We start from the raw sequence: 55,957 nt of genomic DNA on the forward strand, positions 1-55,957 counted from the left end.
CGGGCACCCAGGCTCGCTGCCTTACGGTTCATTGCGGCCACCGCGGCGCGCTGCCCGCCGAGCATGCCGGCCAGCATGTTGGCGGCGTCGTTGCCCGACACCATCAGCAGGCCCTCCAGCAGCTGTTGCGTGGTGTACGCCTGGCCGGGTTTGAGCCCGACGCACGAGCACTCGACCTTGGTGTGCGAGTCGTTGGCCCGCGCGAAGTTGTCCGGACGCAGGTTGTCCAACACGACCATGGCCAGGAGCGGTTTGATGGTGCTGGCCGGGGCGTAAGAGCCGTTGGGGTCCTTGGCCGCCAGGACCCGGCCCGTGTCGAGGTCGGCGAGCAGCCATGCCTTGGCGGGGCCGTTCGCGAATGCTTGTGCGCCAGCCGGTTCCACGGACGGATCGGCAGCGGCGACGGGCACCGTCAGCGCCGTGCCGAGGGCGAGCACGGCCGCCGCGAACAGTGTGCGCACGAGCGCCGACGCTACGGTTTGCAGGACTCGTTCAGCGCGCGTTCAGGTCTCTGTCGGGTATCGACGCGAACAGTCGCTACAGCGTGCCGATGCTCGCGGAGTGGTCCTGCAGGAAGCCCCAATTCAGCAGGGCCGCGGCCTGGTCCCAGTACGTCGGACCGCCCTCTTTGACCAGCCCGTGCATCATCGAGATCACCAGACGACGGCCGTCGCGCTGGGCCGCCGCGACGAACGTCTTCCGCGCGATGTCGGTGAATCCCGTCTTGCCGCCGATGGCGCCGGGATACCGCTGCAGCAACTCGTCCTGGTTCTGCAGCACCCGATCGCCGGACTTGGTCGGAAAGACGGTCGACGGCATCGCGGTGATCTGCGCGAACACGGGGTTGGCCATCGCAGCGCGGAAGATCACCGCCATGTCGTGCGGCGTCGACCAGAACGGCATGCCCGGGGCATCCAGGCCGGACGGCGTCACCACATTGGTGTCGTGGGCCCCGAGCTGGGCGGCCTTGGCGTTCATCTTGGCCACCGCGGCACCCTGGCCGCCGAGCATGTGCGCCAAGGTGTTCGCCGCATCATTGCCCGAGTCCAGCAGCGCCGCCTCCAGCAGCTGGCGTGCGGTGTAGGTCTGACCGGGGGTGACGCCGACGCACGTGCACTCGGCCTTCGAATCCGCCTCATCGGCGACGATGGTGCTGTCCAACGGCAGCTCGTCGAGCACCACCTGGGCGAGCAGGGTCTTGATGGTGCTCGCCGGCGCGTAGCGGGTGTTCTCGTTACGTGCGGCCAGCACCTGCCCGGTGTCCAGGTCCGCAACCACCCAGCCTTCGGCAGGTCCGTCGGGGATCGGCGCCGAGCCGATCTGCTGCACCGCCAAATCGGCTCGTGCAGCGGGCATACCGACCGCACCCGTGCTCAGAGCCACGAACAGGACCGCAAGCGCGGTGACGAACCTCCCCATGGCCGGTCAGCCTAATCGTGTTGAATCGAGACATGTTGAGCCTGGCTGAGATTTCGGACCGACTGGAGATTCAGCAACTGTTGATCGACTATTCGTCGGCGATCGACCGCCGGCAGTTCGATGACCTCGACCGCGTCTTCACGCCGGACGCCTACATCGACTATCGGGCCATGGGAGGCATCGACGGCCACTTCCCGGAGGTCAAGCGGTGGTTGGCGGAGGTGCTGCCGAACTTTCCGGCGTACGCCCACATGCTCGGCAACTTCGACGTACGCATCACCGGTGACACGGCGTCATCCCGCACCATTTGTTTCAACCCCATGGTGCTGCCCGGTGAAGCGCAACAAGTGTTGTTCTGCGGTCTGTGGTACGAAGACGAGTTCGTCCGTACCCCCGACGGGTGGCGGATGAGCCGGCGGGTGGAGACCAAATGCTTCGACAAGATTGTCTGAGTCGCCTCCGGCGACGTGTTGTCCGAGTCGCCTCCGGCGAGATTTGGGCAGGCCGGACGGCCTCTGGCACAATAGTCGGCTGTCCCCGCGCGACTCGTTGAATGCGCTGCGCGGTGGTCACACACGTACGGCAAAACCGGATCCGGGCAACCCGCCCCGATCGCCGAATTGCAGCGTGGCAACTGTTTAGGAGTTTCATCGTGGCTGTCAAGATCAAGCTGACCCGGCTTGGCAAGATCCGCAACCCCCAGTACCGCATCGCCGTCGCCGACGCGCGCACCCGCCGCGACGGCCGCGCCATCGAGATCATCGGCCGCTACCACCCCAAGGAAGAGCCGAGCCTGATCGAGATCGACTCGGAGCGCGCACAGTACTGGCTGGGTGTCGGCGCCCAGCCCACCGAGCCGGTGCTGGCCCTGCTGAAGGTCACCGGTGACTGGCAGAAGTTCAAGGGCCTGCCGGGCGCCGAGGGCACGCTGAAGGTCAAGGAGGCCAAGCCCTCCAAGCTGGACCTGTTCAACGCCGCGCTCGCCGAGGCCGAGAGCGGTACCACCGCCCAGGCCGTGACGCTGAAGAAGAAGAAGTCCAAGAAGGACGAGGCCGCGGAGGCCGCTGAGGCTCCGGCCGCCGAGGCTGCCGCTGACGCCGCCAGCGAGAGCTGAGCGCCGAAGTGAGTTCTGTCGTGGTCGACGCCGTCGAGCACCTGGTCCGCGGCATCGTGGACAACCCTGACGACGTGCGGGTCGACATGGTCACCAGCCGGCGTGGACGCACCGTCGAGGTGCACGTCCACCCGGACGATCTGGGCAAGGTCATCGGGCGCGGTGGCCGTACCGCCACCGCGCTGCGCACCCTCGTCGCCGGCATCGGTGGGCGCGGGATCCGCGTCGACGTGGTGGACACCGACCAGTAGCGTCGGCTATGGATCTGGTTGTCGGACGGGTCGTCAAAGCGCACGGGATCACCGGCGAGCTCGTCGTCGACGTGCGTACTGATGACCCGGACGCCCGCTTCCGCCCTGGCGTCACCCTGCGGGGGCGGGCCAAAGGCGGTGCTGAACGTCCCTTCACGGTCGAGTCGGTTCGCGAACACGGCGGTCGGCTGCTCGTTCGGCTGACCGGCGTGGCCGACCGCAACGCCGCGGACGAACTGCGTGGCACCCTCTTCGTGGTCGACGCCGCCGAACTGCCCGCCATCGACGACCCCGACGAGTTCTACGACCATGAGCTCGAAGGGCTGCGGATGGTGTGCGCAGACGGCACGCCCGTCGGCAAGGTCTCGGAGGTGCTGCACACCGCGGCGGGGGAGTTGCTCGCGGTGAAGGCCGACGCCGACGGGCGTGAGGTGCTGGTGCCGTTCGTCAGCGCCATCGTCACGTCTGTCTCCCGGGAGGACGCGACGATCGTCATCGACCCGCCCGACGGCCTGCTCGATTTGAGCTGACGGAGCGACGCCGTGCGCATTGACGTCGTCACCATCTTTCCGGCATACCTGGATCCGATCCGGCAGTCGTTGCCCGGCAAGGCCATCGATGCCGGCATCGTCACGCTGGCTGTGCACGATCTGCGGGCGTGGACCCACGACGTGCACCGGTCGGTCGACGATTCGCCGTATGGCGGCGGCCCGGGGATGGTCATGAAAGCCCCGGTGTGGGGGCAGGCGCTCGACGAAATATGTACTGACGAAACACTTCTGGTGGTCCCGACCCCGGCGGGTCGGCTGTTCAACCAGGCGACGGCCGAGCGGTGGAGCACCGAGAAGCACCTGGTGTTCGCGTGCGGCCGGTACGAGGGCATCGACCAGCGGGTGGCCGACGACGCGGCCCGGCGGATGCGGGTTGAAGAAGTGTCGATCGGCGATTACGTGCTTACCGGCGGCGAGTCGGCAGCGCTGGTGATGATCGAGGCGGTCGTTCGCCTGCTGCCCGAGGTGCTCGGCAATCCCGCGTCACACCAACAGGATTCGCATTCGGACGGGCTGCTCGAAGGGCCCAGCTACACCCGGCCGCCGAGCTGGCGGGATTTGGACGTGCCCCCGGTGCTGCTGTCGGGTGATCATGCCAAGGTGGCTGCCTGGCGGCGGGAGCAGGCGTTGCAGCGCACCCGGGAACGCCGCCCGGATCTGCTGGACACCTCCCCGCGAACAGACAGCTAGGCACGCGACACGCCGGTGTTCCGGGACCCGAGGGACTGCTCGCGCTACGAGGCAGATCAGATCCGCCCGCCCGGGAACATCGTCTTGACCGCATCGGTGATGGTCTTGCGGGCGGTGGCGTCGTCGGTGGGTTGCATCGAGCCGACGACCATGACGTAACGCCGGTCAGCACCGATCACGCCGGTGGACAGATGCATCCAGTTGCCGCCGTTCCAGCAGCACATCCAGCCCTGCTTGACCGCCACCGGCTCGGCGTACAGCCCATCGGGGATGCCGAAACGTTGTGGGTAGCCGTCGATTCCGTTCGCGGTGGACTGCGCGAGGTTGGCCAGAATCGTGTTGGCCTGCTCCTGGGGCAGCCCACCGCCGCCGCTCATGAGCAGGTCGTAGTAGCGCGCCAGATCGTCGGCGGTGCTCATGGTGTTCCACCAGTGCCCGTCGTACGGCGTGGAGGTGGACTTCAGGCCGTAGCGTGCCGTCACCCGAGTGATGATGGCGCTGCCGCCGTTGCGGTTCCAGAAGTTCTCGGCGGCCCCGTCGTCGGAGGACCGCAACATGATGTCGAGGGCCTGGCGGTCGTCGGCCGTGACCGTCGTCTGGCCCTTGGCCTCCTGCAGCAGCAGGTCGTCGGCGATGAACAGCTTGGCCACCGATGCGATGGGGATCGGCGTCGAGTTCCCGTTGGAGATCAGTTGGCCGGTGCTGCGATCCAGCACCAGCACCGTGATGTCGGCCCCTGCTTTAGATGCGGTCGAGGTCGCCAGGCTGGCCCGGTTCTGCAGACCGTCGAAGGTTGCTGCGGGCTCGTCGGGGGGCGCGTCAGGTAGCGGCGCCGCGGTGCCCTGCGGCACGACCACCGTGTACTGCGGCGCGTTGGGGATCGGCGGCGGTGTTCCGTACACCCTGGCTTCGCAGCCGGCGATGGTGATCATCCCGATCACGCCGGCTGCTGTCACGGTCATCATTCTTGACGGCCGCCCTCGCATGCCTCTCCTTAGACCCGGTAGCTGGAACCCGCATATCGGAAGCGAGCGACACGTGCGCCGCAGTCGTCAGCAACCGTTTTCGGACGGTTCAGACTAACCGGTTGCGGTGGAAATCGCGTAGCTTGTCGGTGACCGCGTTTCCGGGGTTTCAGGCAGTGTGCTGTACGGCCGAACCGCTGGATCGGCCCGGATTTCACTGGATCGGGGCTCGTCTGGCACAATTGAGCAGTTGTCTGCTGCAGCCCAGGGCTGGGTATCGCTACCCGGCCGCTGTCAGATACGCCCCGATACACCCGAAAACTAGCTTCGGCTGCGCGTCCGCGCATCGGCCCGGAGCCGCTAACAACAAGGAAGTGTCACCGATGAACACGCTGGACTTCGTCGATCAGGCGTCGCTGCGCGACGACATCCCGACCTTCAGCCCCGGCGACACCGTCAACGTGCACGTGAAGGTCATCGAGGGCTCCAAGGAGCGCATCCAGGTCTTCAAGGGTGTCGTGATCCGTCGCCAGGGCGGTGGCATCCGCGAGACCTTCACCGTGCGTAAGGAGAGCTACGGCGTCGGCGTCGAGCGGACCTTCCCGGTGCATTCGCCCAACATCGATCACATCGATGTCGTGACCCGCGGTGACGTGCGTCGCGCCAAGCTGTACTACCTGCGCGAGCTGCGCGGCAAGAAGGCGAAGATCAAGGAAAAGCGCTGAGCGCGTTGTCCTGCCCGGCGCGGTCCGGACGGCACACGCCGCTACTGTGGACGCCGTGACCGGACCCGCCGACTCTGCCGACTCGTCATCGGAAGACATCGTCAACACCGATTCCGAGACGTCCAAGCCGGATTCCGGCGCCGCCTCTGAAGACTCCACCGAAGAAGCGCCCAAGCGCAAGCGGTCATCGCTGCGCGAGGGCGCCATTCTGGTGACCATCGCGATCGTCCTGTACTACGTGATGCTGACGTTCGTCGCGCGTCCCTATCTGATCCCGTCGGAGTCGATGGAGCCGACGCTGCACGGCTGCAGCGGCTGTGTCGGCGACCGGATCATGGTGGACAAGGTGACCTACCGGTTCACCAAGCCGAGCCCGGGCGACGTGGTGGTGTTCAAAGGCCCGCCATCGTGGAACATCGGCTACAAGTCGATCCGCTCGGACAACACCGCGGTGCGGTGGGTGCAGAACGCGCTCTCATTCATCGGCTTCGTTCCGCCCGACGAAAATGACCTCGTCAAAAGGGTGATCGCGGTCGGCGGTCAGACGGTCGAGTGCCGCGCCGACACCGGATTGACGGTTGACGGCAAACGCCTCAACGAGCCGTACCTCGACCCCGCCACGATGAATGCCGACCCGCAGATCTACCCGTGCCTCGGCAATGAGTTCGGTCCCGTCACCGTGCCGCAGGACCGGCTCTGGGTGATGGGCGACAACCGCACGCATTCAGCTGATTCGCGGATCCACTGCACCAATGTGCCCGCCGACGTGCAACGCGGTGTGCATTGCACCGGGGACCCGATGGCCGGCACCGTACCGGTGGACAATGTGATCGGTAAGGCGCGATTCATCGCCTGGCCGCCCGGCCGCTGGGGCGGCGTCAGCAGCGTGAATCCGCAGACCGACTCATAGGCGGAGGCCCCAGTGCCTCAAGAAGTGAAGATGTCGTGGCCGCCTCGAACGGTGATCCGGAAGGCCTCGGGCCTGCGGACCCTTGAGTCCGCGCTGTACCGAAACGGGCTCGGGCCCGTCGCAGGCGTCGACGAGGTGGGCCGCGGGGCATGCGCGGGGCCGCTGGTCGTGGCGGCCTGCGTGCTCGGGCCCAACCGGTTGGAAAGCCTGGCCGACCTCGACGATTCCAAGAAGCTCGGCGAGAAGGATCGCGAACGGCTGTTTCCGCTGATCCGCCGCTACGCGCTGGCCTATCACGTGGTGTTGATTCCGTCGACCGAGGTGGATCGCCGCGGCGTGCACGTGGCCAATATCGAGGGGATGCGCCGCGCGGTGGCCGGGTTGTCGGTGCGGCCTGGTTACGTGTTGTCCGACGGATTCCGGGTACCCGGTCTTGCCGTGCCGTCCCTTCCGGTGATCGGTGGTGATGCCGCTGCAGCATGCATAGCCGCGGCCAGTGTGCTGGCCAAGGTCAGTCGCGACCGGCTGATGGTGGAGATGGAACGCGAGCACCCGGGCTACGGGTTCGCCGAGCACAAGGGTTACAGCACGCCTGCGCACACCGCGGCGATGGCGAAACTTGGGCCGTGTGCGCAGCACCGCTACTCGTATGTGAACGTGCGGCGGGCCGCGGAGACGGTCGGAATGTTGCCGCCCGTGCAGTTGCGGGATCGGTGCGACGTGATGGGCTCAGGTGGGGAATGATGGAACGCAACCTAGACGAAGGACAGCAGAGTTTATGAGTGCCGAAGATCTCGAGAAGTACGAAACCGAGATGGAGCTCTCGCTGTACCGCGAATACAAGGACATCGTCGGGCAGTTCAGCTACGTCGTGGAGACCGAACGGCGGTTCTACCTCGCCAACAGCGTCGAACTGGTACCGCGCAACGCCGACGGTGAGGTCTACTTCGAGTTGCGGTTGGCGGACGCGTGGGTGTGGGACATGTACCGGCCTGCGCGGTTCGTCAAACAGGTCCGGGTCATCACCTTCAAGGACGTGAACATCGAAGAGGTCGAGAAACCCGAGCTGCGGCTGCCGGAGTAACCGGCCAGCACTACGCCGCGGCGTGCAGGTGCTTGCCGAAGAACGCGAAGACCCGGGTCCAGGCGTCGGCGGTGGCGGCCTCGTTGTAGCCGAACCCGGTGATCCGCAGCAGCGGCTGGGCGGGCAGCAGGTTGGCGAAGCTGTGACCGGCGTCGGGGTAGACCTTGATGTCGGACGCGATGTTCTTCGCGTCGACGATCTTGCGCAGGCGTGCCGGGGCGCCGATGCCCAGCGGGTCGCGGCGCCCGAAGCTGGCGACGATGGGGCACGACGCGTCGAGGATCTCGTCGAGCCGCCGCGGCAGGGGAGTGCCGTAGAACGGGGCTGATGCGGCGAAACCCTTGGGCCCCATGACAAGTGCGAATTGTCCGCCCATGCAGAACCCGGCGATGCCGACGGTGCCGGTGCACTCCGGCAGGGACGTCAGGTGGTCCCGGGCCGCCAGGATGTCATCGAGCGCGCGACCGCGTTGAGTCAACAGGTCACGCATCACCCGCGTGACACACCGGGCCCGACCGCCGCGGGCGAAGAGGTTTGGCGTGAGCGCCAGGTAGCCGGCCGCGGCGATGCGCTCCGACACCAGCTCATTGTCGGGCGCGTAGCCGATGGCGTCATGAACCACCACGACACCCGGCCACGGCCCGTCGCCTTCCGGCGTGTCCAGCAGCGCGTCGATGGGACCGTCGGGAGTGTCGAGACTGATCGTCGTCACCCTTGCCAACCTAATCGCGCGGTTCAGGTCCCGCAGAATGTGCGGTAGGCGCCGAAGTCGGGCGGCGCGGGCTGGGCGTAGCGCTGCAGCCCGGGCCGCACGTCATACGGTGCCGACACGGCCTCCAGTAGGTCTTCGAGCGGTGCCAGCTCACCGGCGGTCGCGGCGGCCAAGGCCTCCTCGACCAGGTGGTTGCGGGGGATGTAGACGGGATTGACGCGGTCCATCGTGTCCGGCGCAGGCGCGAGGGCGCGCCAACGCGTCAACCAGTCCTCGAAGGCTTCGGGCTCGGCGAACAGATTGCGCACCGGCCCGGCGTCACCGCGCGCGGCATGTGCCAGGCCGCGGAAGAACGACGTGTAGTCCACGCGGCCGGCCAGCAGCGCCTTGAGCAGATCCTCGATCAAACTGGTTGCCTGCTGGTGCGAAACACCCTCGGACAGGCCGAGTTTGGTGCGCATACCGGTCAACCACGCGTCCTGGAATCGGGTGCGGAACCCGGCCAGCGCATCGGTCGCCAAGGCCACCGCCCGTTCGCTGTCCTCGGCGATCAACGGCAGCAGGGTTTCGGCGAACCGGGCCAGGTTCCATTCGGCCACCGCGGGCTGGTTGCCATAGGCGTAGCGCCCGCCGTGATCGATCGAGCTGAACACGGTCGCCGGGTCATAGGTGTCCATGAATGCGCACGGGCCGTAGTCGATGGTTTCCCCGGAGATGGTCATGTTGTCGGTGTTCATCACGCCGTGGATGAAGCCGACGAGCATCCACCGGGCCATCAGTTCGGCCTGCACGGTGACGACGGCCTCGAACAAGGCCAGGTACGGGTTGTCGGCCGCGGCGGCGTCGGGGTGATGGCGGTCGATGGCGTGGTCGGCCAGACGCTGCAGCAGGTCGGTGTCCCGCCCGTAGGCGGCGGCGTACTGGAAGCTGCCCACCCGCAGATGGCTGGCCGCCACTCGGGCCAGCACCGCCCCGGGCTGAGGGGTTTCACGCAGCACGCCGCGGCCGGTTGCCGTCACGGCCAGCGACCGCGTGGTCGGGATACCCATGGCATGCATGGCTTCGCTGATGATGTACTCGCGCAGCATCGGCCCGACGACGGCCAGGCCGTCGCCTCCGCGGGCGAACCGAGTGCGTCCTGATCCTTTGAGGTGCAGGTCGCGCAGCTGCCCACCGGTGTCGACCAGTTCGCCGAGCAGCAATGCGCGTCCGTCCCCGAGCCGCGGTACATAACCGCCGAACTGGTGCCCGGCGTAGGCCTGGGCCACCGGGTTCGCGGCGTCGGGGATCGCGGTGCCCAGCAGCAGACCGACACCGTCCGGCGTGCGCAGCCAGGCGGGGTCAAGGCCCAGTTCGAGGGCCAGCGCGTCGTTGAGCACCAGCAGCTGAGGGGACGGCGCGGTTTCGGCCCGCCACTCGACCGCCAGTTCGGGCAGTTCCCTGGCGAACCGGTTGTCGAGCACGACAGCCGGTTTCACGCCCGTCACAGGCTGCCCAGATCGTCGGGAACATCGACGGCGTAGCGCTGCAGGATGTCGAGAGGCACCACCTCGAGGGTGCTCTCGTGGGTGGCGGCCAGGACGACGGGAGCCGCGCAGCCGTCCTGATGGGCGCGCAGCCAGTTGGACGCCGTGACACACCAGCGATCCCCTGGCCTCAGCCCGGGAAATCGGAAATGTGGTGCGGGTGTCGACAGGTCGTTGCCGATGACCTTCTGATGCTCCAGGAACTCGGTGGTCACCACCGCACAGATGGTGTGCCTGCCGAGGTCGCCGTCACCGGTCGAGCAGCAGCCGTCGCGGTAGAAGCCGGTCAGCGGATCGGTACCGCATTCGTCCAAGGGACCGCCCAGCACGTTGCGATCAGCCATCAGTCCAGTATTGCCCGTCGGTGCGCTTTCCGATGGTGGCGGGTTCAGGAAAGCTGCGCGGCGATCTCGTTGAACGCGGCGATGGTGGGGAACAGCTTGGCTGCGTCCTGTGGATACGGCCAGCTCGAGAGCTTGGCGGCGACGATGTTCGCTGCGCGGTTCACGTAGATCATCTGGCCGTGGATGCCCAGGCAGAGCAGCACGGTGTTGCCGGGCCCGGGGAACCAGCACTGATTGCGGTACATGCCCCCGGGCATGCGGTTGTCGTCCGGGCTGGCGGCGAATGCCGACCGCGAGTCGATACCTCCGGCGAAGGTGTCGGCGATCCAGGACAGCGGTACCACCCGCTCACCGGTCAGCGACGTGCCGCCATTGACGAACAGCGACCCGAACCGCACCAGGTCCCGCAGGCACGCGTTGATGCCGCCGTCGAACATCCCGGTTCCGACGGAGTCGACGCCGATGGTGGCGTCCTGCTGTGCGCCGAGCTTGCTCCACAGCAGCTGTGACATGAGATCGGGCATCCTGGCCCCGCCGGCGGCCTCACAGATCCAGCCGAGCACATCGGTTTCGCACGAGCGGTATTCGAACGGGCCGCCGTGGGCCGACTTCTGCCGCAGGGTCAGCAGGAAGTCGTACATGGTGGACGGCAGCTCGGGCACGGTGCGGGGGGCCCAGCCGATGGCCTGCTCGAGCAGCCGCACCTCGGCCATCGGGTCCAGATAGGCCTCGGAAAACGAGATGCCAGAACGCATGTCGAGCAGATTGCGCACGGTGGCGCCGGCGTAGCCCGACTGTTCCAGCGCCGGAACGTATTTGGTGAGCGGAGCATCGACGTCGAGGGCACCGCTGGCGGTAAGCGCGCCGGCGACGATGCCGACCATCGACTTGCTGACCGACATCAGGATGTGGCTGGACTCGGGCGTCATGCCGCTGTAGTAGTGCTCCTCGAGCACCTTCCCGCGCTGGGTGACGATCCAGCCGTCGGTGGCCGTGGAGGTCATCACCTCGCCGACGGTGGTCTGGGTGGCGTTGGTGCTGTCGTACATCGGGATCGACGACAGATCTGCCGTGGCGGCGGGCAGGTCGGCCACCGGCCCCGCGCCGCGGCTGATCGCCGCAGTCGGCAAGAAGTCGGCGATGTGCTGGAAAGTCCAGTGCAACTGCTCGGCAGACTGCCAGTTCTGCAGCGTCAACTCTGCCGGTACGTTGCCGGATTCGGTAGCGGATTCGTTGCCGAGCAGCATGTGTGTTCCAGCCTCCCAATGCCGTGCCGGTGTTGCCCAGCAATGTCCTCGGACGACACTAACTCAGCGGGCTTCGGCGCTGCGCTGGGCATCGAGGATTAGCAGTGCCACGTGCAGCGACGTCATCGACTCGCCGTCCTCGAGGTCCATGTCGAGGCGTCTTTGGATGGCGGCCAAGCGGCTGTACAAGGCCGGTCGGCTCATGTGCAGCCGCTTGGCCAAGGCGGATTTGTTGCCCGCCAGTTCGAGGAAGCCCCGCAGCACCGCGAGGTCGTTCTCGCCGTGATCGGCGTCACGGATCAGCAGGTTCTTGAGTTCCGTCTCGGCGAAGGTTTGCACCCGCGGGTCGTCCTGCAGCAAGGCGAGCAGCCCGCGCAGCCGGACGTCCGAGGCCCGTACGAACGGTCGCTGAATTCTCGACATCGACAGCGCCACCTCGGCGACGTGCGCGGATTCCCGCAGACCGTGCACGGCGTCGGCAAATCCGCTGGCGCTGCCGCCCACGGCGACGACGACCTTGTCGGTGTCCCCGCCACGGCCGATGGTTTCGCGCAGCCCCTCGGCCAGCCGGGTGAGGCCGGCATCGGGGGTGCTGCCACGTCGGGTCGCCACGGCCAGCACCAGGCCGATCTCGCCGTCGCGGCGGACCGACAAGATCGCGGTGTGGCCCTGGGACTTCACGCTGTGCGCGACGGCGTCGAGGATGCGCAGGTTGCGACGCTGCACGCCGACCGGGTCGAGGCGGTCCGCCGGCGCGGCCACCCGGACGGTGACCGGCAGATACGGCCCGCCCGCCCGCAGTCCCAGTGCGACGGCCCGGGCGTCCGCGTCGCGGTCGTCGGCGATGCGACCGCCGAGGACGTCGTCGATCAACCCGCTCTGGGCCTGGTGTTCGAGCCCTGAGCGGCCGCGTTCGGCCATCCGGTGCAGGGCCAGCGCCTGGGAGGCGCGCTCGAGCACCATCTTGGCCTGGGCCGGCGCCGCCGGTGGGTGAGGGATGATCAGCCGTCCCCACTCCTCGGCGCGGGGCCCGACGGTGGTCGTGGCCCAGTTTTCGGTCATGGCTCGCGACCGCCGTTGCCAGTTGTCGAGCACCACGGTGGCCGCTTCGTGGCGCGGGGATACCGCCAGCACCTGATGGGACAGGTCCTCCAACACCACCGATTCGTCGACCATGTCGGCAGCCGCGCGCACGATGTCGGCCAGTGAGGCGCGCTTCATGCTGAGGTCGGTGAACGTCTGATGGGTGCGGTGCGCGAACGCCAGCTCCTCGTACTGGTCGGCCACGATGAGCCGGTGCACCGCCTCGGTGACCTCGACGAATTTGGTTTCGCGGTGCAGCACCACCAGTGGCATACCGAGTGACGCGGCAATGCGGGCGGTGCCCTCGGGCAGCACGTCGATCCGGGTGCCCAGCTCGACCACCACACCGACAGCTCCTGCGCGCCCCATCCTGTCGAGGTAATCGTGCGGGGCGTCGCGGAGAGCGGAACCCGTGGTCAGCACCAGCTCGCCGCCCTGCAGCAGACCGGACAGATCGGGCATGTCGCTGGCGTGCACCCAGCGCACCGGGCGGTCGAGGTTCTCGGCGCTCACCACCTCGGGGAGGCCCGCGCGGACGACGGGGAGGTCGATGACGTCGCGAACGGTCGGGATCATTTACAGATTGTAATAAGAAGGCCGGGTCCGGATACATAATGACGGGCTCTGACCGGTGTTGCGTGCCGCAAAGTAATAGTCACAGTTCACCCATCTGAGGAGGTCCCCGCATATGAGCAACGTCATCCAGCACTGGCGCAACAACGAGACGTTCGCCGGTTCGTCGACGGCCACGTCGCCGGTGACCAACCCGGCTACCGGCGAGGTGACCGGTGAGTTGCGGCTGGCCAGCGTGGAGGACGCGCAGACGGTGATCGACGCTGCGGCTGCGGCGTTCCCGGAATGGCGGGACACCTCACTGGCCAAGCGCACCCAGGTGCTGTTCACGTTCCGCGAGCTGATCAACGCCCGCAAGGAAGAGTTGGCGGCCATCATCACCGCCGAGCACGGCAAGGTGCTCTCCGACGCCCTCGGTGAGGTTTCCCGCGGTATCGAGGTCGTCGAATTCGCTTGCGGCATCCCGCATCTGCTCAAGGGTGGCTACACCGAGAACGCCTCGACCAAGGTCGACGTGCACTCGGTACTGCAGCCGCTGGGCCCCGTCGGCGTCATCTCGCCGTTCAACTTCCCCGCCATGGTGCCGATGTGGTTCTTCCCCATCGCCATCGCCGCGGGCAACACCGTGGTGATCAAGCCCTCGGAGAAGGACCCCTCGGCCGCGATCTGGATGGCCGAGCTGTGGAAGGAAGCCGGCCTGCCCGCCGGCGTGTTCAACGTCCTGCAGGGTGACAAGACCGCGGTCGATGAGCTGCTGACCAACCCCAAGATCAAGGCCATCTCGTTCGTCGGCTCGACCCCGATCGCGCAGTACGTCTACGCCACCGCCACCGCTGCGGGCAAGCGCGTGCAGGCCCTCGGCGGCGCCAAGAACCACGCCGTCATCCTGCCCGACGCCGATCTGGATCTGGCCGCCGACGCCATGGTCAACGCCGGTTTCGGTTCGGCAGGCGAGCGCTGCATGGCCATCTCCGCGGCTGTCGCGGTCGGCCCGATCGCCGACGACCTGGTCGCCAAGATCGCCGAGCGCACCGCCACCATCAAGACCGGTGACGGCACCAAGGATTCGGACATGGGCCCGCTGGTCACCAAGGCTCACCGCGACAAGGTGGCCTCCTACATCGACGCCGGCGAGGCCGCAGGCGCCAAGGTCGTGGTCGACGGTCGCACGGTGATCGCCAACGGCGGCGCCGACGGGTTCTGGCTGGGCCCGACCCTGCTGGACAATGTCACGCCCGAGATGAGCGTCTACACCGACGAGATCTTCGGACCGGTCCTGTCGGTCGTGCGTGTCGAAACCTACGACGAGGCACTCGAACTCATCAACAGCAACCCCTACGGCAACGGCACCGCGATCTTCACCAACGACGGTGGCGCGGCACGGCGCTTCCAGAACGAGGTCGAGGTCGGCATGGTCGGCATCAACGTGCCGATCCCGGTTCCCATGGCGTACTTCAGCTTCGGTGGCTGGAAGGCCTCGCTGTTCGGTGACAGCCACGCCCACGGCACCGAGGGTGTGCACTTCTTCACCCGCACCAAGGCCATCACCACCCGCTGGCTCGACCCCAGCCACGGTGGCATCAACCTGGGCTTCCCGCAGAACGGGTAATCCTGGACTGTTGTGTGGCCCATCCGGACAAACCCCTCGCCGGATGGGCCACGCAACTCCAGAGAACGGCAATCGACCCCCGCTGCTGCGAGCACGAATGAGAGACTTGACCATGACTTTGACCGACGAGTCCACCCTGCTGCCCAACGGATTGACCGTGGAGGCGGCCCGCGCCGAGGCGGCGCGTACCTACGAACTCGACCGCGCCCACGTGTTCCATTCGTGGTCCGCGCAGGCCGAGATCTCCCCGATGACGATCACCGCATCGCAGGGATCGTATGTCTGGGACGGTGACGGTAACCGGCTGCTGGATTTCTCCTGCCAGCTGGTCAACACCAACATCGGTCATCAGCACCCGAAAGTCGTTGCGGCCATTGCTGAACAGGCCGCCAAGCTGTGCACCGTGGCTCCGCAGCATGCCAATGACGCGCGCTCGGAGGCCGCTCGGCTGATCGCCGAGCGCACCCCGGGCGAGCTGAACAAGATCTTCTTCACCAACGGTGGCGCCGATGCCATCGAGCACGCGGTGCGCATGGCCCGCCTGCACACCGGCCGGTACAAGGTGCTCACCCGGTACCGCTCCTACCACGGTGGCACCGAGACCGCGATCAACATGACCGGTGACCCGCGCCGGTGGCCCAACGACCACGGCAACGCAGGCATCGTGCACTTCTTCGGGCCGTTCCTGTACCGCTCGCGCTTTCACGCCACCACCGAGGCCGAGGAATCCGCGCGCGCGTTGGAGCACCTCGAGGAGACCATCCGCATGGAGGGTCCGTCGACCATCGCCGCCATCGTGCTGGAATCCATTCCGGGCACCGCGGGCATCATGATCCCGCCGCCGGGATACATCGCAGGCGTGCGCGAGATCTGCGACCGCTACGGCATCATGTACATCGCCGACGAGGTGATGGCAGGCTTCGGGCGCAGCGGAAAGTGGTTCTCCGTCGACCACTTCGACGTGGTGCCGGATCTGCTGACCTTCGCCAAGGGCGTCAACTCAGGCTACGTCCCGCTCGGTGGTGTCGCGATCAGCCCGGCCATCGCCGAGACCTTCGCCCACCGCGCCTACCCGGGCGGGCTGACCTACTCGGGTCATCCGCTGGCCACCGCGGCCGCCGTCGCCACCATCAATGCGATGGAGGACGAAGGCATGGTCGACAACGCGGCCCGCATCGGCGCCGAGGTGATCGCGCCCGGCCTGGCCGAGTTGGCCGCCAAGCATCGCAGCATCGGTGAGGTGCGCGGTGCCGGCGTGTTCTGGGCCGTCGAACTCGTCGCGGATCAGCAGACCCGCGAACCGCTGGCCCCGTACGGTGGCTCGAGCCCGGCGATGAACGCGGTCATCGCGGCGTGTAAGGCCGATGGCCTGCTGCCGTTCGCCAACTTCAACCGGATCCATGTCGTGCCGCCGTGCAACGTCACGGCCGACGAGGTGCGCGAGGGTCTGGCGATCCTGGACAAGGCGTTCGACGTCGCCGACGAGCACGCGCGCTGATTCTCCCCACCGATGCCCGGCCGTGCGTGCGACGCGCGGCCGGGCATCGGCGTCTGTTCAACCCGTTCTGCGGCATGCGCGCGTCGTCATGCTGTGAATCGGTGACCGACTTGGCAGACTGAACCCCGTGCGTTCACATGCCCAGTGCTGGTTGACAGACATGGACGGAGTCCTCGTCCACGAGGACTCCGCGATTCCCGGAGCCGCCGAGTTCCTGCAGACATTGGTGGACAAGGAACGGCCGTTTCTGGTCCTGACCAACAATTCGATCTTCACGCCGCGGGATCTGGCAGCCCGGCTGCTGCGTTCCGGCCTGTCGGTGCCGGAACCGGCGATCTGGACCTCGGCACTGGCGACGGCGGCGTTCCTCGACGGTCAGTTGCCCGGCGGGTCGGCCTACGTCATCGGCGAGGCCGGGCTCACCACCGCGCTGCACGAGGTCGGCTACACGCTGACCGACACCGCCCCGGACTTCGTCGTGTTGGGCGAAACCCGCACCTATTCGTTCGAGGCCATCACCAAGGCGATCCGGCTGATCATCGGCGGCGCGCGGTTCATCGCCACCAACCCCGATGTCACCGGGCCGTCGGCGGAGGGGCCGCTGCCCGCGACCGGTTCGGTGGCGGCGATGATCACCAAAGCCACCGGCCGCGAACCGTATTTCGTCGGCAAGCCCAACCCGATGATGTTCCGCAGCGCGCTCAACCGGATCGAGGCGCACTCGGAGAACACCGTGATGGTGGGGGATCGGATGGACACCGATGTCGTGGCCGGTATCGAGGCCGGGCTCGACACCATCCTCGTGTTGACGGGATCCACTCAGGTCGACGACATCCAGCGCTACCCGTTCCGTCCCAGCCGTGTCTTACCCTCGATCGCCCAGGCGATCGAGCTGATCTGACCGTCAGGGGGTCAGGTGGCTGAGTCCATCGACGAGTACTTCACCGCTACCGTCGCGGCGTGGGCCGACACCGGGCCCGGCGCAACCGAATCCGCCTTGCCGGTGCCGAATGTGTTGGCGCTCTTCGATGCTCAGCTGACGAGTCGTCACCTCGACCTGGCCGCCCGCTGGTTGCGGTCGCAGGGCAAGGGGTTCTACACCATCGGTTCGTCGGGGCACGAAGGTAACGCAGCGGTCGCGGCCGCACTTCGGCCCACGGATCCGGCCCTGCTGCACTACCGATCGGGCGGGTTCTACCTGGCCCGGGCCGCGCAGGTGGCCGGCTCGGATCCGGTGCGTGACGTGCTGTTGGGCCTGGTCGCGGCCACCGAGGAACCGATATCGGGTGGTCGGCACAAGGTGTTCGGCCGCCACGACCTGAACATCATTCCGCAGACCTCGACCATCGCATCGCATCTGCCACGCGCGGTCGGGGTGGCCTTCTCGATCGCCCGTACCCGCAAGCTCGGGGTGGCGTGCCCGTGGCCGGACGATGCCGTGACGGTATGCAGTTTCGGCGACGCCTCGGCCAACCATTCGACCGCAGTCGGTGCGGTCAACGCCGCGCTGCACGCCTCCTATCAGGGGCTGCCGATGCCGCTGCTGTTCGTGTGCGAGGACAACGGGATCGGAATCAGCACGCCGACGCCGCGCGGGTGGATCGAACGCGCTTACGGTCACCGCGAAGGACTGCAGTACTTCGCGGCGGATGGCTGCGACCTGGCCGACGCGTACGCCGCCGCGAGCGCCGCCGCCGACTGGGTGCGCAGCCAACGGCGGCCGGCGTTCCTGCATCTCAAAACCGTTCGGTTGATGGGCCATGCCGGCTCAGACTACGAGCCCGGGTATCGACGGCCCGCCGAGATCAGCGCGGACTTCGACCTCGACCCGGTGCTGGCCACCGCGAAACTGCTTGTGGCGCACGGTCTTCTGACGCCGGAGCAAGTGCTGCAGCGGTATGAGTCCAAGCGCGCCGAGGTGATTGAGCTGGCCCGGGTAGTCGCCGAATCACCTCAGCTCGACAGCGTCGACGCCGTGACCCGGCCGCTGGACGATGTTCTCGACGACGCCCGGTCGGTGTCGGTCACGCCCCCGGCCGGCGAACCGAATCTCACTGTGGCCCTTGCCATCAACCGCGCCCTGCAGGACGTGTTGAAGGCCCATCCCGAGGTGATCGTGTTCGGCGAGGACGTCGCACGCAAGGGTGGGGTGTACGGCGTGACACGTGGCCTGCAGGCGGCGGCGGGGCGGGCCCGGGTATTCGACACCTTGCTGGACGAACAGACCATTCTGGGGCTGGCGCTGGGGGCGGGAGTCTCCGGGCTGCTGCCGATCCCCGAAATCCAGTACCTGGCATACCTGCACAACGCCTCCGACCAGATCCGCGGTGAGGGCGCCACGCTGCAGTTCTTCTCCAACCGCCAGTATCGCAATCCGATGGTGGTGCGTATCGCCGGATACGGCTACCAAAAAGGGTTCGGCGGACATTTCCACAACGACAACTCCATCGCCGCGATCCGCGACATCCCCGGAGTGGTGATCGCGTCGCCCGCCCGGCCCGACGACGCCGCGGCCATGCTGCACGCGTGCATCGGTATCGCGAAAAGCGCCGGGGCCGTGTGTGTTTACCTCGAACCCATCGCGCTGTATCACACCCGTGACCTGTACACCGACGGTGACGGGGAATGGCTGGCGGACTATCCGGCGCAGCCGGTCGAGCTTGGCCGGGCCCGCATCTACGGGGACGGAACGGATTTGACGATGCTTACCTTCGGTAACGGCCTGTGGATGAGCCTGCGCGTGGCCCGCCGACTGGCAGAGCTCGGCATCGACGCGCGGGTGGTGGATCTGCGCTGGCTGGCGCCGTTGCCGCTCGACGACATGATGCGCGAGGCCGAGGCGACGGGCCGTGTGCTCATCGTCGACGAGACCCGGCGGACCGGCGGCGTCGGTGAAGGTGTGCTGGCCGAGCTGCTTGCGCACGGGTACTCCGGGAAAGTGGCGAGGGTGGCCAGCAGTGACAGCTTCATCCCACTGGGTGACGCGGCCCTGCAGGTACTGCTCTCCGAGGACACCATCGAGGCGGCAGCGGTGAAGCTGGTGGGCACCGGCGCTTGATAGCTTGACCGCATGGTCGAACCTGCAACGTCACGGCCGTTGGCCGGTGTCCGGGTCATCGAGATCTCCAGCTTCGTCGCGGTGCCGTTGGCGGGGATGACACTCGGCCAGCTGGGCGCCGAGGTGGTCCGGGTCGACCCGATCGGCGGCGCGGCCGACTACCACCGCTGGCCGGTCACCGAGGACGGCGAGAGCATCTACTGGGCCGGGCTCAACAAGGGCAAGCGGTCGGTGGCCGCCGATATACGCTCTATCGACGGCCGGCGGCTGGTGCAGCGGCTGATCATCGAGGACGGTGTGTTGATCACCAATGTGACGGGCCGGCAATGGCATTCGTACGATGAGCTGGTGGCGGCCCGGCCCGACCTGATCCACGTCGAGGTGTCAGGACGGGCCGACGGCGGCACCGGGGTCGACTACACCGTCAACGCCGGGGTCGGGTTTCCGCTGGTGACCGGACCGGCCCAGCTCGCTGCCCCGGTCAACCACGTCCTGCCCGCCTGGGACATCAGCTGCGGGCTCTACGTGGCGCTGGCGGTCAGTGCCGCGCTGCGTCGTCGCGATGCCACCGGTGAGGGCGCCCGGATCAGTATCCCGTTGGAGAATGTCGCGCTGGCGACGGCGGGCAACCTGGGATTTCTCACCGAGGTGATGATCAACGGGACCGAACGCGAGCGGCTCGGCAACACCCTCTTCGGCACCTACGGGCAGAACTTCACCAGCAGCGACGGGGCGGCATTCATGCTCGTCGCACTCACCGGTCGGCACTTCCAGGGCCTCACCGAGGTTACCGGCACCACGAAAGCCGTTGCGGCACTGGCTGAAGCGCTGGGCGCCGACTTCGCCGACGAAGGTCAGCGCTACATTCACCGCGACGCCCTCACGGGCCTGTTCACGCTGTGGTTCAGCCAGCACACCGCCGAGGAGATCGCGGCAGCACTGTCGACGACCTCGGTGCTGTGGGAGCGCTACTGCAGCTTCACCGAGGTCGCCACCGATCCCCGCGTGACGGCCAACCCGCTGTTCACGCCGCTCGACCAACCGCGCATCGGGCGGTACCTGGCGCCGGGCCTGCCGATGGCGATCGACGGGACCTACCCGCCCGCGGTGCCCGCGCCCGCCGTCGGCGACGACACTGCCGCAGTGTTGTCCGAACACCTCGGTCTCGCCGCCGACGAAATCGCCGCACTGTCCGAATCGGGAACTATCGCAACAGGTTTGATCAAGTGAGTACGCTGCTGAAGTTACTCGACGTGCGCGCCGACGGCGACGGATACGTCGGCGAGAGCATCGGGCCGGATGGCAAACGGGCGTACGGCGGCCAACTGGCCGCGCAGAGTCTGGCAGCGGCCTGCGGTACCGTCGAGGCCGACCGTTCGCCGACCAACGTGCACGTGCAGTTCCTGCGGGCAGGCGATGCAGGAGAACCCGTGCACTATCGGGTGCAGCGGATTTACGACGGCCGGACCGCGGCTGCCCGTCGCGTCGAGTCCTATCAGAACGACCGGCTCCTGACGGCAGCGACGGTGTCTTTCGCAACCAAGCTGGCGGGGCCGGAACACGGTCACACCTCACTGCCGGGTGACCCCGAAGCGCTCGAACACACCGGAGCGCCCGGGCCCGCTCCGTCACTGCCGTTGGGGGAGTTCGACATCCGTTTCGACGACGCCGGTACTGCCGACGCGTTCGTGCGCCGGTTCTGGTGGCGCGTCACCACCGAGCTTCCCGACGAGCCGTTGGTGCACACCTTGATCGCGGTGTACATCACCGACCTCTACGGCATCGACCCGGTGCTGGCCGTACACGGACACAGCATGCGGTCGCGCGCATTGCGCAGCGGCACCACGGATTCCTCGATCTGGTTTCATCGTCCGGTGCGCGCCGATCGGTGGAATCTGCTCGAGGCGCGCTCACCGGCGGCTGCACGTGGACGCGGCGTCGCCTCCGCAAGCCTCATCGGGTCTGACGGCTGGGTCGCCGCAACGCTCGTGCAGGAGGGGCTGGTCGCCGACCGCCCCGCGCAGTGATCAGATCGCGGATCAGCCGACGATGAGGTTCAGTAAACCCAGGTCACAGTCCTCGAGATCGTCGATGGCGATATCGGGCTCGATGTCTGGAAGGAACACACCTCTTCGGGCCGTCTCGGTGATGCCGACCGGCCGCTGAGGATTCTTGCCTGCGTAGTCGTCGACATACTCGGCAACGCCGAGCGCCTCAGCCACCCGCCGGGCATAGGCGGGGCCTCCGCCGCTCCACACGACGATCTTGGTGTTCTTGAACTGCGACAGCGTGATCAACAGCGTCCTGATGTGGTCAGCGGGCGCAATGGTCCGCTGGTCGGTGCTCTTGAGAAGCGTTCCATCGCAATCGAAGGCGATGACGATTTCTTTCACGGTGCGATCTTGCCGGTTGTCGGCTCGGAGCAGCTACGGGGCACACCGGCGCGCCGGTCAGCCCATCGGAATACCTGAAGCAACTATTACAGTGAGGCATGGCTCGATCGATCGACCATGCGAAGCGGGAGGAACTGCTCGCCTCCGCCGGCGCTGTGCTCGCTCGCACCGGGCTGACCGAGACGTCGCTCCGGTCGCTGGCCGCTGAGATGGGCACCAGCGCACGCATGCTCGTGTACTACTTCGGCAGCAAAGAGCAACTGACCCTCGAAGTGCTCAACCGCCAGCAGCGGGCCGCGATACCCCAAACCGACGAACTCGATCTGCCCGTGTCGGTGGCGGCACACCGGGAGTGGTGCATGCAGGACTGGCACGCCTGCACACGTGGCGACCGCAGCGACACCCTGCGGGTCGTCCTGCAGGTGTTCGGTGCCGCATGCGGGCGGGACAGTCCCTACCGCGAGTACACCTGGGAGACACTGTCACTGCTCACCAGGAACTCTCAGGCACGGCTGGAGGCGCTCGGCATGCCCACCCACGTTGCCGAAACCCGGTCACGCATCGCGTTGGCGGCTTTTCAAGGCTTGATCATCGAGTACTTCACGGCTGAGGACACCGCACACGTGGACGACACGTTTGTGCGCTTCGTCGATGAGTTCCTGTTGGCGCCCTTCGCATCTACCGAATAGGACCCGCGGCATGTCAGGTATCGACGAGTCTGCCCTTGCGGCCGCGACAGATTGGGATTCCGGGCCCATCAGCGTCCTTGAGCCCGGACCGACGACTCGTTCGCTCATACCGCAGGCATGGTGGCCTGTGGCCGAATCAGCCGATCCGCGCGATCGTGTGCGCGCCGCCTTGGCCACCTGGACCGAGGATTTCTTGGCGATGATTCCCCGCTACGCAGGGGTGTTGAGGAACTCGCTCGTCGACGTACGGGTGGCCAAACACAGCTGGCTCAGCGCACCGTCGCTGGACTACGTCGTCAGTCGGTTCAACGGCGAGCTGCTCGTATGGGTCGGGGAAGATCCCCGGACCTTCGGCGACGAGATACCGCCGCTGTTCGAGTCGGTGCCGCCGGCGGTACAAACGTTCCTGCGGACCGTACATGCGGGCTACACGATCTACGACGGCGAATCCTGTGGTGTCGCTTCACCTTCTGCCATGCGGACCCTCGCTGCGTACTGGGGCAAGCCCGACCGCGACGAGTTCGAGGAGTGGGAGGAGGACTACCCCTTTCCCGGCAGCCGACGTCTACTCATGATCACCGGTTGTGATACGCCGAAACTGTTCACTTCGCCGGATCTGCCGCCCGGTACCGCCGTCACCTACTTCGAGCCCGAGTACGAGATGCTGCCATTCGGTGAGGCGCTGGACATCTTCATGAACATGCCGGTGTGATGAGCCGACGCGGCAAATTGCCGCGTCGAACACCGCATGAGCGGTGCGATGCTTGATAGATGGATTGTGCAGGGCGGGTGCTGTGGTGACCGGGGCCGATGACCCTGGGGCCGGTGCGGCCGGGTCCGCCGTCCCGCATCCCTACGAATGGCACGAACAATATCCATACGACGGGCCGCAACACCCGCCGACGCCCGCGCCCGGGCAGAGCCAAGGGGTGCTCGCAGTGCGGATCGTGGCGGCCGTGTTGGGTGGAACTGCCGCAGTGCCATGGCTACTGATGGTGTGGATGGTCCTCTCGTCGGCATTCTCCACGAACCCTGCGCAGGACCCACATGGTTACGGCATGATCTTCGGATTCCTGGCGTACTTGCCACTGAGCCTCGTCTGCGCGGTGTTGCTGCCCCTGGCGTTGCCAAAACGACTGTGGTGGCGCGGTTTCGCCGTTTCAGCAGTGCTTCTTTTCGGGATCACCGGCCTACTGATACTCGCAATAGACCAGGCGTGATCCGCAGTGGCGCCCGGACAACAGGGCTGACGTAGAGTCGGCACCGATGCCTGCCTTCGCCGACCCGGATCTGGAGAGCGCCTACTTTCGGGCCTACGACGCGGTCATGGCCCACTGGCCGGTGCCGACCGAGACCGTCGATCTGTCCGGGAGGTACGGCACCACTCGAATCACATCAGCCGGGCCGGTGTCGGCGCCCCCGCTGGTCCTGCTGCACGGCCTCGGTGCCACCTCGGCGATGTGGTACCCCATCGTGGGGACGTTGGCCGACCATCACCGGGTGCGAGCCGTGGACATCATGGGTGAACCGGGTCGCAGCCGCCACACTGGCGCTCCGATCGACGGCATGGACGACATGGTGGCTTGGCTCGCAGAGACTTTCGACCTGCTGGAGCTTCCAACAGCCGACTTGTGCGGACACTCGTTTGGCGGGCATCTCGCGCTGCGATTCTCGCTGGCGCATCCAGCCCGGGTGCGGCGGCTGGTCCTGCTCGATCCGGTTCTGGCGTTCGCCCCATTGCCGCCTCAGTTCGCCGAGTTCGCCCAAAACCGCGACGTCCATCCGACTTTCGCGGCTGCGCGCGCGATGTTCGAGCCGGGCGTTTCGGGCAGCGGGCCGGCTCGCGAGGCATACCTGGACCTGCTCGCTCATGGGGCGGCGCACTTCCCGGCCTCGCCCGTCGCGACGCCCGAACTGCCCGATCCGCTGCCGCCGCTGCCGGTTCCCACCCTGGTCGTGCTGGCCGGAGACAGCGCCGTGCACGATCCGGACAGCGCAGCACGGGCAGCGCAGCGGGCGGGGGCTCGGACGGTGACGGTGTCGGGCGTGGGGCACGGTCTGGTGACTGACGCTCCGGGTGCGGTCGCCGACCTGGTCGTCGACCACCTGCGCTGCCAGCCGTCTACCGGTTGACGCAATCCGGCCTGTGGATGAAGTACAACTTGGGGATAACTGACCGGTTCTAGACGAATTCTGTCGGACCGTGGTCGCACGGTATCGGCATGACTTCAATGACTCGGGCTGAGATCGGCGCGCTGGGTGAGCAATTGGCGGTCGAGCATCTGGCGACCGTCGGGCTGCGGGCCTTGGTTCGCAACTGGCGGTGTCGCTACGGCGAACTTGACGTGATCGCCGAGGACGCGGCCGCAGGCACAGTGGTGTTCGTCGAGGTGAAGACCCGCACCGGCGACGGTTTCGGCGGTCTGGCCGAGGCGGTGCCCGCGCAGAAAGTGCGCCGGCTGCGCCGGTTGGCCGCGCTCTGGCTGGCCGAACAGGACCGCAGGTGGTCCGAGGTGCGCATCGATGTGATCGGCGTACGTATCGGCAGGCGGCGTGAGCCGGAGATCATTCATCTGCAGGGGGTGGGTTGAAATGAGTTTGGGCAGAGCGTATTCGGTGGCCGTGCGGGGTCTCGACGGGGTGATCGTCGAGATCGAGGCCGACATCAGCTCCGGCCTTCCCGGTGTTCATCTGGTGGGGCTGCCCGATGCCGCGTTGCAGGAATCCCGGGATCGGGTGCGGGCAGCGATCACCAACTGCGGTGCCAGCTGGCCGATGTCACGCCTCACGTTGGCGTTGTCGCCCGCGACGTTGCGCAAGGTGGGGTCTGCGTACGACTTGGCTCTGGCCAGTGCGGTGTTGTCGGCGAACACCAAGACCGCGTGGGCACGGCTGGAGAAGACGGTGCTCTTGGGAGAACTTTCGTTGGACGCTCGGGTGCGGCCGGTGCACGGTGTGCTGCCTGCGGTGCTGGCGGCCAAGCAGGAAGGGTGGCCGACGGTGGTGGTGCCGGTCGACAACCTGGCCGAGGCGAGCTTGATCGACGGCATAGAGGTGTGGGGTGTGCGCACCCTGGGCCAGTTGCTGGCATGGTTCGAGAACAAGGCAGACCTGGCGGCGCGGACCGCGGCGGGCGAACGTGTTGCTGAACCGACCGCTGACCTTGCCGACGTGGTCGGGCAGACGCAAGCCCGCTACGCCGTCGAGGTCGCCGCCGCGGGAGCGCACCATCTGATGCTCACAGGACCGCCCGGCACCGGCAAAACCATGCTCGCGCAACGTCTTCCCGGGCTGCTGCCGCCGCTGTCGCACGGCGAGTCGCTGGAGGTGACGGCGGTTCACTCGGTCGCGGGCCTGCTGGCGAGCGACACTCCGCTGATCACGCGGCCGCCTTTCGTCGCCCCGCACCACACGTCCAGCGTCGCGTCACTGGTCGGGGGAGGCAGCGGAATGGCGCGGCCCGGCGCGGTCAGCCGCGCCCATCGCGGCGTGCTGTTCCTCGATGAGTTCGCCGAGATGGGCACCAGTGCCCTGGAGGCGTTACGGACACCGTTGGAGGACGGCGAGATCCGGTTGGCCCGCCGCGACGGAGTGGCCTGTTACCCAGCCCGGTTCCAACTGGTTCTTGCGGCCAACCCGTGCCCGTGCGCACCACCGAACCCTGTCGACTGCATGTGCTCGGCGCAGGCCAAGCTGCGGTACCGAGGCAAGCTGTCAGGGCCGCTGGTGGACCGGGTGGATCTGCGCGTCGAGCTCAACCCGGTCAGCGCGGGCGTCTTCGTGCCCGACGCGGGGGAGTCGAGCGCCACGGTCCGGGAACGGGTGGCGGTCGCCAGGTTCGCCGCCGAGGAACGGTGGCGGCCGCACGGCATCCGCACCAACGCCGAGGTGAGCGGACCCCTGTTGAGGCGCGAATTCAGGTTGCCCCGGGCCACCATGGCGCCACTGCAGGATGCTTTGGACCGTGGCCTCATCAGCATGCGAGGCGCGGACCGCTGTTTGCGAGTCGCGTGGACGTTGGCGGATCTGGCTGGCCGCACCACACCGGCGATAGCGGATGTGGCCACCGCGTTGAGCTTTCGTCAGGCCAGGGGGATGTCATGACCGATGAGGAGCGACATGCGTGGGCATACCTGTCCCGTGTCGCCGAACCGCCATGCCCTCAGCTGGCTGACCTCGTGGCGCGATGCGGCCCGGTCGAGGCCGCCGAGCGGGTGAAGGCCGGAAATATCGATGAAAAATGGGCACACCGGGTCGAGGCGCGCCGCGAGATGGATTGTGCGCAGGCAGATCTCGATATCCTCGATCGGATGGGTGGCCGGTTGATCACCCGTGACGACGAAGAATGGCCGCTGCTGTCATTCATGGCATTCAACGGAATCGACAACCGGTCGAACGGGCATCCGCCATTGGTGTTGTGGGCGGCCGGGCCCGTACGCCTGACCGACGCGGCTGCGCGGGCGGTGGCCATCGTCGGCACTCGCGCGGCCACCGCGTATGGCGAACACGTATCTGCTGAGCTGGCAGCGGGTCTGGTCGTCCGGGATTTCGCGGTGGTGTCGGGTGGTGCCTATGGCATCGACGGCGCAGCGCACCGCGCCGCGCTGGCCTGTGAAGGCATCACCGTGGCCGTCGTGGCGGGCGGCATCGACAACCCGTACCCGTCCGGCCACAGTGCCTTGTTCCGCCGTATCCGCGAGGATTGCCTGCTCATCAGCGAGTACCCGCCGGGCACAGCGCCGGGCCGGTTGCGGTTCCTGACCCGTAACCGACTGGTGGCCGCGCTGTCGGGTGCGACGGTCGTCGTCGAGGCGGGGCTGCGCAGCGGCGCTGCCAATACCGCGTCGTGGGCCGCGGGACTCGGCAGGCCGGTGTGCGCGGTGCCAGGCCCGGTGACCTCGGCGGCCTCCGCGGGTTGTCATGTGCTGCTGCGGGGCGGGGCCAAACTTGCGACCCGGGCAGAAGATGTTGCCGAATTGGCCGGCCGCATCGGCGAACTCGCCGCCGACGAGCCGCACCCGGTCGGCCCGCTGGACGCGCTCGGCCCGGACGAGAAGCGGGTCTACGACGCACTGCCCTCGCGCGGTGGCCACACCGTCGACGAGATCGCGGTGGCCGCGGGCGTCCCGGCCCATACGGTGCTGGGCCCGCTGGCGGTGCTCGAGATCGCCGGCCTGGCGTCGGTGGAGGCCGGCTGTTGGCGGCGGCGCAAGCGGCGGAAGCGAGCCGGTGAATGATCCGAGCGCGTTCACGCAATCGCGGATATCGTCGCTGCCATGGTGGCTGCCATCGACGCAGACCGGCACGAGTTCGCGATCGGTGTCATCGGCGGTGCGACGACGGTGATCGACTACGGCGGGTTGCGCTTCGTGTCTGATCCGACGTTCGACCCGCCGGGTCCGTTCGGCCCGTATTCCAAGGTCGAGGGTCCCGCGGTACGACCCGAACAGCTCGGTCCTGTCGATGCGGTGTTGCTCAGCCATGACCTGCACATGGACAACTTCGATTACGCCGGTAGGGGTTTCGCCGCCGCAGCTGCGCTCGTGCTGACCGGCAGTCAGGCTGCCGGACGGCTCGGGGGCAACGCTCACGGCCTTGAGCCGTACGAGTCGACCGTCATCGAATCGACGGACCGCGCGGTGACGGTGTTCGCCGTACCGGCGCAGCACGGTCCCAGCGACGGCGAGCGTGACGAATACGGCAACATCAACACCGAGGTCACCGGTTTCGTCCTGCGCAGCCCGGAATTGCCGACGGTCTATGTCAGCGGGGACAACGCGTCGCTCGCCCCGGTCATGGAAATCGGCACCCGGTTCCCGGATATCAGCGTCGGGGTGCTGCATGTCGGCGCCGCGCGCGTGCCCGCCAAGTTTTCCGGACGTCCTTTGACCCTGACCTCCGACCGGGCCTCCGACGTCGCCGTCATGCTCGGGTTGTCGGCGGTGATACCGGCACATTGCCAGGGCTGGTCGCTGTACAGCGAAGGCCCGGAGAACATCCGGAAATCGTTCGCGGACGCTGGGATTGGGCACTGTCTGCGATTGGGTGAACCCGGCATCTGGTCATACATCGGCGGACCCGATGCCTACCCGTACACCCCAACGGATGCGCGGGGCTCCGTATAGTCGATGAGGTCGGCTAATCAATGGCCGACGATCGAGTTTTTGGAGGCGGTATGGCGGGACGTCCGGTCCACACGTTTGCGGTGGTGCGTCGTGAGCAGGTGACGCCACACATGGTCAGGGTGATACTCGGTGATGCGGGTCCGGGCACCGGGTTCGACACATTCTCGCCGAACGAATTCACCGACGCCTACGTCAAGCTGGTCATCGTGCCCAACGGTGTGGACGTCGGCGAGCTGCCGCAGCCGCTGACCCTCGACAGTTTTGCCGAGCTGCCCGCCGCGCATCGTCCGACCGTTCGCACCTACACCGTGCGGCAGGTCGACACCGAGCGTCGCGAGATCGCCATCGACTTCGTCGTGCACGGTGACCAGGGTGTCGCAGCGCCGTGGGCGGCCGCGGTCGTCCCGGGACAACCCGCCTATCTGATGGGCCCGAGCGGTGCCTACACACCGGACCCGGAGGCCGACTGGCACCTGCTGGCCGGTGACGAAGCCGGGCTACCGGCGATCAGTGCGGCCTTGGAGTCGCTGCCCGACAATGCGGTTGGCAAGGCCTTCATCGAGGTCGCCGGGCCTGACGACGAGGTGGCACTGAAGGCGCCCGCCGGTGTCGACGTGGCATGGATATACCGCGGCGGACGGGCCGACCTCGTCGGTGAGGACCGGGCCGGCGACAACGCGCCGCTGGTCGCCGCCGTCAAGTCGGCGCACTGGCTACCCGGCCAGGTGCAGGTGTTCATCCACGGCGAAGCCCAGGCGGTCATGCACAACCTACGGCCCTATATCCGCAAGGAACGCGGTGTCCCGGCGAAGTGGGCCGCATCGATCTCCGGGTACTGGCGCCGCGGACGCACGGAGGAGACCTTCCGGCAGTGGAAAGCCGAGCTCGCAAAAGCTGAGTCCGCCACCACGGGCTGAGGGGGAACTGGCAGGGTAGCCGACATGGCATTCGGCGACTACCAACTCGAGATCTACCTCCAGGGCCTGGCCGGTGTCGTGCCGGGTCTGCCGATGGACTACGCGGGACTGGAGGCCAAGGCGCAGGCCGCCATGCCGCCGTCAGTGTGGTCGTATGTGGCAGGCGGGGCCGGTGACGAACGCACCCAACGGGTCAATCGCAGCGCGTTCGACCGGTGGGGCCTGATGCCGCGCATGTTCAACGCGCACAAAGAGCGCGACCTGCGCGTCGAGGTGTTCGGCCTCACGCTGCCGTCGCCGTTGTTCATGGCTCCGGTCGGGGTACTCGGCATCAGCAGCCAGGACGGGCACGGTGACCTCGCCGCAGCCCGTGCCGCTGCGAAAACCGGTGTGCCGTTGATGCTTTCGACGCTCACCGAAGATCCGATGGAGGATGTCGCCGCGGAATTCGGTGACACCCCTGGGTTTTTCCAGCTCTACACCCCGACCGACAAGGAGCTGGCGGCCAGCCTGGTGCAACGCGCCGAGGCCGCCGGGTTCAAGGCCATCGTCGTCACGCTGGACACCTGGGTGCCCGGATGGCGCCCACGCGATCTGGCGACCTCGAACTTCCCCCAGCTGCGCGGCAAGTGCCTGGCCAACTACACCACCGACCCCGTCTTCCGCGCAGGTTTGGCTCAGCCGCCCGAGCAGAACCCACAGGCCACCGTGCTGCGTTGGGTCAGCCTGTTCGGTAACCCCCTGACGTGGGACGACCTGCCGTGGCTGCGGTCGCTGACTACGCTGCCGCTCATCGTCAAGGGCATCTGCCATCCCGACGATGCGCGCCGGGCCAAGGACGGGGGAGTCGACGGCATCTACTGCTCGAATCACGGCGGACGCCAGGCCAACGGCGGCGTCCCGGCGATCGACTGTCTGCCGGGCGTGGTGGAGGCGGCCGACGGGCTGCCGGTGTTGTTCGACTCGGGTATCCGCAACGGCGCAGACATCGTCAAGGCGCTCGCGCTGGGTGCCACGGCGGTCGGGGTGGGCAGGCCTTACGTGTACGGGTTGGCTCTCGGTGGGGCGGACGGCGTTGTGCACGTGCTGCGTTCGCTGCTCGCCGAGGCCGATCTGATCATGGGGGTTGACGGCTATCCCACGCTGGCACACCTCACGCCCGAAGCGTTGCGCCGAGTCGAGTAGCGGATCGGGTAGTCCGCTACTCGTGCCCGCGAGCGCCGGCGCGCCCACCATGATGTGATGCCATCGCTCGCGCCACTGCGACCCGCAACGACCCTCGATGAGGTCGTCGCCAACATCGACGCTGTGATCGGCTGGTCGATCGAAACGCCGAGCCGACTCGGCTACTTCGCCGCCTTGTACAAGCGGATCACCGTGGCCGTGAAGACGGCGGTGTCCGACGGGGTGTTCGAGGACGGTCCCCGGCTGGCGCGGCTGGACGTCGCGTTCGCCAACCGGTACTTCGATGCGCTGAACGGCTACTTCCACCCGGACAGGTATGCCAAGCCGACGCGGTCGTGGCGGGTGACCTTCGACGCGGCGGACCGGCCGGCGCCGATCATGTTGCAGCACATGCTTGCCGGTATCAACGCGCACATCGGCCTCGACCTCGGCATCGTGGCGCAAGCCGTCGATACGGCGACCCGCGACATGAAGACCGACTTCGATCGGATCAACGCGGTCCTGGCGAGCCAGGTCAGCGGCGTCGTCGCCGAAATCGACGAGCTGTCACCGGCATTGGCCGACGTCTACGCGGTGCTCATGAAGAACGAGATCTTTCTGATCGACCAGTCGGTCACGGCCTTCCGTGACGATGCCTGGCGATTCGCGACAGTGCTTGCGCTCGAACCGGGCTTCCTGCGGCCGGTCACGATCCGGTTCCGCGACATCGCCGTCGCCGGACAGGGTGCGCTCGTCTATGACCCGCCGGGCGTTATCGGGCTCATCCAGACGGCGATCGACGCGATCGCGGCGCGGGAGAGCCGCGACGTCGCCCGCAACATCCGCGTCCTCGACGAGATCGCCGCACATCCGGCACCCATGCCTGCTGTGCTCTGACGACTGACGGGAAAGCAACAGAGAACTGCCGCCACGCCGCGGCGCGTCGGGTGCGTGCGGTGTGGGTGTCTGTCACGGTAGGACCATGGACACCGGCGGGCAGGAGCGCAGCGACCCGGGGACAAGGCCGGTACTCGACGAGTTCGACGAGTACCTCGCGTTGCAGAGAGGCCGGTCCGAGCACACCCGCCGGGCCTATCGCGGTGACCTGCGGTCGTTGTTCGACTACACCGGTGGCGGGCTGGAGACGCTGACCCTGCCGACGCTGCGATCCTGGCTGGCTGCCCAGTCCGCGGCCGGGGCGGCGCGCACCACGCTGGCCCGCCGCACGTCGTCGGTCAAGACGTTCACCGCGTGGGCTTATCGACGCGGGCTGCTTGCCAGTGATCCGGCAGCGCGGCTGCAGACACCCAGATCGCGTCGCACCCTGCCGGCAGTGCTGCGTCAGGATCAAGCGCTCGACGCCATGGCCGCACTGAATTCCGGTGCACAGCAAGGGGACCCGCTTGCGTTGCGGGACCGGCTGATCGTCGAGATGCTCTACGCCACCGGCATCCGGGTCAGCGAGTTGTGCGGGTTGGACATCGACGACGTCGACCGCGAGCGACGCGTACTGCGGGTCCTCGGCAAGGGCAACAAGCAGCGCACGGTGCCGTTCGGCGAACCGGCCCAGCAGGCGTTGACCTCGTGGCTGTCGGACGGGAGGCCCGCGGTCGCCACAACAGAGTCCGGACCGGCGCTGCTGCTGGGCGCGCGGGGTGGACGCCTGGACCCGCGCCAGGCCCGCACCGTGGTGCACCAGACGGTGGCCGCGGTCGAGGGCGCGCCGGATATCGGCCCGCACGGGCTGCGGCACAGTGCAGCAACGCATCTGTTGGAGGGCGGCGCCGATCTGCGCGTCGTGCAGGAGCTGCTCGGCCACACGACGCTGGCCACCACGCAGCTCTATACCCACGTCACTGTGGCCAGGCTGCGTGCGGTGCACGATCAGGCCCACCCGAGGGCATGACCCGGTCGGTTGTAGACCTGCCCTGTGGACCGGTCTCCTATCTCACGTGGGCGCCGAATCGCCCGGCGCCCGCGGTCGTGTTGTTGCACGGCGGCGGGGTGGACAACGCGTCGTTGTCGTGGGGCGGGATCGGTCCGCGCCTCGCGCAGGCCGGCTATCGCGTCATCGCCCCGGACCATCCCGGCTACGGGCACAGCGCACCCGCGCGGCTACCGGTGACGCAGGAGCGGCTGGTCGCCTACGTGGGGGAGTTGGTCGACGCACTCGGTCTGCAGCAGTACACGATCGGTGGGCTGTCACTCGGCGGCGGCATGACCATCGGCCACGTGCTCGACCGGCCCGGTGGCGTCACGGCGGCGATGCTGCTCGGCAGCTACGGTTTCATGCCTCGGCTGTCGGACGGACCGTTGTCCGGGGTGCACCAAGCGGTCACCTGGGCGGCGCTGCGCACCGGCCTGCTGAGCGCCGCGACCACATGGGTGAGCGGCAGCCGTAGCGCGATGGCTCGCAGCATGCAGGCGTTGATCACAGACCCCAAGCAGCTCACCGACGAGCTGATGGACGAGATCATGGCGGCTGCGGGCCGAGCAGGCGGATTCGAAGCATTTGCACAGTGGCAGCGCGACCAGGTCAAGTGGAATCGGCTGCGCACGGATTACACGGGGCGGCTGGCGTCGCTGACGTGCCCGGTGCTGATCGTCCACGGCGATCGCGATTCGCGCGTGCCGGTCGCCCGGGCCCGCGCCGCCGCGGCCATGATCCCGAACGTGCGACTGAAAGTGATTGCGGGCGCTGGTCATTGGGTGCAGCGTGACCGACCCGATGCCGCGCTCGACGCGATGATCGAGTTCTTGGACGCTAACGCAACAGCTTGATCACCTCGGTCAGGTGCGCAAGCGCCGATTCGCGGCCCGGCCACGCGTCGAACACGGTCCAGTAGCTGATGCCGAAGCGGCGCTGCCGGTCAGTCAGCGTTTCGGCCATCTGCTCGTAGCTGCCGAGCAGAGCGAACGGGGATTCCAGCAGCAGCTCAGCCGGAGCGCCGAAGGGCGCGGCCAGCTCGGCTGCGGCCGCTGCTCGGTCCTCGGTGTGTACGACGAACTGCACCAGTGCGTTGAGTTCGATGGCGTCGAAGCGGTCACCCGCGGCGTCGCGCACGACGCCGATCCGGTCCAGCAGGCCGGCCGGGTCGAAATGGGTCAGGCGCACCTCGGTGGCGTCGTGGTTGTGACTGAACCCCGCCAGGCCGGCGATATCGGCTGCCCGGCCCGCCAGTTGCAGTACCCGCGTGCCGTTTCCGCCGATCAGCAGGGGAACGCGCACTCCCGGTGGCGCGACGAGTTCACCCGCGTCGGCACGCACGCAGTAGTGCGCGCCGTCGACGTCCACGGCTTCGCCCGCCAGCAGTGGACGGATCACCTCGACAGCCTCGATCAACCGATCCACGCGGGTGGCGCCGGGATCGAATTTCAGGCCTGCCGCGTCATATTCGGATTTCATGTGGCCGGCGCCCAGGCCCAGCTCGAACCGGCCGCCGGAAAGAGCTGCCAGGCTTGCGGTTTCCCGTGCGGTGTCGACCGGGTGGCGGAAGTCGTTGTTGAGCACCAGGGTGCCGGTGTGTAGCGACGAGGTCACCGCGCATGCCGTCGCGGCACCGACGAAGGGCGACATCGACGCAACCAGATGGTCGGGAATCGTCAGTACGTCGAACCCGGATTGTTCGACGGCGACGGCGAATTCGGTGAAATCACGGCTTCGGGGGAGCGCGGTGTGCAGGCCGAAACGCATCGGTCGGTCGCGGTGTGCCGCCGCTGGGGTGGTCATGGTGTCGAGGGTAGGGCCATCAGCGCAGCATGAGCACCAGATTCCACACCGCCAGCACGGTCAGAATCGCCAACTGCGGCCAGGGTTTCCACGGTTCGGCCTGGATCGCGTACGACATCTCCTTGAGCGGGGAGGTCGGCGGTGGCGCGGCCCGATCGGCGGGCACGGGAGTGTGGAAACGATGGAAATACAGCTGGATCAGGGTGGCCCCGATCCACAACCCGCCCAGGAAGCTGACTGCCTCGACACCGCGACACAGCAGCAGCACGCACAGCGCGACGACAAAGCCCAACAGCACCCAGTCCGACGTGGACGTCGCCGATGCCCGATCGCCGTAGCTCTTGTCCAGCGCCGCCCGGCGGGTGCGGTAGGGCAGTGCGAAAAACGTGAACTTGACGATGATGTGCACGCCGAGCAGGGCGATGACGACGGTCGTGATCGTGTTCAGCATGAGATCAGGGTGCGGCCGCTGTGCCCGGGTTGGGGAGTGTTGATACAGCCGCGGCGTGTCGTTCAGCTGGTCAGCGGTTTGAGCCGGATCGGGGTCTCGCCCAGCAGCCCCAGCGGATCGACGTAATCGGCGCGCGCGGCAGGCCCCCACATCGCACCCCAGTGCAGGCACGCGGCCACCGGGCAGCCGGGGTGACCCGCTACCAGCTCGCCGAGCAGCTGCCCCGCAGTGACCACTTGCCCGCGGCGCACCGTGGCCCGCACCGGTTCATAGCTGGTGTGCAGGCCGCCGGTATGTGCGATGGACACCAGGGGCCGCCCGGCGAGTATCCCCGCGAACACCACCGTGCCCGGGCCTGCGGCGTAGACCGGCTGTCCCGGCGTTCCGGCAAGGTCGACACCGCGGTGACCGCGGTTCCAGTTCGGCGACGGTGCGTCGAACTCACGGGTCACCGTGGGGCGTGGTGTCACCGGCCACTGCAGCCGGCCGCCTTCGGCGCGTGCGGTCACCGGCCAGGCGAGCGCGGTCACCACCAGCGCGGCCGCCAGCGTCTTCATCCGCTCAGTTCAGCGCGGCAGCTCGCCCGAGGGAAGCCCGCCGGCGCGGATCTGTGGATAACCTCGACCGGCAGTGAGCCCCGGCAGTGAGCCCTGGGCCGCCAAGCCCCTGGCTGCGCAGGGACAAAGCACCCCCGAGCAGCGTGTAAACTTCTACCCGCAGCTCGCCGAGCGGGCTGACTTCGCGTGTTCGCGCCACGACCGCCTCAGTGGGGTCGTAACCGGATGCCGGCGGTCCTGACCTGGGATTCCAGGGCGGGTCCGGCAACCAGCGGACACCAGGGCCTGGCATCACCGATACCGGGCGAACAACCGACACATACACAGGAGGCAACGGCATGGCCGTCGTCACAATGAAGCAGCTGCTTGACAGCGGCGCGCACTTCGGGCACCAGACCCGTCGCTGGAACCCCAAGATGAAGCGGTTCATCTTCACCGACCGCAACGGCATCTACATCATCGACCTGCAGCAGACGCTGACCTACATCGACAAGGCGTACGAGTTCGTCAAGGAAACCGTCGCTCACGGTGGCAGCGTGCTCTTCGTCGGCACCAAGAAGCAGGCGCAGGAGTCCATCGCCGATGAGGCCACCCGCGTCGGCATGCCGTACGTGAACCAGCGCTGGCTGGGCGGCATGCTCACCAACTTCTCCACCGTGCACAAGCGTCTCCAGCGCCTCAAGGAGCTCGAGGCCATGGAGCAGACCGGTGGCTTCGAGGGTCGCACCAAGAAGGAAATCCTCATGCTCACGCGTGAGAAGAACAAGCTTGAGCGCAGCCTCGGCGGTATCCGGGACATGCAGAAGGTGCCGTCGGCGATCTGGGTCGTCGACACCAACAAGGAGCACCTGGCGGTCAACGAGGCCATCAAGCTGGGCATCCCGGTCATCGCGATCCTCGACACCAACTGCGACCCCGACCAGGTCAACTACCCGATCCCGGGCAACGACGACGCGATCCGCTCGGCAGGTCTGCTGACCAAGGTGATCGCCTCCGCGGTTGCCGAAGGCCTGCAGGCCCGCGCCGGCCAGGGTGGCGCCAAGCAGGACGCCGAAGGCGCCGAGCCGCTCGCCGAGTGGGAGCAGGAACTGCTCGCCGGGGCGACCGCAGCCCCCGCCGAGGGCGGTGCCGAAGGTGCTCCCGCATCTGAATCATCCACTGACGCTTCTTGATTTCTTCGGTCCAGGGAGGACTGCTTACATGGCTAATTACACCGCTGCCGACGTCAAGCGGCTTCGGGAGCTGACCGGTGCCGGCATGCTCGACTCCAAGAACGCGCTGGTCGAGGCCGAGGGCGATTTCGACAAGGCTGTCGAACTGCTGCGCATCAAGGGGGCCAAGGACGTCGGCAAGCGCGCTGAGCGCGCCACCGCCGAGGGCCTGGTCGCCGCCAAGGACGGCGCCCTGATCGAGCTCAACTCCGAGACCGACTTCGTCGCCAAGAACGCCGAGTTCCAGGCGCTGGCCGATCTCGTCGTCGCGGCCGCTGCCGCGTCGAAGGCCACCGACGTCGAGTCGCTCAAGGCCGCCCCCGCCGGTGACACCACCGTCGAGCAGGCCATCGCGGACCTGTCGGCCAAGATCGGCGAGAAGCTCGAACTGCGCCGCGTCGCCTACTTCGACGGCACCGTCGAGCCCTACCTGCACAAGCGTGCGGCGGACCTGCCGCCCGCCGTGGGTGTGCTCGTCGAGTTCACAGGTGATGACAAAGACGCCGCTCACGCGGTCGCGCTGCAGATCGCCGCACTGAAGGCCAAGTACCTCACCCGTGAGGACGTGCCGGAGGATCTGGTGGCCAACGAGCGTCGCATCGCCGAGGAGACCGCCCGCAACGAGGGCAAGCCCGAGCAGGCGCTGCCCAAGATCGTCGAGGGTCGCGTCACGGGCTTCTACAAGGACGTCGTGCTGTTGGATCAGCCGTCGGTGTCCGACAACAAGAAGACCGTCAAGGCTCTGCTCGACGAGGCCGGTGTGACCGTGACCCGGTTCGCCCGCTTCGAGGTCGGCCAGGCCTAGCAACGTAGTCGCTCTCATGGGCCGGCGGTACCACTTGGTACCGTCGGCCCATGAGTCGTTTCAGCGCCTTTGGCGACGATGCCCTCGGTGAGCACGACGCGGTCGGCCTCGTCGAAGAATTGCGGGCAGGCCGGGTCTCGCCGGCTGAACTCGTCGAGGCTGCCATCGCCTGCACCGAGGCCGCCAATCCCAAGCTGAACGGGTTGGCGTTCGAAGCGTTCGACCGCGCCCGCACCCGGGTGGCCGCTCCCAGTCGCTACGGCGGCTACTTCGACGGCGTGCCGAGCTTCATCAAGGACAACGTCGCCGTCGAGGGCATGCCCACCATGCAGGGCACCGACGCGTGGGAGCCGCGACCGCAGCGCGCCAACGGTGATTTTGCCCGTGCCTACCTCGCGACAGGCCTTGTGCCCCTGGGCAAGACGCAGTTGTCCGAGTTCGGCTTCAGCGCGTCGGCCGAGCATCCGCGGCTCGGGCCGGTACGCAACCCGTGGAATACCGACTACACCGCCGGTGCGTCGTCATCGGGCTCGGCGGCCTTCGTCGCGGCCGGGGTGGTACCCATCGCGCATGCCAACGACGGCGGCGGCTCGATCCGGATCCCGGCCGCCTGCAACGGTTTGGTGGGGCTCAAGCCGTCCCGCGGCCGGCTGCCCCAAGACGCCGAATTCCGCCGCATGCCGCTGCGGATCGTCTCCGATGGCGTCGAAACCCGCTCAGTGCGCGACACCGCGGCGTTCTACCGGGAGATGGAGCGGGTGTACCGCAACCCCAAGCTGCCGCCGATCGGAGATGTCAGCCGTCCCGGCAAGCAACGGCTCCGCGTCGCGGTCTGCACGCAATCCGTCGCCCGCGACGCCAGCCCGGAAATGTGCGAGCACACCCACAAGACCGCGGCGCTGCTCGAAGAACTCGGCCACCGGGTCACGCCCATCGGCAATCCCGTGCCTGCCCAGTTCAAGGACGACTTCCTGCTGTACTGGGCGTTTTTGGCATACGCCTTGGTGCGCGGCGGTAAGCGGAGTTTCGGACCGAGCTTCGACCGCGACCGGCTGGACAACCTGACCCTCGGACTCGAACACCTCGCCGGTACCCATCTCTACAAGCTGCCGCTGGCCATCACCCGGCTGGTGCGCTCCCGCCGGATCACCGAGCGGCTGTCGAACAGCTACGACGTGGTGCTCATGCCGACGCTGGCCGAGACCACGCTGCCGATCGGCCACCTCGACCCGACGGCCGACTATCAACAGATCATCGACCGGCTCATCGACTGGGTGGCTTTCACGCCCTTGCAGAATGCCACCGGCGACCCGGCCATCTCCCTGCCCTTGGCCCAGACCGCGGACGGGCTGCCGGTCGGCATGATGTTCACGGCCACCATCGGCCGCGAAGCGCGCCTGCTTGAGCTGGCCTACGAACTCGAAGAAGCCCAGCCGTGGCGGCGCATCCAAGACCCGGCTGCGCGGCGCCGCAGAGGCGCCCGAAAAGCGCCGTAGCCAGCCGCCAATTGCTGCCTGTGAATTAGCCAAGGCGCAGTTATGATGACCGGCGAGTGTCGCCGAAACGGGGGATGTGCATGGGGTCGGGTCCGGATAACGAGCCGGGTGAGCAGTTTCAACCGGGCGAGGACTATCAGCCGGGCCGCGTCGTCCAACCGGGCGAAGAGTACCGGCCCGCCCCTGCGCAGGGTTCGATCCGCTGGCAGGAGCCCGGTGTCACCAAACCCCGGCCCCCGACCGTCGCCGAGGCCCGTCAGCGTGACAAGGCGCGCAAGGCCCGCGAGGCCGCCGAGCAGTGGGCCGCGCTGCAAGAGGAGAAACGCGAGCAGCGCAAGGCCACCGGGCGCAAGGTCCTGATCGGTTCGGTGGCGGTGGTCGGTGTCGTCGGCGCCGTCGCGCTCGGGTACCACCTGCTGCACCAGGACGACGAGGTCGCCGCCTCGTGCGTCAAGGACGGCACCAACGAAGTGGTGCCCGACGAGTACTGCAGCCGTGGGTATGCCGGCGGGCACAGCACCTTCATCTACGCCGGGTCGCCGTACCGCTACTACTACGGCGGTTCCAGCGGCGGCATCGGCACCATCGCCCGCGGTGGCACCATCGAGATCCCCAAGGGCACAACGGCGAAGACCAAGTCCGGGACATCGATCACGAAGTCCGGATCGTCGGTGAGCCGCGGCGGGTTCGGTTCCAAGAGCGGCGGAAGTTCAGGTAGCTGATGCGCAGAGAAAGGCATGCCCCGCGGCCGGGCTGGGAAGGCATTGTCGCTGCTCAGGGAATGTGTTTCGGCACCCCGGCGCGCGACGGGTCCGGCGCTGCCCGCCCGTACTGGGACGAGTCGGTGCACTACGTGTTCGACATGGACGAGGTGCTGTCGCTGGAGGCCAGTGTCGAGGTGCTTCACTCGATGTGCCTGCAGGCCGTCGAGCAGGTGGTGCTGATGGAGCGCTACCGCGACTTCGGGTTGCCGGAATGGAGCTGGGAGCACGTCGAAAAGTCTTGGCGCCGAAGCGATCCGCACTTGTATGGACGCTTCGACCTGCGCTACGACGGGCGTCGGCCTCCGGTTCTGTTGGAGTACAACGCCGATACGCCGACCACGCTGCTGGAGGCGTCGATTCTGCAGTGGTACTGGAAGACCGACGTGTTTCCGGCCGACGATCAGTGGAACTCGCTGCACGAGAAGCTGGTTGAGCGGTGGGGCAAGATCCGGGACGTGTTGCCCGGCAGCGAGACCCACTTCACCTGGTCCTCGGCGGACGCGTCGGGAGAGGACAACGTCACGTTGGCCTATATCCAGGAGTGCGCTGCCGAGGCGGGCATGAACACCGTCGGCCTGGCGATCGAGGAGATCGGCTACGACGAGGATCTGCACCGGTTCGTCGACCTCGAGGAAGCCCCGATGTCGTCGATCTTCAAGCTGTACCCGTGGGAATGGCTGCTAGACGACGATTTCGGGCAGAAGGCGGTCGACCTGCTGCCTGCCACGATGTGGGTGGAGCCGCTGTGGAAGACGTTGCTGAGCAACAAGGCGATCTTGGCGGTGCTGTGGGAGATGTTCCCCGGCCACCCGAACCTGTTGCCCGCCTACATCGATGACCCGCATGAGCTGACCGAGTACGTGCGCAAACCCAAGCTCGGCAGGGAGGGCGCCAACATCAACATCGTGGGTGCCGGCTACGAAACCGAGACCGGCGGCGTGTACGGCGAAGAGGGCTACGTCTACCAATTGCTGGACCCGCTGCCGCAGTTCGACGACATGCGCCCCGCGCTGGGCGCCTGGATCGTCGGCGACGAGTCCGCCGGGCTCGGTATCCGCGAGACCTCTGGGCTGGTCACCGACGACGGCGCCGCCTTTGTGCCACACCGAATTCCGCAGTGACTCCGGAAGGAAAACCCTTAATGACCCCTGATGTGTCCGTCGTCGCGCTCAGCCGCGACTACTGGTCGGTCGTCGGCCACGGCGCGGCCGCGATCGTGCTCTACACCATCGTGGGGATTGCGCTCATGGTGCTCGGCTTCTTCGTGATCGACTGGACCACACCGGGTCCGCTGCGCGCTCTGGTGCAGGCCGGTCGCCCCAACGCGGCGGCGATAACCGCATCCGGGGTCATCTCGATGGCGCTCATCGTCGTGCTGGCGATCTACAGCTCATCGGGTGATCTCATCCAGGGCCTCATCACCACGCTCGTGTTCGGTCTGCTGGGCATTGCCGCACAAGCGGTTTCGGTGCGGCTCATCGAGTTCGCCAAGGGCGTCGACATCGGCCGCGTGCTCGCCGAAGAGAAGTTCACCCCCGAGGTGCTGGTGGTAACGGCCTCCTACCTGGCGTTCGGTTTGATCGTCGCTGCCGCGATCCTCTAGTCCTCCTCGCGAGCAGTCGCAGAATCGCGTGTTTTGGAGCGTTTGCGTGCGATTCTGTGTCTGCTCGCGAGGGGAAATGCGAGGGAGCTCAGCCCGCGATATCCCGGCACACGGCGGCCGTTGCGCGGGTGAGTGATTGCGGGCCCTCCCGCAGCGCCTGTTCGATCGGCGTTGCGGCAGCGGTGATTCCGACGAGACGGTCCACACCGTTGGCGAGCAGCACGTCGGCGTCGGGCGCCACCCGTCCCGCGAAGATCACCACCTTGGCGCCGGCTCGGACCGCGGCGCGTGCCACCCCGAACGGTGTCTTGCCCAGCATGGTCTGGGCATCGACGCTGCCTTCGCCGGTGAACACCCAGTCGGCGCCGGCCAGGGCCTGATCCAGCCGCACGGTCTCGGCGATCATCTCGACGCCCGGACGGCATTCGGCGCCGAGAAAATCCATCAGGCCGAAGCCCAGCCCACCGGCCGCACCGGCACCGGGCCGCTCGGGATGGGCCTGGCCCAGCGTCGACTCGGTCACCGCGACCAGGCGGCTCAACCCGCGCTCCAGCACCTCGACATCGGCTGCGGTGGCGCCCTTCTGCGGCCCGAAAACCGCGCTGGCACCGCCAGGACCGAGTAGGGGAGCGGTGACATCGGAGGCGATCCTGATCCGGACCTCGGCCAGTCGGGGGTCAAGGCCGGCCAGCTCGATGCGCTGCAGCCGGGCCAGTGCGGCGCCGCCGGGTGGCAGGGGCGTGTCGTCCGGGTCGTAGAACACCGCTCCCAGCGCTGAGAGCATCCCGGTACCGCCGTCGTTGGTCGCCGAGCCGCCGAGCCCGATCAGCAGGTCGGTGGCGCCGTGGTCGAGTGCCGAGGCGATGAGCTGCCCGACACCGAAGGTGCCTGCGCGCAGGACGTCGCGATCGGCCGGTGCGATGAGTTCCAGTCCCGACGCGGTGGCCATCTCCACCACCGCGAGGCCTCGGTCGGCGATGAAGCCGTAGTGCGCCCGCACCGGGCGGCCCAGCGCGTCGCTGACCTCGACTTTGATGCGCTCACCGCCGAGGGCGTCGACAACGGCGTCGGCGGTGCCCTCGCCGCCGTCGGCCATCGGGACTCCGACGCATTCGGCGTCCGGCCATACCGAGAGCACACCGTCGCGCATCGCGGCGACGGCCTGCGACGCGGTCATTGACTCCTTGAAGGAGTCCGGGGCGAGGACGATTTTCATTGCGTGAGGATAGTCAGCCTCAGTCGACCGCGCGCGCCAGCAGATGCTTGAGCTCATGCAGTTCGTCGGCGCTGAGATTGGCCAGCGCTGCCACGTCGGCGGCGTGGACGACGGCCTCGGCCTGCTTGAGCAGTGCGGCGCCGTCGGGCGTCAGCTCGGCGGGCAGGGCGCGCCCGGAGGCCACGCTGGCAGGCCGCCGCACCACGCCGCGTTCCTGAAGCCCGCGCAGCACGTTGTTCATGGCCTGTGGCGAGACGTTGATGTGCCGGGCGAGCTCGGCGTTGGACTGTCCGGGGGCGGTGGAGAGCACCCGTAGGCAGACGAATTCGGGCAGGGTCAGTCCCAGGGGCTGCAGCCGCGCGGCCACGATCGGCTGCAGCACCGCGGTCACGCGGTAGATCAGGAAACCGAGCGGCTGGTCGGCGAGGATGTCACCCATGTCAATCATATTGACACATATCAACCACGTTGATATACCGGACCTATGACCTCATCACAAGAAGCACACGAAGTATTCGAATCCGCCTATCGCGGCGAGGCCCCCGAGTTCGCGGGCGTCCGCCCGCCGTGGAGCATCGGTGAGCCGCAGCCGGAGATCGCGGCACTGATCGCCGAGGGCAAGTTCCACGGCGACGTGCTCGACGCCGGGTGCGGCGAGGCGGCCACCGCGCTGTACCTCGCCGAGCAGGGCTTCACCACGGTGGGCCTCGACCAGTCGCCGACTGCGATCGAACTGGCCCGCGCCGAAGCCGCCAAGCGCGGCCTGACCAACGCGACGTTCGAGGTCGCCGACATCAGCGCATTCACCGGCTACGACGGCCGCTTCGGGACCATCGTCGACAGCACGCTGTTCCACTCGATGCCCGTCGAGCTCCGCGAGGGCTACCAGCAGTCGATCGTGCGGGCCGCCGCGCCTGGCGCGTCGTACTTCGTGCTGGTGTTCGACAAGGCGACCATGGGTGACACCGGCCCGGCGAATCCCGTCACCGAGGACGAGCTGCGCGAGATCGTCGGCAAATACTGGGTGATCGACGACGTCCGCCCGGCCCGCATCCACGCCAACGTGCCCGCCGCATTCGCCGGCTTCGCCGATTTCGCAGGCACCGACATCCGGGACGAAGGCGGCGACCGTAAGTCCGTAGCGGCCTGGCTGCTGCAGGCGCACCTGGGGTGACACCGGCCGGCCGGCGACACACCCGGACATCTCCCCGTCGCTCCGCTCGCCCCGGATCTGACCCGGACTTCGCTCGCAGCCCTCGATAAGGCAGGATGGGTTTGCCGTCCTGGGGTATCCCCGGATGGCTCTCTAATGCGAGGAGTGCCGAGGAAACCGATGGCGGATCCGAATGTCGCCGGCCAGGCCGCAGCACCTATTCGCCCCCTCTATACGCGGGTTCTGCTGAAGCTCGGCGGTGAGATGTTCGGCGGGGGCCAGGTCGGCCTCGACCCCGACGTCGTGCACCAGGTGGCCCGCCAGATCGCCGAGATCGTTCGTGCCGGCGCCCAGGTCGCCGTCGTTATCGGCGGGGGCAACTTCTTCCGTGGCGCCCAGCTGCAACAGCGCGGCATGGAGCGCACCCGTTCGGACTACATGGGCATGCTCGGCACCGTGATGAACAGCCTTGCCCTGCAGGACTTCCTGGAGAAGGAAGGCATCGACACCCGCGTGCAGACGGCCATCACCATGGGCCAGGTCGCCGAACCCTACATCCCGCTGCGCGCCGTGCGGCACCTGGAGAAGGGCCGCGTGGTCATCTTCGGCGCCGGCATGGGCCTGCCGTACTTCTCGACCGACACGACGGCCGCCCAGCGCGCGCTGGAGATCGGGGCCGAGGTGGTGCTGATGGCCAAGGCGGTCGACGGCGTCTACACCGACGACCCGCGCACCAACCCGGACGCCGAGCTGATCACCGCCATCAGCCACCGTGAGGTCATCGACCGTGGGCTCAAAGTGGCCGATGCGACAGCATTCAGCCTATGCATGGACAACCGCATGCCGATTCTCGTGTTCAACCTCCTCACCGACGGCAATATCGCTCGTGCGGTGGCGGGTGAGAAGATCGGAACACTGGTCACCACCTGACAGGTGCGACAGCGACGGGAGAACCCAAAGTGATCGACGAGACTCTCTTCGACGCCGAAGAGAAGATGGAAAAGGCCGTGACGGTCGCGCGCGACGATCTCGCGTCGATCCGTACCGGGCGCGCCAACCCTGGCATGTTCTCCCGGATCAACATCGACTACTACGGCTCGATGACACCGATCACCCAGCTGTCGAGCATCAACGTGCCCGAGGCGCGACTGGTGGTCATCAAGCCGTATGAGGCTTCGCAGCTCAAGCCCATCGAGGACGCGATCCGCAACTCCGACCTGGGCGTCAACCCCAGCAACGACGGCAGCGTCATCCGCATCTCGATTCCGCAGCTGACCGAGGAGCGCCGTCGCGACCTGGTGAAACAGGCCAAGAGCAAGGGCGAGGATGCCAAGGTGTCGGTGCGCAACATCCGCCGTAAGGCGATGGAAGAGCTCAGCCGCATCAAGAAGGACGGCGAGGCAGGCGAGGACGAGGTCGGACGCGCCGAGAAGGACCTCGACAAGTCCACCCACACCTACACCGCCCAGATCGACGAACTGGTCAAGCACAAAGAAGGCGAACTGCTGGAGGTCTAGTGACCGATCAGCAGGCGGGTTCCGTGGCAAACACACCGGCTCCAGAGCCGACGAACGAGGCCGTGAAGAAGACGGGGCGTGCCGGGCGTAACTTGCCGGCAGCGATCGCCGTCGGCGTCGGCCTCGGCGGTTCCGTCATCGCCATACTGCTGTTCGCCCCCAAGGTCTGGGTCGGCGTCGTGGCCGCGGCGATGGCGGTGGCCACCCACGAGGTGGTCCGGCGACTGCGGGAGGGCGGCTACTCGGTCCCCGTCGTGCCGCTGCTCATCGGCGGGCAAGCCATCGTCTGGCTGACCTGGCCGTTCGGCGCGGCCGGCGCGCTGGGCGGATTCGGCGGCACGGTGGTGCTGTGCCTCATCTGGCGGCTGCTGTCCGGCGGCCTGTCCGCAGCACCGGCCAACTACACGCGCGACGTCTCGGTGACCATCTTCCTGGCCGCCTGGATGCCGCTGTTCGGCGCGTTCGGCGTGCTGCTGATCTACCCGCCCGACGGCGCGGGCCGAGTCTTCTGCCTGATGCTGGGTGTGGTGGCCTCCGATGTCGGCGGCTACACCGCTGGAGTGCTGTTCGGTAAGCACCCGATGGTGCCTGCGATCAGCCCGAAGAAGTCCTGGGAAGGGCTCGCCGGCTCGCTTGTGCTCGGCATCGTCGTCTCGGTGCTGGCCGTGCGGTTCCTGCTGGACAAACCCGCCTGGGTGGGTGTGCCGCTCGGCATCATGCTGGTCATCACCGGCACCCTCGGCGATTTGGTGGAATCCCAGGTCAAACGCGACCTCGGCATCAAGGACATGGGCACCCTGCTGCCCGGCCACGGCGGCTTGATGGACCGCATCGACTCGGTGCTGCCCTCAGCCGTCGCCACCTGGATCGTGCTGACGCTGCTCGCCTGAATCCCCGGTCGCTGCGCTCCTGCCCGCCGAACCTGACACGTTCAGCCAACACGCGACCGCTCCGACCGCCAGGCCCGCCACGATCCCGACATCGGGACGTTGCCCGAGCATCACCCAGGACAGCAGTCCCGCGACCGCGGGGATCACGCTGAACAGCATCGCCACCGCGGCCGCGCCGTGGTCGTTGACGGCCCGCACGTAGATCGTCATCCCCAGCAGCGCGTTCGAGACCACCACCGCGGCCACCGCCCCCGCGGCTTTCCACGGATCGGTCACGGTGAACGGCAGCGTCGCCGCGAGCAATGCCACCGGCACCACGCACACCACGTTCTGCAGCGCCGCGGTGGCCCGAAAGTCCACGCCCGAGCAGAACCGTTGCTGATACACACCGCCTGCGGCCACCGACAGCAGTGACACGAGCAGCAGAAGCACGACCGGGTCGACGCCGCCGACCATCACCAGTCGGCCGGCACACGCGAGCAGCACCGCCAGCACACCCAGCGTGAGCGCTCCCACGCGCCGCCACGTCAGTCCTTCACCCAGGAACGCCGCCGCCAGCAGTGCCGTGACGACCGGATTCATCGAGATGATCACCGCGCCCAGCACCGCGGGGGCCCCGTGCAGCAGCGCCAGATACAAGCAGCCGAACAACACGCCCTGCGCCAGCAAGCCGCTGATCAGGACATGCACGAGCGTGCGTCCTGTGGGCCAGCTCACCCGTGCCGCCACCGCCCAACCGCTCAGGATCGCGCCGGCCACGCCGAACCGGAACACCAGCACCGCCATCGGCGACATGGCCGAAACCGCAAGTGCCCCAATCGGATAGCCCAGCGCGTAGAAGAACGTGAGGGTGGACGCGGTCCGCAACGGCATGGGGTTGGTCGCGCTCGCTGTGGCCATACCGCCATGGTGCTGACGCACTGCGGTGCTCGTCCAATCAATTTCAGCCACGTTGGGATGAGATACTGACAAAGAATCATGACCGGATCCCTGCCCCTTGTCTTCGACCCGCCGCGACGCGCCATGCCGCCGCGGCATCTCGCCGACCTCGACGAGGAGGGCCGCGCCGCCGCCGTCGCCGAGCTGGGGCTGCCGAAATTCCGGGCAAAACAGCTGGCCAACCAGTATTACGGGCGGCTCATCGCCGACCCGCAGAAGATGACCGACCTGCCTGCCGCCGTGCGCGATCAGGTCGCCGAGGCGTTGTTCCCGACCCTCATCGACCCGGTGAAGCAGATCCAGTGCGATGCCGGCGAGACGCGTAAGACGCTGTGGCGCGCGGGCGACGGGACGACGTTCGAGTCGGTGCTGATGCGGTATCCGCAGCGCAACACCGTGTGCATCTCGTCACAGGCGGGTTGCGGCATGGCTTGCCCGTTCTGCGCGACGGGGCAGGGTGGCCTCAAGCGCAACCTGTCGACCGCCGAGATCCTCGAACAGGTGCGTGCCGCGTCGTCGGCCATGCGTGAGGAGCATGACGGCCGGCTGTCGAACATCGTCTTCATGGGCATGGGCGAGCCGCTGGCCAACTACAACAGGGTGCTGGCCGCGGTTCGCCGCATCATCGCCCCGCCGCCGAACGGTTTCGGGATCAGTGCGCGGTCGGTGACCGTGTCGACGGTGGGACTGGCGCCTGCCATTCGCAAGCTGGCCGACGAGCGCCTCGGCGTCACGCTCGCGCTGTCCCTGCACACCCCGGACGACGAACTGCGCGACACCCTGGTACCGGTGAACAACCGCTGGAAGGTCGACGAAGTCCTCGACGCCGCACGCTATTACGCCGATGTCACCGGCCGCCGGGTGTCCGTCGAGTACGCGCTGATCCGCGATATCAACGACCAGCCTTGGCGCGCAGACCTTTTGGGCAAGAAGCTGCACAGCAAGCTGGGTCCGCTGGTGCATGTGAACCTCATCCCGCTCAATCCGACACCGGGCAGCAAGTGGGACGCCAGTCCCAAACCGGTCGAGCGGGAGTTCGTCAAACGTGTTCAGGCCAAGGGCGTCTCGTGCACGGTGCGCGATACCCGCGGCCGGGAGATCGCGGCCGCCTGCGGGCAGTTGGCGGCCGAAGGCTGACCCATCCCCGCCGAGACTACGGTTTATCGTGCGATTTCGGCGTTTTTGCGCCACAAACCGTAGTGTCGGCGTTGAGGCGGGCTAGGTCCCGTCGGCCTGTTTGATCCCGACAGCGTGCCGCAACTGCGCGAGGAACTGATCGCCGTCGTCACTGCGCACGATGTAGTGCGAGACCGCCACCCGGATCGCCGTCGCGGCCTTCACCGCGGCGTTCGGGCCGGACAGTAGCCGCTGCAGGCGTGACCGCATCACCGGGATGATGTGCGCGAGCTGCGCGATGACCACCTCGGGTTCGATGTCCACCAGTCGCACCCCCGAATAGGACTGCTGGTAGGAGACGATGAATCGCAAAGCGGCATCCAGCTTTTCGGTTCCGCGCAGCCCGGCCGTCGCACGACCGATGCCGGAGTCGAACATCTCACGCTCGAATTGGCCGAAGGCCTCCAGCAATTCCTGTTTGTCGGCAAACCACCGGTAGAGCGTCGGACGGGAAACCCCGGCCTGCAGAGCTACCTCGGACAGGCTCAGCTTGGTCTGGCCGCTGCGGGCGAGCACCTCGGCGGTCGCCACCAGGATCCGGTGACGCGTCGATGTGTCCTCGACGTCCCGCTGAGCGGGTACTGGTTCATTCACTTCCAAGCCTCGGTCGACGATGGTTTCCCAAATGGTAGGGCCATCACAGCAATTTCTTGAGTAATGCCACAGTATCCAGATCAGCAAGCGCCGCCACCGCACGCCGCGTGCCCTCCAGCGCAATGTCCTCGGTCTGCATCCCGCCCACGCCCGCGGTGATCACCGCCGCGGTGTAGGCGTAGAGCGCACCCATCCGGTAGCGCTCCCACAGCTCGTCGGCGTCCAGTGCGGGCCCGCCCGCCGCAGCCAGGGCATGGCGGTACCGGTCGAGCAGATCGCGTTCGGCGGCCTGCCGCTCGCCGGTGGCCATGCTGGTGATGAGGGTGTAGGCGAGTTCGCGCCCCGGATGACCGCGACGCACCGCCTGCCAGTCCAGCAGGCCCGCCGCGCCGTCGCGAAAATAGACGTTGCCCGGGTGCGCATCGCCGTGGGTGACGGTGTGCGGTGGCCGGTCGAGCAGCCGGGCCGCCGCGCGGTAGTGCTCGTCGACGAATCGGCCTTGTGCCACGCCGATGTCGGTGCGTTCGGCGAGCTTGCGGCTGGAGAGCTTGAGCAGCGGGCCGGTCAGCAGAGACGTGTGGTCGCCGGAGGCCGAGTAGGCCCACGTGGGCAACCGGCCCCAGAACGTCGCGTGCAAGCGGGCCAGCAGTTCCACGACCAACCCGGCCTGCTGCTCGTCGAGCGGATGCAAGGTGTCGGGGAACTCGCACGGCCCTGCGGCGAGATCCTCGAGAACCAGGACGAATCGGCCGGTCAGCGGGTCGAATCCGGACGCGTGGCACCGCGGGACCCCGGTCAGGCCTGCAGACAATTGGTCGTAGAACCGCACCTCGGTGTGCGCGAGCCTGCCGAGCTCACCCATCAGCCGGGTCGCCGCGGTCTCGGCAGGCATCTTGACGAACACCGACTCGGGAACGTCGTCGCCGGTGAGGGCCAGGCGTGCACGTGACGAGGTGCCGGCATCGCCGCCGAGTACCGAAACGGTGGTGACGGTACGGCCGAGCAGGCGTGACAAGTACGCCGCGTCGAGGTCGGCGATCCGGCGGGGCAGCGCGCGGACGTGCCCGATGGTGCCGTCGGTGGCGATACGTTGCACCCCGTGCCCGAGATGGGTCGCCAGGCCGACGGCGGGGGCGAGGCGACGGACCTGGGTGAGCATTCGCCAAGTTTACAAATAATGGATCTATTGTAAATAGCTTTCGAAAAGCTCGCTCATCGGCATCATCGCCGACGGCCAGTTGCACGGGCGGCATCGTCGATGTGCCCGAAGGGGTTTCGCGCATGCCCGCGCGTGTTGACGGCGGCCAGCAAATCGTCGAGTTGGGACCGGCTGACTTTGCCGCCCGAGAGCCCGACCATCCGCTCGATCGGGATGGATGCGGCCATCTGTAGCAGATCCATCCCGAGCCCCGGCGTACTTCCGCCTGTGGGCATGACCTCGGCGACTGCCGCCATCACCAGCGGTGCCGCGACCGGATCGGCCAGCAACTCACCCAGCGTCGACTCCGCGGTGAACGGCGTCGTCACCGCGTCGCCCTCGACATGGACCGTCGCCTCCACCCGCAGGTCCCGGCTCGACGCGCCGACCGACACCCGGTAGTCGCCGCCCTCCACCACCCAGCGATCGTCCCAGTACGCGAGATCGCTTCGGCGGATGGGTATTTCGACGACCTGTCGCTCGCCGGGGGCCAGGGCCACCGCGGCGAATCCGATCAGCCACCGTGGCGGTCGGCGCACGTCGGATGTCGGGAGCGCGGCATAGGCCTGGACGACTTCCCGGCCCACCCGCTCGCCGATGTTGGTCACCGTCACGCGCACCTTCGCGAGATCGTCGTCGACCTGCAGCTCCGAATAGTCGAACCGTGTGTAGGACAATCCGTGCCCGAACGGGAAGGCGACGTCGAGGCCCCGCGCGTCATACCAGCGGTAGCCGACGAAAATCCGTTCGCCATAGACGGTATGGCCACGCTCGGACGGGAAGTTCAGATAGGAGGGCGTGTCCTGCAGCCGCAGTGGCACGGTCTCGGCGAGCCGTCCCGACGGGTTGACCACGCCGAACAGCACATCGGCGATGGCGCCACCGCCGGCCTGCCCGAGCAATGCGCCGTCGAGGATCGCCGGGGCCAGCTCGGCCACGGCATCGAGGCGCACCACGCCACCGTGGGCGAGCACCACCACCGTGCGTGGCTGGACCGCGACGACCTCGCGCAGCAATCGGAACTGCTCGTCCGGAAGGTCGATGTGCTCACGGTCGAAGCCCTCGGACTCGTCCTCGGCGGTCAGCCCGAGGAACAGCACTGCGGTATCGGCGGATTCGGCGGCAGCGACGGCGTCGGCCACCGCGTCGGGGCCGGGCCCACCTACGGCAAATGTCACCTCACGAGGACCGGCGAGCCGACGGATCTCGTCGAGCGGGATGTCCAACCGCGTCGCCGTCACGTGCGAGCTGCCGCCACCTTGATACCGCGGCGCCTGCGCGAACGGGCCGATAACGGCCAACCGGGACGGGGTCAGCGGCAGCAGATCCCCGTCGTTCTTGAGCAGTACGACGGCCGCTGCCGCCGCCTCCCGCGCCAGAAGGTGGTGCGCGTCGACACCGAAAGGCGCACTGCTGGGCAGGTTTTCGGTGGTGCGCTGCACCATCCGTGCCACGCGCCCGGCTGCCAGGGTCACGACGGCCTCGTCGAGTTCTCCGGCCTGCACCGCCGCGACGACGTCGGCGTCGGTGACCCCGCCGGTGCTCGGCATCTCCAGATCCAGCCCGGCCGCCACCGCGGCGACCCGGTCCCGCACCGCGCCCCAGTCGCTGACCACCACCCCGTCGAAGCCCCACTCGTCACGCAGCACACCGGTGAGCAGCCAGGCGTTCTCGGCGGCATAGATCCCGTTGATGCGGTTGTACGAACACATCACCGTCCACGGCTGCGCCTCACGCACCACCTGCTCGAACGCCCGCAGATAGATCTCGCGCAGCGTCCGGTCGTCGACGTCGGAACTGGCTCGCATCCGGTCGTATTCGGCGTTGTTGAGTGCGAAGTGCTTCACCGAGGCGCCCACGCCCCGACTCTGCACGCCACGCACCCAGGCCGCTCCGAGCGTACCGGCCAGCAGCGGATCCTCCGAGTAGTACTCGAAATTGCGTCCACAGCGCGGATCCCGCTTGATGTTGACGCCGGGGCCGAGCAGCACCTGCACTCCCAGGGAACGGGATTCGTCTCCGAGCGCCGCACCGACGCGCTCCACCAAAGCGGGATCCCAGGTCTGAGCCAGCCCGACCGCGGGCGGGAAACACGTGGCAGGCTCGCTGGCACCGAGGCCGAGATGGTCTGTCGCACTGCCGGATTGCCTGCGCACGCCGTGTGGCCCATCGGTCAGCACGATCGATCCGACGCCGTCGACGGCCTCGGTGGTCCAGAAGGTGGCCCCGCTGCCCAGCGCGGCCCGCTGCTGCAACGGCAGGGCGGAGATGTCAGCCATGCCTCCCAGGCTAGCGACGCCTCAGTCGGTGACCTTCTGGAATTTGCCCAGCACGGTCACGCCGCCGTCGGACACCACGAATCCGCGGGCGCGGTCGTGGTCTTTGTCGACGCCGATCTGGACGCCGGCGGGTATCACGACGCCTTTGTCGATGATCGCGTTGCGTACCACGGCGTGTGGCCCGATGACGGTGTTGTCCATGATGACCGAGCGTTCGACGAGGGCGTGTTCTTCTACGCGAACCCCGGGGGACAGTACTGATTCACGCACGAGTGCGCCGGAGACGATGACGCCGTTGGAGACGACGCTGTTGACGGCGCGGCCGACGCGGCCGTCGTCTTCGTGGACGAATTTCGCCGGGGGGTGCGGCGGTATGTGGGTGAGAATGGGCCATTGGTGGTTGTAGAGATTGAAGACGGGCACGAGGGCGCACAGGTCCATGTGGGCGTCGTAGTAGGAGTCGAGGGTTCCGACGTCGCGCCAGTAGCCGGTGTCGCTGGGTGCGGCGCCGGGGACCTCGTTGCTCTGGAAGTCGTAGACCTGAGCAAGCCCCCGATCGACCATCATCGGCATGATGTTGCCGCCCATGTCGTGCTTGCTGGAGGCGTCTTCGGCGTCGGCGCGTAGGGCGTCGAGCAGCACGTCGGTGGAGAACAGGTAGTTGCCCATGGAGACGAAGGTTTCGTCGGGGGAGTCGTGGAGTCCGGGTGGGTCTGCTGGTTTTTCCAGGAATGCCTCGACTTGGCGGCCGTCGGGGCCGGTTTTGATGACGCCGAAGGCGCTGGCTTCGCTGCGGGGTACGCGGATGCCGGCGACGGTGGCGGCGGCGCCGCTGTCGAGGTGTTGGGCGATCATTTGGCGGGGGTCCATGCGGTAGACGTGGTCGGCGCCGAAAACGATGACGAGGTCTGGTTTTTCGTCGTAGATGAGGTTGAGGGATTGGTATATGGCGTTGGCGGAGCCGGTGTACCACTGTGGGCCGAGGCGTTGTTGGGCGGGTACGGGGGTGACGTAGTTGCCGAGCATGCTGCTCATGCGCCAGGTGGTGGTGATGTGGCGGTCGAGGCTGTGGCTTTTGTATTGGGTGAGCACGGCGATGCGTAGTACGCCGGCGTTGACCAGGTTGGACAAGGCGAAGTCGATCAATCGGTACAGTCCGGCGAAGGGTACTGCGGGTTTGGCGCGGTCCAGTGTCAGCGGTGAGAGGCGTTTGCCCTCACCGCCGGCCAGGACAATGCCGAGAACTTTTGGATCGGCCATCTCAGAACTCCTCCGAACGACAACACCACGCCCAATTCCGTGGGGACACTGAATCGTAAAGGCGCAAGTCGACATTTGTGCGGGGTCGGCGAAATCAACACGCGGGGATTTTTTCGCAGACAATCCCAGGCAATCGCAGGCGAACACGTTTTAGTCGAACAACGTCGGGGATGATTGCGCGCGTGCGTAATTCGTCCTGGCGCGGCGAAAGCCAACCGAACACAACGGAAACCACACGTATTGCCACGTGAATGCGAAAAATTGGTCTAGACTCCGCAATTATCCTGCGAACGCACTATGCGGGGTTCTAGTTTGAGCTTTCATGAAACCTCTGGTGATTCGCAGCGCCGTGGTCGCTGCGTTGGGTGGCCTGATTTTCGGGTTTGACACCGCGGTCATCTCCGGCGCGGAGGAGCAGATCCAGCGGGTGTTCGCGCTCAGTGATGCGAAATTGGGCTTCACAGTGACGACCGCGTTGATCGGCACGATCGTCGGAGCCTTGACCGCAGGGCGTCCCGCTGACCGGTACGGCCGCAAGAAGGTGCTCTACGCCATCGGAATCTTCTATGTGCTGGGTGCGTTGGGCTCGGCGTTGGCGACCAATGTGGAGATGTTGATGGCGTTCCGGTTCCTCGGTGGTCTCGGTGTCGGCGCGGCCAGTGTGTGCGCGCCGATCTACACCGCCGAGGTGGCCCCGGCGGCTCATCGGGGACGGTTGGTCGGTTTGGTGCAGTTCAACATCGTGCTGGGCATCCTTTTGGCCTACGCGTCCAACGCCGTGGTGCGCGCCCTGGCCGACGGGGAGCACGCGTGGCGCTGGATGCTCGGCGTGATGGTGGTGCCCGCGGTGGTGTTCCTGCTGCTGTTGCCGACGGTGCCCGAAACGCCACGCTGGCTCGCGACGGCGGGCCGCTGGGAGGAGGCCACCGCCACGTGTAACCGGCTGTGCTCCAGCCCGCAGGAGGCCGACTTCGAAATGGCCGAGATCCGGGCGTCCCTGGCGGCCGCGCAGAACGCGCCGTCGGTGCCGTTCTTCACCCCCGGACACCGCAAAGTCATCCTGCTCGCGATCGCGATCGCGTTCTTCAATCAGATGTCAGGCATCAACGCGATCCTGTACTACGCGCCGCGGGTCATGCAGCAGGCCGGCGCCAGCACCAGTGCCGCGTACTGGATGAGTGTGGCCGTCGGCGCGATGAATCTGGTGGCGACCATGGCCGCGTTGACCGTGATCGACAAGATCGGTCGGCGCCGGCTGATGATTGTCGGCTCGATCGGCTACTTGGTCTCACTGGGGTTCTTGGCCGCGGTGATGTTCTACTACGAGGACGCCCGCGGTGGGGCGTTCACCACCACGTCCTCGGTGCTGGTGCTGGCCGGGTTGATGGTGTTCATCGCCGCGCACGCGTTCGGGCAGGGCTCGGTGATCTGGGTGTTCATCTCCGAGATCTTCCCCAACCGCATCCGTGGTCGCGGCCAGTCGCTGGGCAGCCTGACGCACTGGGTGTTCGCCGCGATCACCTCGTTCGCGTTCCCGCCGATCATCGGCGCGTTCGGCGGGGGTGTCGCGTTCAGCATCTTCTTCCTGGCGATGCTGGGCCAGTTGGCCTGGGTGCTCAAGGTCATGCCCGAAACCAAGGGCGTGCCGCTGGAGGAGATGGAGGCCACCCTCGGCCTCACCGGTGAACCCGGTGGTCCGCTCACGGCGAAGGGGCACTGATGACCGGCCGCGTGCTCAGTCTCGGGGAGGCGTTGATCGACGTCGTCATCCGGCCCGGATCCATCGAGGAACACGTCGGGGGTAGTCCGCTCAACGTCGCGGTCGGGATCGCCACCCTGGGTCACCCGGCGAGCATCTGCGCGCATTGGGGTGCCGATGACCGCGGAGCCCTGCTGCGCGACCGGGCCCAGGCCGCCGGTTTGGACATCGTGGCGGGCACCGACTCGGCGGATAAGACGCCGGTCGCGTTCGCCCACGTCGACGACCACGGCCATGCCACTTACGATTTCGATCTGACCTGGGAGGTGCCGGCGCTGCCGGACCTGTCGTCGTTCGGGCATCTGCACACCGGCAGCATCGCGGTCACCCTGGAACCGGGCGGGTCGGCGGTCGTCGATGTCGCCACCCGCATGCAGCCCGACTGCACCATCTCCTACGACCCCAATATCCGCCCGGCCCTGATGAAATCGCCCGATGCGGTCGTCGACCGCGTCGAGCAGATGGTCGCGCTGTCCGATGTGGTCAAAGCCAGCGACGAAGACCTGGCCTGGCTGTATCCGAACACCCCGGTCGAAGACATCATGCGCAGATGGGTCCACAGCGGGCCGGCGCTGGTGGTGGTCACCCGCGGACCCTGGGGCGCCTACGCGCTGCTGGCCCACAACCGCGACATGCTGCACCTCGACCAACTCACCGTCGAGGTGGGGGACTCCGTCGGCGCCGGGGACTCCTTCATGGCCGGGTTGATCTC

General features: G+C 67.3%; 60 protein-coding genes (2 of these 60 only partly in view). 41 read left to right on the forward strand and 19 right to left on the reverse strand.

Annotated elements, in window-relative coordinates:
- A protein-coding gene (locus tag A5784_RS07075; RefSeq protein ID WP_064943690.1) for a D-alanyl-D-alanine carboxypeptidase crosses the window boundary here: on the reverse strand, positions 1 to 461 show its 5' portion. It extends 361 nt beyond the left edge of the window; 461 of the gene's 822 nt are visible here — the first part of the coding sequence; it begins with the start codon at positions 459 to 461; its stop codon lies beyond the left edge, outside the window.
- Between the two features lie 76 nt (positions 462 to 537).
- Complete coding sequence (locus A5784_RS07080) at positions 538 to 1,419, reverse strand: D-alanyl-D-alanine carboxypeptidase family protein (RefSeq protein ID WP_064943692.1); 882 nt, start codon at positions 1,417 to 1,419, stop codon at positions 538 to 540.
- Positions 1,420 to 1,451: 32 nt separating this feature from the next.
- Between A5784_RS07080 and A5784_RS07085 the strand changes: the two genes are divergently transcribed.
- The 5 genes from A5784_RS07085 (at position 1,452) to trmD (ending at position 4,025) form a co-directional block, all read left to right on the forward strand.
- Positions 1,452 to 1,871, forward strand: a complete 420-nt coding sequence (locus tag A5784_RS07085) for a nuclear transport factor 2 family protein (protein WP_064943694.1) — start codon at positions 1,452 to 1,454, stop codon at positions 1,869 to 1,871.
- Between the two features lie 200 nt (positions 1,872 to 2,071).
- Complete coding sequence (gene rpsP / locus A5784_RS07090) at positions 2,072 to 2,533, forward strand: 30S ribosomal protein S16 (protein ID WP_064943696.1); 462 nt, start codon at positions 2,072 to 2,074, stop codon at positions 2,531 to 2,533.
- 8 nt (positions 2,534 to 2,541) lie between these two features.
- Positions 2,542 to 2,784: an RNA-binding protein gene (locus A5784_RS07095; protein WP_003881089.1), complete on the forward strand. Its 243-nt coding sequence runs from the start codon at positions 2,542 to 2,544 to the stop codon at positions 2,782 to 2,784.
- An 8-nt stretch (positions 2,785 to 2,792) separates the two neighbouring features.
- The gene (gene rimM / locus A5784_RS07100) at positions 2,793 to 3,314 is read left to right on the forward strand and encodes a ribosome maturation factor RimM (protein ID WP_064943698.1); all 522 of its coding nucleotides are present in this window, start codon (positions 2,793 to 2,795) and stop codon (positions 3,312 to 3,314) included.
- Between the two features lie 12 nt (positions 3,315 to 3,326).
- The gene (gene trmD / locus A5784_RS07105; RefSeq protein ID WP_064943700.1) at positions 3,327 to 4,025 is read left to right on the forward strand and encodes a tRNA (guanosine(37)-N1)-methyltransferase TrmD; all 699 of its coding nucleotides are present in this window, start codon (positions 3,327 to 3,329) and stop codon (positions 4,023 to 4,025) included.
- 56 nt (positions 4,026 to 4,081) lie between these two features.
- Here trmD and A5784_RS07110 read toward each other — a convergent pair whose 3' ends face one another.
- Positions 4,082 to 5,011, reverse strand: a complete 930-nt coding sequence (locus A5784_RS07110) for a serine hydrolase (RefSeq protein ID WP_064943702.1) — start codon at positions 5,009 to 5,011, stop codon at positions 4,082 to 4,084.
- A gap of 362 nt (positions 5,012 to 5,373) precedes the next feature.
- On the opposite strand from A5784_RS07110, the gene rplS reads away from it, so the two are divergent.
- The 4 genes from rplS to A5784_RS07130 are packed head-to-tail and all read left to right on the forward strand — an operon-like array spanning position 5,374 to position 7,709.
- Positions 5,374 to 5,715, forward strand: coding sequence for a 50S ribosomal protein L19 (gene rplS / locus A5784_RS07115; RefSeq protein WP_029372100.1), 342 nt, complete (start codon positions 5,374 to 5,376; stop codon positions 5,713 to 5,715).
- Between the two features lie 55 nt (positions 5,716 to 5,770).
- Positions 5,771 to 6,625, forward strand: a complete 855-nt coding sequence (gene lepB / locus A5784_RS07120) for a signal peptidase I (RefSeq protein WP_156750427.1) — start codon at positions 5,771 to 5,773, stop codon at positions 6,623 to 6,625.
- Positions 6,626 to 6,649: 24 nt separating this feature from the next.
- Positions 6,650 to 7,369: a ribonuclease HII gene (locus tag A5784_RS07125; protein ID WP_502687501.1), complete on the forward strand. Its 720-nt coding sequence runs from the start codon at positions 6,650 to 6,652 to the stop codon at positions 7,367 to 7,369.
- Positions 7,370 to 7,403: 34 nt separating this feature from the next.
- Entirely contained in the window at positions 7,404 to 7,709 is a 306-nt protein-coding gene (locus A5784_RS07130; protein ID WP_018600763.1) for a DUF2469 domain-containing protein, read from the forward strand.
- 10 nt (positions 7,710 to 7,719) lie between these two features.
- Here the strand turns inward: A5784_RS07130 and A5784_RS07135 are convergent, their stop codons facing one another.
- The 5 genes from A5784_RS07135 to A5784_RS07155 all read right to left on the reverse strand — a co-directional run bounded on the left by A5784_RS07135 (position 7,720) and on the right by A5784_RS07155 (position 13,197).
- Positions 7,720 to 8,421 carry a dienelactone hydrolase family protein gene (locus A5784_RS07135; protein ID WP_064943706.1) on the reverse strand — a complete coding sequence of 234 codons (702 nt, stop codon included), beginning with the start codon at positions 8,419 to 8,421 and terminating at the stop codon, positions 7,720 to 7,722.
- A 23-nt stretch (positions 8,422 to 8,444) separates the two neighbouring features.
- Positions 8,445 to 9,908: a protein adenylyltransferase SelO gene (locus tag A5784_RS07140; protein WP_064943708.1), complete on the reverse strand. Its 1,464-nt coding sequence runs from the start codon at positions 9,906 to 9,908 to the stop codon at positions 8,445 to 8,447.
- Positions 9,905 to 10,291 carry a DUF2237 family protein gene (locus tag A5784_RS07145; protein ID WP_064943710.1) on the reverse strand — a complete coding sequence of 129 codons (387 nt, stop codon included), beginning with the start codon at positions 10,289 to 10,291 and terminating at the stop codon, positions 9,905 to 9,907. Before A5784_RS07145 ends, A5784_RS07140 begins: the two co-directional genes overlap by 4 nt.
- 44 nt (positions 10,292 to 10,335) lie before the next feature.
- On the reverse strand, positions 10,336 to 11,538 hold the full coding sequence (locus A5784_RS07150; RefSeq protein WP_064943712.1) for a serine hydrolase domain-containing protein: 1,203 nt from the start codon (positions 11,536 to 11,538) through the stop codon (positions 10,336 to 10,338).
- A gap of 63 nt (positions 11,539 to 11,601) precedes the next feature.
- A complete protein-coding gene (locus tag A5784_RS07155) occupies positions 11,602 to 13,197 on the reverse strand; it encodes a PucR family transcriptional regulator (protein WP_064943714.1) in 1,596 nt (531 codons plus the stop codon).
- Positions 13,198 to 13,309: 112 nt separating this feature from the next.
- On the opposite strand from A5784_RS07155, the gene A5784_RS07160 reads away from it, so the two are divergent.
- The 6 genes from A5784_RS07160 (at position 13,310) to A5784_RS07185 (ending at position 21,386) form a co-directional block, all read left to right on the forward strand.
- Positions 13,310 to 14,803 (forward strand): CoA-acylating methylmalonate-semialdehyde dehydrogenase, encoded by a 1,494-nt coding sequence (locus A5784_RS07160; RefSeq protein WP_064943716.1) that lies wholly within the window; start codon positions 13,310 to 13,312, stop codon positions 14,801 to 14,803.
- A 112-nt stretch (positions 14,804 to 14,915) separates the two neighbouring features.
- Positions 14,916 to 16,301 carry an aspartate aminotransferase family protein gene (locus A5784_RS07165; RefSeq protein ID WP_064943900.1) on the forward strand — a complete coding sequence of 462 codons (1,386 nt, stop codon included), beginning with the start codon at positions 14,916 to 14,918 and terminating at the stop codon, positions 16,299 to 16,301.
- A gap of 127 nt (positions 16,302 to 16,428) precedes the next feature.
- Positions 16,429 to 17,202 (forward strand): HAD-IIA family hydrolase, encoded by a 774-nt coding sequence (locus A5784_RS07170; RefSeq protein WP_064943719.1) that lies wholly within the window; start codon positions 16,429 to 16,431, stop codon positions 17,200 to 17,202.
- Positions 17,203 to 17,217: 15 nt separating this feature from the next.
- Positions 17,218 to 19,359 (forward strand): thiamine pyrophosphate-dependent enzyme, encoded by a 2,142-nt coding sequence (locus A5784_RS07175; RefSeq protein WP_064943721.1) that lies wholly within the window; start codon positions 17,218 to 17,220, stop codon positions 19,357 to 19,359.
- Between the two features lie 12 nt (positions 19,360 to 19,371).
- On the forward strand, positions 19,372 to 20,589 hold the full coding sequence (locus tag A5784_RS07180; protein ID WP_064943723.1) for a CoA transferase: 1,218 nt from the start codon (positions 19,372 to 19,374) through the stop codon (positions 20,587 to 20,589).
- Positions 20,586 to 21,386, forward strand: a complete 801-nt coding sequence (locus tag A5784_RS07185) for an acyl-CoA thioesterase (protein WP_064943725.1) — start codon at positions 20,586 to 20,588, stop codon at positions 21,384 to 21,386. The genes A5784_RS07180 and A5784_RS07185 overlap by 4 nt, the downstream gene beginning before the upstream one ends.
- Positions 21,387 to 21,398: 12 nt before the next feature.
- Here A5784_RS07185 and A5784_RS07190 read toward each other — a convergent pair whose 3' ends face one another.
- On the reverse strand, positions 21,399 to 21,752 hold the full coding sequence (locus tag A5784_RS07190) for an HAD family hydrolase (protein WP_064943727.1): 354 nt from the start codon (positions 21,750 to 21,752) through the stop codon (positions 21,399 to 21,401).
- A gap of 98 nt (positions 21,753 to 21,850) precedes the next feature.
- Between A5784_RS07190 and A5784_RS07195 the strand changes: the two genes are divergently transcribed.
- From A5784_RS07195 to A5784_RS07255, 13 genes are all read left to right on the forward strand, one after another.
- Positions 21,851 to 22,441, forward strand: a complete 591-nt coding sequence (locus tag A5784_RS07195) for a TetR/AcrR family transcriptional regulator (RefSeq protein ID WP_064943729.1) — start codon at positions 21,851 to 21,853, stop codon at positions 22,439 to 22,441.
- Between the two features lie 10 nt (positions 22,442 to 22,451).
- A complete protein-coding gene (locus tag A5784_RS07200; RefSeq protein ID WP_156750428.1) occupies positions 22,452 to 23,153 on the forward strand; it encodes a hypothetical protein in 702 nt (233 codons plus the stop codon).
- A gap of 85 nt (positions 23,154 to 23,238) precedes the next feature.
- The gene (locus tag A5784_RS37420) at positions 23,239 to 23,661 is read left to right on the forward strand and encodes a hypothetical protein (RefSeq protein ID WP_156750429.1); all 423 of its coding nucleotides are present in this window, start codon (positions 23,239 to 23,241) and stop codon (positions 23,659 to 23,661) included.
- A gap of 46 nt (positions 23,662 to 23,707) precedes the next feature.
- Complete coding sequence (locus A5784_RS07210; protein ID WP_064943732.1) at positions 23,708 to 24,574, forward strand: alpha/beta fold hydrolase; 867 nt, start codon at positions 23,708 to 23,710, stop codon at positions 24,572 to 24,574.
- Between the two features lie 89 nt (positions 24,575 to 24,663).
- Positions 24,664 to 25,032 (forward strand): YraN family protein, encoded by a 369-nt coding sequence (locus A5784_RS07215; RefSeq protein WP_064943734.1) that lies wholly within the window; start codon positions 24,664 to 24,666, stop codon positions 25,030 to 25,032.
- A 1-nt stretch (position 25,033) separates the two neighbouring features.
- Complete coding sequence (locus A5784_RS07220; RefSeq protein WP_064943736.1) at positions 25,034 to 26,545, forward strand: YifB family Mg chelatase-like AAA ATPase; 1,512 nt, start codon at positions 25,034 to 25,036, stop codon at positions 26,543 to 26,545.
- Positions 26,542 to 27,678, forward strand: coding sequence for a DNA-processing protein DprA (gene dprA, locus A5784_RS07225; protein ID WP_064943738.1), 1,137 nt, complete (start codon positions 26,542 to 26,544; stop codon positions 27,676 to 27,678). Before A5784_RS07220 ends, dprA begins: the two co-directional genes overlap by 4 nt.
- A 39-nt stretch (positions 27,679 to 27,717) precedes the next feature.
- The gene (locus A5784_RS07230) at positions 27,718 to 28,566 is read left to right on the forward strand and encodes an MBL fold metallo-hydrolase (protein WP_064943740.1); all 849 of its coding nucleotides are present in this window, start codon (positions 27,718 to 27,720) and stop codon (positions 28,564 to 28,566) included.
- A gap of 50 nt (positions 28,567 to 28,616) precedes the next feature.
- Positions 28,617 to 29,483: a siderophore-interacting protein gene (locus A5784_RS07235; protein ID WP_064943742.1), complete on the forward strand. Its 867-nt coding sequence runs from the start codon at positions 28,617 to 28,619 to the stop codon at positions 29,481 to 29,483.
- 24 nt (positions 29,484 to 29,507) lie between these two features.
- Complete coding sequence (locus tag A5784_RS07240; RefSeq protein ID WP_064943744.1) at positions 29,508 to 30,668, forward strand: lactate 2-monooxygenase; 1,161 nt, start codon at positions 29,508 to 29,510, stop codon at positions 30,666 to 30,668.
- 57 nt (positions 30,669 to 30,725) lie between these two features.
- Positions 30,726 to 31,544, forward strand: a complete 819-nt coding sequence (locus A5784_RS07245; protein WP_064943746.1) for a DUF5995 family protein — start codon at positions 30,726 to 30,728, stop codon at positions 31,542 to 31,544.
- Positions 31,545 to 31,629: 85 nt separating this feature from the next.
- Positions 31,630 to 32,553 (forward strand): tyrosine recombinase XerC, encoded by a 924-nt coding sequence (locus A5784_RS07250; protein ID WP_064943747.1) that lies wholly within the window; start codon positions 31,630 to 31,632, stop codon positions 32,551 to 32,553.
- Positions 32,550 to 33,428: an alpha/beta fold hydrolase gene (locus A5784_RS07255; RefSeq protein ID WP_064943749.1), complete on the forward strand. Its 879-nt coding sequence runs from the start codon at positions 32,550 to 32,552 to the stop codon at positions 33,426 to 33,428. Before A5784_RS07250 ends, A5784_RS07255 begins: the two co-directional genes overlap by 4 nt.
- Here A5784_RS07255 and A5784_RS07260 read toward each other — a convergent pair.
- The 3 genes from A5784_RS07260 to A5784_RS07270 form a co-directional block, all read right to left on the reverse strand.
- Positions 33,412 to 34,377: an LLM class F420-dependent oxidoreductase gene (locus tag A5784_RS07260; RefSeq protein ID WP_064943751.1), complete on the reverse strand. Its 966-nt coding sequence runs from the start codon at positions 34,375 to 34,377 to the stop codon at positions 33,412 to 33,414. The genes A5784_RS07255 and A5784_RS07260 overlap by 17 nt on opposite strands.
- A 19-nt stretch (positions 34,378 to 34,396) precedes the next feature.
- Positions 34,397 to 34,828, reverse strand: a complete 432-nt coding sequence (locus A5784_RS07265; protein WP_064943753.1) for a hypothetical protein — start codon at positions 34,826 to 34,828, stop codon at positions 34,397 to 34,399.
- Positions 34,829 to 34,890: 62 nt separating this feature from the next.
- Complete coding sequence (locus A5784_RS07270) at positions 34,891 to 35,385, reverse strand: M23 family metallopeptidase (protein ID WP_064943756.1); 495 nt, start codon at positions 35,383 to 35,385, stop codon at positions 34,891 to 34,893.
- Positions 35,386 to 35,723: 338 nt separating this feature from the next.
- On the opposite strand from A5784_RS07270, the gene rpsB reads away from it, so the two are divergent.
- From rpsB to A5784_RS07300, 6 genes are all read left to right on the forward strand, one after another.
- Entirely contained in the window at positions 35,724 to 36,557 is an 834-nt protein-coding gene (gene rpsB / locus A5784_RS07275) for a 30S ribosomal protein S2 (protein WP_064943758.1), read from the forward strand.
- Positions 36,558 to 36,585: 28 nt separating this feature from the next.
- Positions 36,586 to 37,401: a translation elongation factor Ts gene (gene tsf / locus A5784_RS07280; protein WP_064943760.1), complete on the forward strand. Its 816-nt coding sequence runs from the start codon at positions 36,586 to 36,588 to the stop codon at positions 37,399 to 37,401.
- Between the two features lie 50 nt (positions 37,402 to 37,451).
- Complete coding sequence (locus A5784_RS07285) at positions 37,452 to 38,897, forward strand: amidase (protein WP_064943762.1); 1,446 nt, start codon at positions 37,452 to 37,454, stop codon at positions 38,895 to 38,897.
- A gap of 197 nt (positions 38,898 to 39,094) precedes the next feature.
- On the forward strand, positions 39,095 to 39,619 hold the full coding sequence (locus A5784_RS07290; protein ID WP_064943904.1) for a hypothetical protein: 525 nt from the start codon (positions 39,095 to 39,097) through the stop codon (positions 39,617 to 39,619).
- Complete coding sequence (locus A5784_RS07295) at positions 39,619 to 40,782, forward strand: glutathionylspermidine synthase family protein (RefSeq protein WP_064943764.1); 1,164 nt, start codon at positions 39,619 to 39,621, stop codon at positions 40,780 to 40,782. The genes A5784_RS07290 and A5784_RS07295 overlap by 1 nt, the downstream gene beginning before the upstream one ends.
- Positions 40,783 to 40,802: 20 nt before the next feature.
- Entirely contained in the window at positions 40,803 to 41,264 is a 462-nt protein-coding gene (locus A5784_RS07300) for a DUF350 domain-containing protein (RefSeq protein WP_051244169.1), read from the forward strand.
- Between the two features lie 88 nt (positions 41,265 to 41,352).
- On the opposite strand, the gene A5784_RS07305 is transcribed toward A5784_RS07300, so the two are convergent.
- Both A5784_RS07305 and A5784_RS07310 read right to left on the reverse strand, forming a co-directional pair.
- Positions 41,353 to 42,480: a glycerate kinase gene (locus tag A5784_RS07305; protein WP_064943766.1), complete on the reverse strand. Its 1,128-nt coding sequence runs from the start codon at positions 42,478 to 42,480 to the stop codon at positions 41,353 to 41,355.
- Between the two features lie 19 nt (positions 42,481 to 42,499).
- Positions 42,500 to 42,928, reverse strand: a complete 429-nt coding sequence (locus A5784_RS07310) for a MarR family winged helix-turn-helix transcriptional regulator (protein WP_036425908.1) — start codon at positions 42,926 to 42,928, stop codon at positions 42,500 to 42,502.
- A gap of 36 nt (positions 42,929 to 42,964) precedes the next feature.
- On the opposite strand from A5784_RS07310, the gene A5784_RS07315 reads away from it, so the two are divergent.
- The 4 genes from A5784_RS07315 (at position 42,965) to A5784_RS07330 (ending at position 46,040) form a co-directional block, all read left to right on the forward strand.
- Positions 42,965 to 43,654, forward strand: coding sequence for a class I SAM-dependent methyltransferase (locus A5784_RS07315; RefSeq protein WP_064943768.1), 690 nt, complete (start codon positions 42,965 to 42,967; stop codon positions 43,652 to 43,654).
- Between the two features lie 159 nt (positions 43,655 to 43,813).
- A complete protein-coding gene (gene pyrH / locus A5784_RS07320) occupies positions 43,814 to 44,563 on the forward strand; it encodes a UMP kinase (protein ID WP_029373296.1) in 750 nt (249 codons plus the stop codon).
- 29 nt (positions 44,564 to 44,592) lie between these two features.
- A complete protein-coding gene (gene frr / locus A5784_RS07325; RefSeq protein ID WP_064943770.1) occupies positions 44,593 to 45,150 on the forward strand; it encodes a ribosome recycling factor in 558 nt (185 codons plus the stop codon).
- The gene (locus A5784_RS07330; RefSeq protein ID WP_064943772.1) at positions 45,150 to 46,040 is read left to right on the forward strand and encodes a phosphatidate cytidylyltransferase; all 891 of its coding nucleotides are present in this window, start codon (positions 45,150 to 45,152) and stop codon (positions 46,038 to 46,040) included. Before frr ends, A5784_RS07330 begins: the two co-directional genes overlap by 1 nt.
- Here the strand turns inward: A5784_RS07330 and A5784_RS07335 are convergent.
- A complete protein-coding gene (locus tag A5784_RS07335; protein WP_197514657.1) occupies positions 45,999 to 46,940 on the reverse strand; it encodes a DMT family transporter in 942 nt (313 codons plus the stop codon). The two genes, A5784_RS07330 and A5784_RS07335, sit on opposite strands and share 42 nt — an antisense overlap.
- Before the next feature lie 78 nt (positions 46,941 to 47,018).
- Between A5784_RS07335 and rlmN the strand changes: the two genes are divergently transcribed.
- Positions 47,019 to 48,116, forward strand: coding sequence for a dual-specificity RNA methyltransferase RlmN (gene rlmN / locus A5784_RS07340; protein ID WP_064943774.1), 1,098 nt, complete (start codon positions 47,019 to 47,021; stop codon positions 48,114 to 48,116).
- A gap of 81 nt (positions 48,117 to 48,197) precedes the next feature.
- Here rlmN and A5784_RS07345 read toward each other — a convergent pair whose 3' ends face one another.
- The 4 genes from A5784_RS07345 to glgC form a co-directional block, all read right to left on the reverse strand.
- On the reverse strand, positions 48,198 to 48,749 hold the full coding sequence (locus A5784_RS07345) for a TetR/AcrR family transcriptional regulator (RefSeq protein ID WP_064943776.1): 552 nt from the start codon (positions 48,747 to 48,749) through the stop codon (positions 48,198 to 48,200).
- A gap of 43 nt (positions 48,750 to 48,792) precedes the next feature.
- The gene (locus A5784_RS07350) at positions 48,793 to 49,908 is read right to left on the reverse strand and encodes a phosphotransferase (RefSeq protein ID WP_064943777.1); all 1,116 of its coding nucleotides are present in this window, start codon (positions 49,906 to 49,908) and stop codon (positions 48,793 to 48,795) included.
- A gap of 62 nt (positions 49,909 to 49,970) precedes the next feature.
- Positions 49,971 to 52,226, reverse strand: coding sequence for a glycoside hydrolase family 3 C-terminal domain-containing protein (locus tag A5784_RS07355; RefSeq protein ID WP_082944703.1), 2,256 nt, complete (start codon positions 52,224 to 52,226; stop codon positions 49,971 to 49,973).
- Positions 52,227 to 52,247: 21 nt separating this feature from the next.
- Entirely contained in the window at positions 52,248 to 53,486 is a 1,239-nt protein-coding gene (gene glgC, locus A5784_RS07360) for a glucose-1-phosphate adenylyltransferase (RefSeq protein ID WP_064943779.1), read from the reverse strand.
- 322 nt (positions 53,487 to 53,808) lie between these two features.
- Here glgC and A5784_RS07365 point away from each other — a divergent pair, with 322 nt between their 5' ends.
- Entirely contained in the window at positions 53,809 to 55,206 is a 1,398-nt protein-coding gene (locus tag A5784_RS07365) for a sugar porter family MFS transporter (RefSeq protein WP_064943781.1), read from the forward strand.
- Positions 55,206 to 55,957, forward strand: partial view of a carbohydrate kinase family protein gene (locus A5784_RS07370; protein ID WP_064943783.1) — the 5' portion only. The gene runs 196 nt beyond the window's last position; 752 of the gene's 948 nt are visible here — the first part of the coding sequence; its start codon is at positions 55,206 to 55,208; its stop codon lies beyond the right edge, outside the window. Before A5784_RS07365 ends, A5784_RS07370 begins: the two co-directional genes overlap by 1 nt.

It is taken from the genome of Mycobacterium sp. 852013-50091_SCH5140682 (genome assembly GCF_001665685.1).
Lineage (GTDB): Bacteria > Actinomycetota > Actinomycetes > Mycobacteriales > Mycobacteriaceae > Mycobacterium.

Coding starts and splice junctions, on each gene's coding strand:
- rlmN (WP_064943774.1), top strand. CDS start 47,019: ATGACCGGATCCCTGCCCCTTGTCTTCGACCCGCCGCGACGCGCCATG.
- rplS (WP_029372100.1), top strand. CDS start 5,374: ATGAACACGCTGGACTTCGTCGATCAGGCGTCGCTGCGCGACGACATC.
- A5784_RS07155 (WP_064943714.1), bottom strand. CDS start 13,197: ATGATCCCGACCGTTCGCGACGTCATCGACCTCCCCGTCGTCCGCGCG.
- pyrH (WP_029373296.1), top strand. CDS start 43,814: ATGGCGGATCCGAATGTCGCCGGCCAGGCCGCAGCACCTATTCGCCCC.
- A5784_RS07195 (WP_064943729.1), top strand. CDS start 21,851: ATGGCTCGATCGATCGACCATGCGAAGCGGGAGGAACTGCTCGCCTCC.
- A5784_RS07300 (WP_051244169.1), top strand. CDS start 40,803: ATGACCCCTGATGTGTCCGTCGTCGCGCTCAGCCGCGACTACTGGTCG.
- A5784_RS07255 (WP_064943749.1), top strand. CDS start 32,550: ATGACCCGGTCGGTTGTAGACCTGCCCTGTGGACCGGTCTCCTATCTC.
- A5784_RS07150 (WP_064943712.1), bottom strand. CDS start 11,538: ATGCTGCTCGGCAACGAATCCGCTACCGAATCCGGCAACGTACCGGCA.
- A5784_RS07250 (WP_064943747.1), top strand. CDS start 31,630: ATGGACACCGGCGGGCAGGAGCGCAGCGACCCGGGGACAAGGCCGGTA.
- A5784_RS07230 (WP_064943740.1), top strand. CDS start 27,718: ATGGTGGCTGCCATCGACGCAGACCGGCACGAGTTCGCGATCGGTGTC.
- A5784_RS07355 (WP_082944703.1), bottom strand. CDS start 52,226: ATGGCTGACATCTCCGCCCTGCCGTTGCAGCAGCGGGCCGCGCTGGGC.
- A5784_RS07365 (WP_064943781.1), top strand. CDS start 53,809: ATGAAACCTCTGGTGATTCGCAGCGCCGTGGTCGCTGCGTTGGGTGGC.
- A5784_RS07220 (WP_064943736.1), top strand. CDS start 25,034: ATGAGTTTGGGCAGAGCGTATTCGGTGGCCGTGCGGGGTCTCGACGGG.
- A5784_RS07295 (WP_064943764.1), top strand. CDS start 39,619: ATGCGCAGAGAAAGGCATGCCCCGCGGCCGGGCTGGGAAGGCATTGTC.
- A5784_RS07270 (WP_064943756.1), bottom strand. CDS start 35,385: ATGAAGACGCTGGCGGCCGCGCTGGTGGTGACCGCGCTCGCCTGGCCG.
- A5784_RS07200 (WP_156750428.1), top strand. CDS start 22,452: ATGTCAGGTATCGACGAGTCTGCCCTTGCGGCCGCGACAGATTGGGAT.
- A5784_RS07110 (WP_064943702.1), bottom strand. CDS start 5,011: ATGCGAGGGCGGCCGTCAAGAATGATGACCGTGACAGCAGCCGGCGTG.
- A5784_RS07145 (WP_064943710.1), bottom strand. CDS start 10,291: ATGGCTGATCGCAACGTGCTGGGCGGTCCCTTGGACGAATGCGGTACC.
- A5784_RS07235 (WP_064943742.1), top strand. CDS start 28,617: ATGGCGGGACGTCCGGTCCACACGTTTGCGGTGGTGCGTCGTGAGCAG.
- tsf (WP_064943760.1), top strand. CDS start 36,586: ATGGCTAATTACACCGCTGCCGACGTCAAGCGGCTTCGGGAGCTGACC.
- A5784_RS07335 (WP_197514657.1), bottom strand. CDS start 46,940: ATGGCCACAGCGAGCGCGACCAACCCCATGCCGTTGCGGACCGCGTCC.
- A5784_RS07165 (WP_064943900.1), top strand. CDS start 14,916: ATGACTTTGACCGACGAGTCCACCCTGCTGCCCAACGGATTGACCGTG.
- A5784_RS07285 (WP_064943762.1), top strand. CDS start 37,452: ATGAGTCGTTTCAGCGCCTTTGGCGACGATGCCCTCGGTGAGCACGAC.
- rimM (WP_064943698.1), top strand. CDS start 2,793: ATGGATCTGGTTGTCGGACGGGTCGTCAAAGCGCACGGGATCACCGGC.
- A5784_RS07260 (WP_064943751.1), bottom strand. CDS start 34,377: ATGACCACCCCAGCGGCGGCACACCGCGACCGACCGATGCGTTTCGGC.
- A5784_RS07265 (WP_064943753.1), bottom strand. CDS start 34,828: ATGCTGAACACGATCACGACCGTCGTCATCGCCCTGCTCGGCGTGCAC.
- A5784_RS07310 (WP_036425908.1), bottom strand. CDS start 42,928: ATGATTGACATGGGTGACATCCTCGCCGACCAGCCGCTCGGTTTCCTG.
- A5784_RS07315 (WP_064943768.1), top strand. CDS start 42,965: ATGACCTCATCACAAGAAGCACACGAAGTATTCGAATCCGCCTATCGC.
- A5784_RS07080 (WP_064943692.1), bottom strand. CDS start 1,419: ATGGGGAGGTTCGTCACCGCGCTTGCGGTCCTGTTCGTGGCTCTGAGC.
- A5784_RS07180 (WP_064943723.1), top strand. CDS start 19,372: ATGGTCGAACCTGCAACGTCACGGCCGTTGGCCGGTGTCCGGGTCATC.
- A5784_RS07085 (WP_064943694.1), top strand. CDS start 1,452: ATGTTGAGCCTGGCTGAGATTTCGGACCGACTGGAGATTCAGCAACTG.
- A5784_RS07160 (WP_064943716.1), top strand. CDS start 13,310: ATGAGCAACGTCATCCAGCACTGGCGCAACAACGAGACGTTCGCCGGT.
- A5784_RS07215 (WP_064943734.1), top strand. CDS start 24,664: ATGACTTCAATGACTCGGGCTGAGATCGGCGCGCTGGGTGAGCAATTG.
- A5784_RS07130 (WP_018600763.1), top strand. CDS start 7,404: ATGAGTGCCGAAGATCTCGAGAAGTACGAAACCGAGATGGAGCTCTCG.
- A5784_RS07210 (WP_064943732.1), top strand. CDS start 23,708: ATGCCTGCCTTCGCCGACCCGGATCTGGAGAGCGCCTACTTTCGGGCC.
- A5784_RS07245 (WP_064943746.1), top strand. CDS start 30,726: ATGCCATCGCTCGCGCCACTGCGACCCGCAACGACCCTCGATGAGGTC.
- A5784_RS07240 (WP_064943744.1), top strand. CDS start 29,508: ATGGCATTCGGCGACTACCAACTCGAGATCTACCTCCAGGGCCTGGCC.
- glgC (WP_064943779.1), bottom strand. CDS start 53,486: ATGGCCGATCCAAAAGTTCTCGGCATTGTCCTGGCCGGCGGTGAGGGC.
- dprA (WP_064943738.1), top strand. CDS start 26,542: ATGACCGATGAGGAGCGACATGCGTGGGCATACCTGTCCCGTGTCGCC.
- rpsB (WP_064943758.1), top strand. CDS start 35,724: ATGGCCGTCGTCACAATGAAGCAGCTGCTTGACAGCGGCGCGCACTTC.
- A5784_RS07305 (WP_064943766.1), bottom strand. CDS start 42,480: ATGAAAATCGTCCTCGCCCCGGACTCCTTCAAGGAGTCAATGACCGCG.
- A5784_RS07350 (WP_064943777.1), bottom strand. CDS start 49,908: ATGCTCACCCAGGTCCGTCGCCTCGCCCCCGCCGTCGGCCTGGCGACC.